55 protein-coding genes and 1 tRNA gene (2 of these 56 only partly in view) are annotated in these 55690 nt (G+C 57.5%); 28 read left to right on the top strand and 28 right to left on the bottom strand.

Annotated elements, in window-relative coordinates; genetic code table 11:
• Positions 1-281 carry the 3' portion of a MarR family winged helix-turn-helix transcriptional regulator gene (locus tag ACFQDM_RS02950; RefSeq protein WP_377375220.1) on the top strand. It extends 214 nt beyond the left edge of the window, so 281 of the gene's 495 nt are visible here — the last part of the coding sequence; the start codon falls outside the window, past its left edge; the stop codon is at positions 279-281.
• A gap of 39 nt (positions 282-320) precedes the next feature.
• Here the strand turns inward: ACFQDM_RS02950 and proB are convergent, their stop codons facing one another.
• Complete coding sequence (gene proB / locus ACFQDM_RS02945) at positions 321-1484, bottom strand: glutamate 5-kinase (protein ID WP_377375217.1); 1164 nt, start codon at positions 1482-1484, stop codon at positions 321-323.
• Between the two features lie 202 nt (positions 1485-1686).
• On the opposite strand from proB, the gene proC reads away from it, so the two are divergent.
• The 3 genes from proC (at position 1687) to putP (ending at position 5485) form a co-directional block, all read left to right on the top strand.
• Positions 1687-2502 (top strand): pyrroline-5-carboxylate reductase, encoded by an 816-nt coding sequence (gene proC / locus ACFQDM_RS02940; protein WP_377375215.1) that lies wholly within the window; start codon positions 1687-1689, stop codon positions 2500-2502.
• Between the two features lie 63 nt (positions 2503-2565).
• Positions 2566-3831: a glutamate-5-semialdehyde dehydrogenase gene (locus ACFQDM_RS02935; protein ID WP_377375213.1), complete on the top strand. Its 1266-nt coding sequence runs from the start codon at positions 2566-2568 to the stop codon at positions 3829-3831.
• Positions 3832-3913: 82 nt separating this feature from the next.
• Positions 3914-5485 carry a sodium/proline symporter PutP gene (gene putP / locus ACFQDM_RS02930; RefSeq protein ID WP_377375211.1) on the top strand — a complete coding sequence of 524 codons (1572 nt, stop codon included), beginning with the start codon at positions 3914-3916 and terminating at the stop codon, positions 5483-5485.
• Between the two features lie 85 nt (positions 5486-5570).
• Here putP and ACFQDM_RS02925 read toward each other — a convergent pair whose 3' ends face one another.
• Together ACFQDM_RS02925 and ACFQDM_RS02920 are read right to left on the bottom strand one after the other, a co-directional pair.
• The gene (locus ACFQDM_RS02925) at positions 5571-7877 is read right to left on the bottom strand and encodes a TonB-dependent receptor (protein WP_377375208.1); all 2307 of its coding nucleotides are present in this window, start codon (positions 7875-7877) and stop codon (positions 5571-5573) included.
• Between the two features lie 326 nt (positions 7878-8203).
• Complete coding sequence (locus tag ACFQDM_RS02920) at positions 8204-9478, bottom strand: cytochrome P450 (RefSeq protein WP_377375206.1); 1275 nt, start codon at positions 9476-9478, stop codon at positions 8204-8206.
• Between the two features lie 159 nt (positions 9479-9637).
• Between ACFQDM_RS02920 and ACFQDM_RS02915 the strand changes: the two genes are divergently transcribed.
• Both ACFQDM_RS02915 and ACFQDM_RS02910 read left to right on the top strand, forming a co-directional pair.
• Positions 9638-9814: a rubredoxin gene (locus tag ACFQDM_RS02915; RefSeq protein ID WP_377375203.1), complete on the top strand. Its 177-nt coding sequence runs from the start codon at positions 9638-9640 to the stop codon at positions 9812-9814.
• A gap of 133 nt (positions 9815-9947) precedes the next feature.
• Complete coding sequence (locus ACFQDM_RS02910; protein ID WP_377375201.1) at positions 9948-10565, top strand: TetR/AcrR family transcriptional regulator; 618 nt, start codon at positions 9948-9950, stop codon at positions 10563-10565.
• A 6-nt stretch (positions 10566-10571) separates the two neighbouring features.
• Here ACFQDM_RS02910 and ACFQDM_RS02905 read toward each other — a convergent pair whose 3' ends face one another.
• A complete protein-coding gene (locus ACFQDM_RS02905; protein WP_377375198.1) occupies positions 10572-11621 on the bottom strand; it encodes a phosphotransferase in 1050 nt (349 codons plus the stop codon).
• 95 nt (positions 11622-11716) lie between these two features.
• Here ACFQDM_RS02905 and ACFQDM_RS02900 point away from each other — a divergent pair, with 95 nt between their 5' ends.
• Positions 11717-12406, top strand: a complete 690-nt coding sequence (locus ACFQDM_RS02900) for a cytochrome b/b6 domain-containing protein (protein WP_377375196.1) — start codon at positions 11717-11719, stop codon at positions 12404-12406.
• Here the strand turns inward: ACFQDM_RS02900 and ACFQDM_RS02895 are convergent.
• The 3 genes from ACFQDM_RS02895 to ACFQDM_RS02885 form a co-directional block, all read right to left on the bottom strand.
• On the bottom strand, positions 12403-12912 hold the full coding sequence (locus ACFQDM_RS02895) for a c-type cytochrome (RefSeq protein WP_377375193.1): 510 nt from the start codon (positions 12910-12912) through the stop codon (positions 12403-12405). The genes ACFQDM_RS02900 and ACFQDM_RS02895 overlap by 4 nt on opposite strands.
• A gap of 112 nt (positions 12913-13024) precedes the next feature.
• On the bottom strand, positions 13025-13480 hold the full coding sequence (locus ACFQDM_RS02890) for a zinc-binding dehydrogenase (RefSeq protein ID WP_377375191.1): 456 nt from the start codon (positions 13478-13480) through the stop codon (positions 13025-13027).
• On the bottom strand, positions 13365-13718 hold the full coding sequence (locus ACFQDM_RS02885) for an alcohol dehydrogenase catalytic domain-containing protein (RefSeq protein WP_377375396.1): 354 nt from the start codon (positions 13716-13718) through the stop codon (positions 13365-13367). Before ACFQDM_RS02885 ends, ACFQDM_RS02890 begins: the two co-directional genes overlap by 116 nt.
• On the opposite strand from ACFQDM_RS02885, the gene ACFQDM_RS02880 reads away from it, so the two are divergent.
• Positions 13626-13856 (top strand): hypothetical protein, encoded by a 231-nt coding sequence (locus ACFQDM_RS02880; protein ID WP_377375402.1) that lies wholly within the window; start codon positions 13626-13628, stop codon positions 13854-13856. The genes ACFQDM_RS02885 and ACFQDM_RS02880 overlap by 93 nt on opposite strands.
• A 73-nt stretch (positions 13857-13929) precedes the next feature.
• Here ACFQDM_RS02880 and ACFQDM_RS02875 read toward each other — a convergent pair whose 3' ends face one another.
• Complete coding sequence (locus tag ACFQDM_RS02875) at positions 13930-14967, bottom strand: hypothetical protein (RefSeq protein ID WP_377375188.1); 1038 nt, start codon at positions 14965-14967, stop codon at positions 13930-13932.
• A gap of 164 nt (positions 14968-15131) precedes the next feature.
• On the opposite strand from ACFQDM_RS02875, the gene ACFQDM_RS02870 reads away from it, so the two are divergent.
• On the top strand, positions 15132-16313 hold the full coding sequence (locus ACFQDM_RS02870; RefSeq protein WP_377375186.1) for a M20 aminoacylase family protein: 1182 nt from the start codon (positions 15132-15134) through the stop codon (positions 16311-16313).
• 3 nt (positions 16314-16316) lie between these two features.
• Here the strand turns inward: ACFQDM_RS02870 and ACFQDM_RS02865 are convergent, their stop codons facing one another.
• The 4 genes from ACFQDM_RS02865 to ACFQDM_RS02850 all read right to left on the bottom strand — a co-directional run bounded on the left by ACFQDM_RS02865 (position 16317) and on the right by ACFQDM_RS02850 (position 18614).
• Positions 16317-17036: a hypothetical protein gene (locus ACFQDM_RS02865; RefSeq protein ID WP_377375183.1), complete on the bottom strand. Its 720-nt coding sequence runs from the start codon at positions 17034-17036 to the stop codon at positions 16317-16319.
• Positions 17037-17242: 206 nt separating this feature from the next.
• Positions 17243-17327 (bottom strand) — tRNA-Leu (locus tag ACFQDM_RS02860).
• Between the two features lie 212 nt (positions 17328-17539).
• A complete protein-coding gene (locus ACFQDM_RS02855; protein WP_377375180.1) occupies positions 17540-17860 on the bottom strand; it encodes a hypothetical protein in 321 nt (106 codons plus the stop codon).
• Between the two features lie 43 nt (positions 17861-17903).
• Positions 17904-18614, bottom strand: coding sequence for a TerB family tellurite resistance protein (locus ACFQDM_RS02850; protein ID WP_377375178.1), 711 nt, complete (start codon positions 18612-18614; stop codon positions 17904-17906).
• A 293-nt stretch (positions 18615-18907) separates the two neighbouring features.
• Between ACFQDM_RS02850 and ACFQDM_RS02845 the strand changes: the two genes are divergently transcribed.
• Positions 18908-19366 carry a fasciclin domain-containing protein gene (locus ACFQDM_RS02845; RefSeq protein WP_377375393.1) on the top strand — a complete coding sequence of 153 codons (459 nt, stop codon included), beginning with the start codon at positions 18908-18910 and terminating at the stop codon, positions 19364-19366.
• A gap of 68 nt (positions 19367-19434) precedes the next feature.
• Here ACFQDM_RS02845 and ACFQDM_RS02840 read toward each other — a convergent pair whose 3' ends face one another.
• Positions 19435-20985: a class I adenylate-forming enzyme family protein gene (locus ACFQDM_RS02840; RefSeq protein WP_377375176.1), complete on the bottom strand. Its 1551-nt coding sequence runs from the start codon at positions 20983-20985 to the stop codon at positions 19435-19437.
• Positions 20986-21006: 21 nt separating this feature from the next.
• Positions 21007-21798, bottom strand: coding sequence for a crotonase/enoyl-CoA hydratase family protein (locus tag ACFQDM_RS02835; RefSeq protein WP_377375173.1), 792 nt, complete (start codon positions 21796-21798; stop codon positions 21007-21009).
• A gap of 112 nt (positions 21799-21910) precedes the next feature.
• Between ACFQDM_RS02835 and ACFQDM_RS02830 the strand changes: the two genes are divergently transcribed.
• A complete protein-coding gene (locus ACFQDM_RS02830) occupies positions 21911-22702 on the top strand; it encodes a PaaX family transcriptional regulator (protein ID WP_377375170.1) in 792 nt (263 codons plus the stop codon).
• A gap of 77 nt (positions 22703-22779) precedes the next feature.
• Entirely contained in the window at positions 22780-23976 is a 1197-nt protein-coding gene (locus ACFQDM_RS02825; protein WP_377375168.1) for a hypothetical protein, read from the top strand.
• A 6-nt stretch (positions 23977-23982) separates the two neighbouring features.
• Here ACFQDM_RS02825 and ACFQDM_RS02820 read toward each other — a convergent pair whose 3' ends face one another.
• Entirely contained in the window at positions 23983-24843 is an 861-nt protein-coding gene (locus tag ACFQDM_RS02820) for an ion transporter (protein ID WP_377375165.1), read from the bottom strand.
• A gap of 146 nt (positions 24844-24989) precedes the next feature.
• On the opposite strand from ACFQDM_RS02820, the gene ACFQDM_RS02815 reads away from it, so the two are divergent.
• The gene (locus tag ACFQDM_RS02815) at positions 24990-26714 is read left to right on the top strand and encodes a DUF262 domain-containing protein (RefSeq protein ID WP_377375163.1); all 1725 of its coding nucleotides are present in this window, start codon (positions 24990-24992) and stop codon (positions 26712-26714) included.
• Here the strand turns inward: ACFQDM_RS02815 and ACFQDM_RS02810 are convergent, their stop codons facing one another.
• Complete coding sequence (locus tag ACFQDM_RS02810; protein ID WP_377375160.1) at positions 26715-27170, bottom strand: GNAT family N-acetyltransferase; 456 nt, start codon at positions 27168-27170, stop codon at positions 26715-26717.
• 138 nt (positions 27171-27308) lie between these two features.
• Here ACFQDM_RS02810 and ACFQDM_RS02805 point away from each other — a divergent pair, with 138 nt between their 5' ends.
• Positions 27309-29456, top strand: coding sequence for an alpha/beta hydrolase family protein (locus ACFQDM_RS02805; protein WP_377375158.1), 2148 nt, complete (start codon positions 27309-27311; stop codon positions 29454-29456).
• Here the strand turns inward: ACFQDM_RS02805 and ACFQDM_RS02800 are convergent.
• The 3 genes from ACFQDM_RS02800 to ACFQDM_RS02790 all read right to left on the bottom strand — a co-directional run bounded on the left by ACFQDM_RS02800 (position 29408) and on the right by ACFQDM_RS02790 (position 32802).
• Positions 29408-29968 (bottom strand): arsinothricin resistance N-acetyltransferase ArsN1 family B, encoded by a 561-nt coding sequence (locus tag ACFQDM_RS02800; RefSeq protein ID WP_377375156.1) that lies wholly within the window; start codon positions 29966-29968, stop codon positions 29408-29410. The genes ACFQDM_RS02805 and ACFQDM_RS02800 overlap by 49 nt on opposite strands.
• A gap of 57 nt (positions 29969-30025) precedes the next feature.
• Entirely contained in the window at positions 30026-30913 is an 888-nt protein-coding gene (locus ACFQDM_RS02795) for an OmpA family protein (RefSeq protein WP_377375154.1), read from the bottom strand.
• 65 nt (positions 30914-30978) lie between these two features.
• Positions 30979-32802: a hypothetical protein gene (locus tag ACFQDM_RS02790; RefSeq protein WP_377375151.1), complete on the bottom strand. Its 1824-nt coding sequence runs from the start codon at positions 32800-32802 to the stop codon at positions 30979-30981.
• A 231-nt stretch (positions 32803-33033) separates the two neighbouring features.
• On the opposite strand from ACFQDM_RS02790, the gene ACFQDM_RS02785 reads away from it, so the two are divergent.
• Positions 33034-33849, top strand: a complete 816-nt coding sequence (locus ACFQDM_RS02785) for a tetratricopeptide repeat protein (RefSeq protein WP_377375148.1) — start codon at positions 33034-33036, stop codon at positions 33847-33849.
• Positions 33850-33871: 22 nt separating this feature from the next.
• Here the strand turns inward: ACFQDM_RS02785 and ACFQDM_RS02780 are convergent, their stop codons facing one another.
• Positions 33872-34240: a putative quinol monooxygenase gene (locus tag ACFQDM_RS02780; protein WP_377375145.1), complete on the bottom strand. Its 369-nt coding sequence runs from the start codon at positions 34238-34240 to the stop codon at positions 33872-33874.
• Between the two features lie 123 nt (positions 34241-34363).
• On the opposite strand from ACFQDM_RS02780, the gene ACFQDM_RS02775 reads away from it, so the two are divergent.
• Positions 34364-35224, top strand: a complete 861-nt coding sequence (locus ACFQDM_RS02775) for a hypothetical protein (protein ID WP_377375143.1) — start codon at positions 34364-34366, stop codon at positions 35222-35224.
• A gap of 11 nt (positions 35225-35235) precedes the next feature.
• Here ACFQDM_RS02775 and ACFQDM_RS02770 read toward each other — a convergent pair whose 3' ends face one another.
• Positions 35236-35847, bottom strand: a complete 612-nt coding sequence (locus ACFQDM_RS02770) for a Tll0287-like domain-containing protein (protein WP_377375140.1) — start codon at positions 35845-35847, stop codon at positions 35236-35238.
• 93 nt (positions 35848-35940) lie between these two features.
• Complete coding sequence (locus ACFQDM_RS02765; protein WP_377375137.1) at positions 35941-37860, bottom strand: propionyl-CoA synthetase; 1920 nt, start codon at positions 37858-37860, stop codon at positions 35941-35943.
• Positions 37861-38127: 267 nt separating this feature from the next.
• Here ACFQDM_RS02765 and ACFQDM_RS02760 point away from each other — a divergent pair, with 267 nt between their 5' ends.
• Positions 38128-39246, top strand: a complete 1119-nt coding sequence (locus ACFQDM_RS02760; protein ID WP_377375135.1) for a serine hydrolase domain-containing protein — start codon at positions 38128-38130, stop codon at positions 39244-39246.
• A 30-nt stretch (positions 39247-39276) separates the two neighbouring features.
• Here the strand turns inward: ACFQDM_RS02760 and ACFQDM_RS02755 are convergent, their stop codons facing one another.
• Both ACFQDM_RS02755 and ACFQDM_RS02750 read right to left on the bottom strand, forming a co-directional pair.
• The gene (locus ACFQDM_RS02755) at positions 39277-39723 is read right to left on the bottom strand and encodes an ArsI/CadI family heavy metal resistance metalloenzyme (RefSeq protein ID WP_377375132.1); all 447 of its coding nucleotides are present in this window, start codon (positions 39721-39723) and stop codon (positions 39277-39279) included.
• A 73-nt stretch (positions 39724-39796) separates the two neighbouring features.
• Complete coding sequence (locus tag ACFQDM_RS02750; RefSeq protein WP_377375129.1) at positions 39797-40105, bottom strand: ArsR/SmtB family transcription factor; 309 nt, start codon at positions 40103-40105, stop codon at positions 39797-39799.
• Between the two features lie 156 nt (positions 40106-40261).
• On the opposite strand from ACFQDM_RS02750, the gene mnmA reads away from it, so the two are divergent.
• The 3 genes from mnmA to ACFQDM_RS02735 all read left to right on the top strand — a co-directional run bounded on the left by mnmA (position 40262) and on the right by ACFQDM_RS02735 (position 43276).
• Positions 40262-41422 carry a tRNA 2-thiouridine(34) synthase MnmA gene (gene mnmA / locus ACFQDM_RS02745; RefSeq protein WP_377375390.1) on the top strand — a complete coding sequence of 387 codons (1161 nt, stop codon included), beginning with the start codon at positions 40262-40264 and terminating at the stop codon, positions 41420-41422.
• Positions 41423-41721: 299 nt separating this feature from the next.
• Positions 41722-42027, top strand: a complete 306-nt coding sequence (locus tag ACFQDM_RS02740; protein ID WP_377375126.1) for a GIY-YIG nuclease family protein — start codon at positions 41722-41724, stop codon at positions 42025-42027.
• 256 nt (positions 42028-42283) lie between these two features.
• Complete coding sequence (locus ACFQDM_RS02735; protein ID WP_377375123.1) at positions 42284-43276, top strand: hypothetical protein; 993 nt, start codon at positions 42284-42286, stop codon at positions 43274-43276.
• A gap of 464 nt (positions 43277-43740) precedes the next feature.
• Here ACFQDM_RS02735 and ACFQDM_RS02730 read toward each other — a convergent pair whose 3' ends face one another.
• Positions 43741-44628, bottom strand: coding sequence for an HpcH/HpaI aldolase/citrate lyase family protein (locus ACFQDM_RS02730; protein ID WP_377375120.1), 888 nt, complete (start codon positions 44626-44628; stop codon positions 43741-43743).
• A gap of 131 nt (positions 44629-44759) precedes the next feature.
• On the opposite strand from ACFQDM_RS02730, the gene ACFQDM_RS02725 reads away from it, so the two are divergent.
• The 4 genes from ACFQDM_RS02725 (at position 44760) to ACFQDM_RS02710 (ending at position 47327) form a co-directional block, all read left to right on the top strand.
• Positions 44760-45560: a bifunctional hydroxymethylpyrimidine kinase/phosphomethylpyrimidine kinase gene (locus ACFQDM_RS02725; protein WP_377375117.1), complete on the top strand. Its 801-nt coding sequence runs from the start codon at positions 44760-44762 to the stop codon at positions 45558-45560.
• A 100-nt stretch (positions 45561-45660) separates the two neighbouring features.
• On the top strand, positions 45661-46356 hold the full coding sequence (locus ACFQDM_RS02720; protein WP_377375115.1) for a pirin family protein: 696 nt from the start codon (positions 45661-45663) through the stop codon (positions 46354-46356).
• A gap of 93 nt (positions 46357-46449) precedes the next feature.
• The gene (locus tag ACFQDM_RS02715) at positions 46450-46650 is read left to right on the top strand and encodes a hypothetical protein (protein WP_377375112.1); all 201 of its coding nucleotides are present in this window, start codon (positions 46450-46452) and stop codon (positions 46648-46650) included.
• Positions 46651-46823: 173 nt separating this feature from the next.
• Positions 46824-47327, top strand: coding sequence for a hypothetical protein (locus tag ACFQDM_RS02710; protein ID WP_377375111.1), 504 nt, complete (start codon positions 46824-46826; stop codon positions 47325-47327).
• A gap of 52 nt (positions 47328-47379) precedes the next feature.
• On the opposite strand, the gene ACFQDM_RS02705 is transcribed toward ACFQDM_RS02710, so the two are convergent.
• Both ACFQDM_RS02705 and queC read right to left on the bottom strand, forming a co-directional pair.
• A complete protein-coding gene (locus ACFQDM_RS02705) occupies positions 47380-47811 on the bottom strand; it encodes a 6-pyruvoyl trahydropterin synthase family protein (protein ID WP_377375109.1) in 432 nt (143 codons plus the stop codon).
• 35 nt (positions 47812-47846) lie between these two features.
• Positions 47847-48575 carry a 7-cyano-7-deazaguanine synthase QueC gene (queC, locus tag ACFQDM_RS02700; RefSeq protein ID WP_377375107.1) on the bottom strand — a complete coding sequence of 243 codons (729 nt, stop codon included), beginning with the start codon at positions 48573-48575 and terminating at the stop codon, positions 47847-47849.
• Between the two features lie 226 nt (positions 48576-48801).
• Here queC and ACFQDM_RS02695 point away from each other — a divergent pair, with 226 nt between their 5' ends.
• The 4 genes from ACFQDM_RS02695 (at position 48802) to ACFQDM_RS02680 (ending at position 55278) form a co-directional block, all read left to right on the top strand.
• Positions 48802-51675: a TonB-dependent receptor gene (locus tag ACFQDM_RS02695; protein ID WP_377375104.1), complete on the top strand. Its 2874-nt coding sequence runs from the start codon at positions 48802-48804 to the stop codon at positions 51673-51675.
• Between the two features lie 148 nt (positions 51676-51823).
• On the top strand, positions 51824-53008 hold the full coding sequence (locus ACFQDM_RS02690) for a PQQ-dependent sugar dehydrogenase (RefSeq protein ID WP_377375102.1): 1185 nt from the start codon (positions 51824-51826) through the stop codon (positions 53006-53008).
• Positions 53009-53139: 131 nt separating this feature from the next.
• On the top strand, positions 53140-53880 hold the full coding sequence (locus ACFQDM_RS02685) for a carbonic anhydrase (RefSeq protein ID WP_377375100.1): 741 nt from the start codon (positions 53140-53142) through the stop codon (positions 53878-53880).
• A gap of 129 nt (positions 53881-54009) precedes the next feature.
• A complete protein-coding gene (locus ACFQDM_RS02680) occupies positions 54010-55278 on the top strand; it encodes a M20 metallopeptidase family protein (RefSeq protein WP_377375098.1) in 1269 nt (422 codons plus the stop codon).
• Here ACFQDM_RS02680 and recR read toward each other — a convergent pair whose 3' ends face one another.
• A protein-coding gene (recR, locus tag ACFQDM_RS02675; RefSeq protein WP_377375095.1) for a recombination mediator RecR crosses the window boundary here: on the bottom strand, positions 55279-55690 show its 3' portion. Its footprint extends 197 nt past the window's final position; the window shows 412 of its 609 coding nt (coding positions 198-609); its start codon lies beyond the right edge, outside the window; the stop codon is at positions 55279-55281. It abuts the gene before it with no gap.

Raw genomic sequence — 55690 nt, 5'->3', positions numbered from 1 at the left:
AGCGTGCAGGCCTGATCCGCCGCGAACGCAGCCAGAAGGACCGCCGCGCCGTCGACCTCACCCTCACCGAGGAAGGCGAACGCAAACTGAAGGACGCGCCAGACCTCTTGCAGGCCGACTTCATCAAACGGTTTGAAAAGCTGGAGGACTGGGAACGCTCTCTCCTGCTGTCATCCATTCAGCGGGTCGCAGGCATGATGGACGCAGGCGATCTCGACGTTGCCCCTATTCTGGAGATCGGGGATCTGAAGCCCGAAGAAGAACAGCACGACTTTCATTAGCCGTGCTGTCCTCGAAATTTGCAATGTCAGAGCACCCGATTAGTGGTGCTGTGTGACGTCCATTTTATCATCCAATGGCTGATCCCACGGCAGGTGGTGCTCTTCCAGAATGATCAGATTCTTCTGGTTGATGATGACCTCACTGGCCTGATAACCGAGTGTCTCTGACACTGGAATATCCGGATAGCTCGCCATCAGCAGCGCTTCTTTCGAACCATAGTTCGTCAGGCCGCGCGCAATCTCATGACCTTCTTCGTCATAGATGTGCAGCACGTCACCTTTGTTGAAGTCACCTTGCAATGTCAGAATGTCGGAAGAGCGTACACCGATATCCTTGCGCAGGATGGCGCGAGCGGCCGCTTCCTTCACCGTGACACTGCCTGCCATTTGCAGACGGTCGGTGAGCCAGACTTTCCAGGACGAATCCGGGTTCGGCTGAGCGACACATTCCGTGCTGCGACGATCGCCTGTCAGAATGGCTGTGATCGGGCTCTCGATCTCGCCCTTGCCGATCAGCGTCGTACAACCGGAGTTCTGCGCCATATTGGCCGCCTGCATCTTGGTCAGCATACCGCCCGACCCGAGCGAACTCGTGGATTTTGTCACGTCGAGATAAGCGCCGACATCGTCGACTTTCTCAACGAATTGCGCGCCCTCTTCTTCCGGGTTGCGGTCATACAAGCCATCGATACTGGTCAGGATCAGCAGCTGGCTTGCTTCCAGCATCTGAGCCACTTTCGCAGCAAGACGGTCATTGTCACCCACGCGAATTTCTTCGGTGGTGACAGTGTCATTCTCGTTCACGATCGGCAGGATACCGCGCTCAAGCAGGCGCATGATCGTGTTACGGGTGTTGAGGAAGCGACGACGGTTCTCGAGATCGTCCAGCGTCACCAGGACCTGGGCAATATCGAAACCATACTCATTCGCGACCTGTTTATAGACGTTGAGCAACAGAGGTTGACCGCAAGCAGCTGCAGCCTGCTTCTCCTGAACGCCGGCCGTCGCGGGGTCGCTACCCAGCGCACCAAGTCCGAGCGCTACAGAGCCAGACGACGTCAAAACCACTTCCTTGCCTTCTTTACGCAAGGCGGCAATGTCGCCCAACAGTCCGTGGATGAATGCATAAGCAGGGGTGAGATGCTCTTCATTGACGAGCAAGCTAGAGCCTACTTTTACAACGAGGCGATTATCTGAGACCAAATCAAGCTCCTCTTTTGGTTCGAGGACGAAGTAATGAAACCGAATACACTTCTCAAGGGTTAAAACAGTAACAAGTTCCATTTCTGGCGCGTTTTTCACGTTATTTTGCGAAAAACCCAAGGAATCCGGCGCGGGAAATGGAAAGCCCTTGAATATTTTGACCACTAACTATATCAGCCGCATGTTAGCAAAGGAAACACATATGACTGACTCCCAAACCACTGAAGCCATCGGCATTCAGCGCGCCGTCATGTTCGGCTGCGGAAACATGGGCCAGGCCCTGATTTCCGGTTGGGTTGAGTCCCCGCTTGTCAGCTTTTCGATTGTCGACCCAATGGAACCATCGCTTGATATTGAAGCGCGTGTTGTCGGCAGTACGGACGATCTGTCCGATACGGAATTCAATCTCGTTATCATTGCTGTCAAACCACAACTCATTCCAACCGTGATGGAAGAGTCCGGCGACATGATCCGCAAGGCGGACCTCGTTCTGTCCATCGCGGCAGGCGTTTCCCTGGAAACGCTGGAAAAGCACATCGGCGACCTGCCGATTGTCCGCATGATGCCAAACCTGCCGGCTGCCGTCGGTAAAGGCATGAGCGGCCTCTATGCCAATGACAAATGTTCGGACAAGGACAAGTCCCTGATCACCGACATGGCAAGCCGTAATGGCGAGCTCGTCTGGCTTCAGGAAGAAGACCAGATTGACCGCTTCACCGCGATTGCAGGCAGTGGCCCAGGCTATATTTTCGAATTCCTGCGTCTCTACACCATGGCAGCGATGGAACAGGGCTTTTCGGAAGAAGATGCCCGCAAACTGGCCATCGCAACGGTTGCCGGGACAACGGAAATGGCCGCTCAGAGCGATAAATCACTCGATGATCTGCGCTCGTCCGTGACCAGCAAGAACGGCACGACGCAGGCAGGTCTCGAACAATTCATGCGGAATGACGAGCTGAAAACGCTGCTCTCAGACACGGTCGCAGCCGCCTATAAGCGCGCTGTCGAACTGCGCTGAGGTGACACGCGCCCGAACAGCCGTCATCATCCCAACAGAACACAGACGATAAGGCAGACCCAGATGAGTACGCCCGAACAAAAAATTCAAAGCTATGTCGAGGATCTCGGACGCAAGGCGAAAGCCGCAGCCGCCTCACTCGCCATTGCATCGACCGATCAGAAGAACAAAGCGCTTGTGAAAGCGGCAGCTGCCCTGCGCGCCGCAACAGACGAGCTGGTGGCCGCGAACGAAAAAGACGTCGCTGCCGCAAAGGAAGCTGGCAAGCCCGACTCCTTCATTGACCGCCTCATGCTGAACGCGGACCGCGTCGAAGGCATGGCATCCGCGCTTGAAGAAATTGCCGAACTGCCAGACCCGGTTGGTCGCAAGCTTGCCGAGTTCAACCGTCCGAACGGTCTGAAAATCGAACGCGTTGCCGTGCCAATTGGCGTGATCGGCATGATTTATGAATCCCGCCCGAATGTGGGTTCGGACGCCAGCGCGCTTTGCCTGAAATCCGGCAATGCCGTCATTCTGCGCGGCGGTTCTGACAGCAAGCTGTCTTCTGAAGTGATCGTCCGCTGCCTTGGTGAAGCTCTGGAGGCCGCAGGTCTGCCAGCCAATGCCGTGCAAACCGTCGGCATTTCCGACCGCCAGGCGGTTGCTGCTCTGCTTCAGTGTGATGAGTATGTCGATCTGGTCATTCCACGCGGTGGTCGCGGCCTTGTCGAACTCGTCCGTGATCAGGCGAAGGTGCCGACCCTTCTTCACCTTGATGGCAACTGCCACATCTACATTCACGAGTCCGCGAAGCTGGAACAGTCCGTCGACATCATCCGCAACGCAAAACTGCGCCGGACCGGCGTATGCGGCGCGACAGAGAGCCTGGTCATTGACCGCGCCGTCGCCAAGGAAGTCATTCCGATGATCGCTGATAAAATGCCGGATTGCGAAATCCGCGGCGACAAGGAAGCCTGCGAAATTGATCCACGTCTGAAACCGGCGAGCGAAGAAGACTTCGGCACCGAGTATCTGGACGCCATCATGTCGATCAAGATTGTCGATGGTGTGGATGAAGCGATTGCCCATGTGCAAAAGCATTCCTCACACCACACAGACTCCATCATGACCGAAGATCAGGCGGTCGCCGATCGTTTCCAGAAGGAAATCGACTCCGCCATTGTCATGCATAACGCCTCCACCCAGTTTGCCGACGGCGGCGAGTTTGGTATGGGCGCCGAGATCGGCATTGCGACCGGCAAGATGCATGCACGTGGTCCTGTGGGGCTCGAGCAGCTGACCACCTTCAAGTATCTGGTCCATGGTAACGGCCAGACGCGACCATAAAAATACGACGCCGCGCCGGTTTACTGGCGCGGCCTTACTTTGAACCCGAAAGTCGAAACAGAAAGAGGCATAATAGAGCTATATGACGATCAATGTATTCGAAATGATATCTCTCGGTGCGTATTTCGTACTGATGATGGCGATCGGGCTATACGCCTATAAGGAATCCACCAGCGACGTTTCGGAATACATGCTCGGCGGCCGCAAGCTTCACCCAGCGGTCGGCGCTCTTTCTGCCGGTGCATCAGACATGTCCGGCTGGATGCTGATGGGTCTGCCTGGCGCTGTCTATCTCAGCGGCCTCGGATCGGCCTGGATCGCGGTCGGCCTGACCATTGGCGCCTATCTCAACTATCGCTTCGTCGCTCCGCGCCTGCGTATCTACACAGAGATTGCCAGCGACTCGATCACCATTCCCGACTTTTTCGAAAACCGTTTCCACGACAAATCACACATTCTGCGCGCCATTTCGGCCATTGTGATCATCGTCTTTTTCACCGTCTACACCTCTGCCGGCATTGTTTCCGGCGGCAAGCTGTTCGCCGAGAGCTTCGGCATGAACTATCAGATCGGCCTCTTCGTAACGGCCGGCGTTGTGCTTGCCTATACCGTGGTTGGCGGCTTTCTGGCGGTATCCCTGACAGACTTCGTCCAGGGCTGCATCATGTTCCTGGCGCTGATCCTCGTACCGATTGTCTGCTATTTCCACTTCAATGGCAGCATTGATGCGATCACCGACACGGTCGCCACGGCGCCGCCATTTGTTGACATTGACGACACGACGGGTCCGAGCCGCGAAGGCTTCTTCAACTGGTTCGACGATATGACGACCATTGGCTTCCTGTCGCTCATGGCCTGGGGCCTTGGCTATTTCGGACAGCCACACATCATCGTTCGTTTCATGGCGATCCGCACGCTGAAAGACGTCGCCACAGCACGCTATATCGGTATGAGCTGGATGCTCTTCACCGTTATTGGCGCGGTTCTGGTCGGTATTGTTGGCGTCGCTTACGTCAATGAAAATGGTCTTCAGGAAAGCCTGCGCGACAATGAGACAATCTTCATTCTCCTGTCGCAGACGCTGTTCCACCCGCTGATCTCCGGCTTCCTGCTGGCAGCCATTCTGGCAGCGATCATGTCGACGATTTCGTCCCAGCTTCTGGTCTCGTCCAGCTCGCTGACGGAAGACATCTACAAGACCTTCTTCAACAAGGATGCACCACAGGCCCTGCTCGTGACGATTGGCCGTCTGGCCACGGTGGGTGTGTCCGTCGTTGCCATCGCTCTCGCATGGAACCCGGACAGCTCCATTCTGGGCCTCGTCTCGAACGCCTGGGCTGGCTTCGGCTCTGCCTTTGGTCCGCTCGTCGTACTGGCGCTCTTCTGGAAGGGCTACACACGCGATGGCGCCCTGGCATCCATGATCGTCGGCGCCGTCACCGTGCTTGTCTGGCTCTATGTACCACTGCTTGATGGCGAGCCGCTGGAATCGCTGATTTACGCGATGATCCCAGGCTTCATCTTCTCCACGATTGCTGGCGTGGTTGTCAGCCTCGTGACCAAGAAACCATCCGAGCTCACCATGTCAGAGTTCGACACGATGGAAGCCAAGATGAACGAAGTTCACGGCAAGGGAATTGGCTCGATCATCTGATCCGGCCAGCACCGCAGACAAAAAGAAGGGGCGTGAGAAACTCACACCCCTTTTTCAACGCGTCCACGTTCGTGGCGGCGTGCGCCTAGAACATCTTCCGCAGCATCAGGCCATAAGTCCGCGGCGCACCCATATAGGCGTTGCGGTCTGTGCCCTGCAGCGGCGTGTTGAAATGCTGGCTGACATAGGTCTCATCCGTAGCATTGCGGACAAAGGCTGAGATCGACATATCCATATCCTCGAAATTGAGGCCCAGATTGGCGTTGACGAGCGTCACGGCCTCCTGGGTCAGATTGCTCGCCGTGTTGGTGAAGACATCGTCTGTGTATTGCACCTGTGCGAGGCCGGTCAGCGCCAGACCCGGCTTGATCGGATAATCGAGGTTCAGCGAGATGTTTGCCGCCAGCTCTGGCGCAACGGCAAAGCGTCGTCCGGAAATGCCGCCAAGCTCTGGCTGGTTCGGATCACCTTCTCCAAGGATCGGGTCATCGCCATACTCAGCTGTCTCCAGCCAGGTGGCCGATGCATTGAGGATCAGGAAATCATTCAGCGCAAAAGTCTGCTCGATTTCAGCACCCGACACCGTGCCTTCCGGTGAGTTCACGATGGAGAACAACAGGCCGAGGAACTGAGCAATCTGCAGGTCCTGAACATCATTGTAGAAGAAGGCGACATTGGTCCGCGCTGCGCCGTCCATCCAGTCGATCTTTGCACCGATCTCATAAGCGTCGATGGTTTCTGCCTTGAAGGAAGGATCTGCCGCCTGCGCCAGCGTGCCCGCCGCGTTCTGGTCCAGATTAATGCCGCCAGCCTTATAACCGCGGTTATAGCTCGCATAGAACATCATGTCGGTGTTCGGGCGATACTGAACGCTCACCGTGCCGGTGAAGGCGTCATCAGAGAAGGACTGGTCATAGCTCGGTCCCGGCGAAATACCGAGCAGAGCCAGCGGGTCCATCAGGCTGTGATAATAGTCATTGTAGAAGAAGCCTGTCTTCTCATCATCGGAATACCGCGCACCAAGGATCAGATTCCACTGATCGTTCAGAGCAAAATCCCAGTGTGTGAACAGAGCGATGGATTCAGACGTTCCACCCATGATCTCAGCTGCAACGAGGCCTTCTGAGGCATCCGAGAAGCCTGCCGGAATGCCTTCAGCGCCCAGCACCACATCCCAGAAGGTCTGCCCCTGCGCACCCCAGAAGATGTCGCGCGTCATGTTGAGATCTTCATCGGAATAATATGCGCCCAGCACATAGTTCGCATTGACCGAGCCTGTGAGCTCACCGGAAAAGGTCAGTTCCTGAGAGAAGAATTCGGAATTGAACGTCTCATCCAGAATCAGAACATCTGCGCCCGAGAAGTCGCCATCCTGCGTCTGGAACACATCATACTCGCGAACAGCCGTCACCGATTTCAGCGTGCCGCCCCAGACATCCCAGTCCACCTGAAGCGTCAGGCCTTCATCGTCGACCTTGTTCGGTGTTGCGGTGCTGACCACGGCTTCGAAATCGCCCGGATCATCTGAAGGCGGGATCAGGCCATTCTGAACGGTCAGCAGATCCACAAACCCCTGAAGCGGGCCGTCAAAGCTATCGGTTGTGCCATAACAGCAATTGTCATCCTGGCTGGCGACATCTGCAATCAGGCGAACGGACAGGTCCGTTGTCGGCTCCCATAGCAGCTGCGCCTTGATGCCATCGCGCTGGCTGTCATTCAGCGTGCCGCCATTGGGATTGTCGAAAAAGCCATCGGCTTCGTCATAAATGCCCGCCACACGCAGAGCGAGATTATCCGCCAGCGGCATGTTCACGCCAGCCTTCAACGTATGCGCCGCATAATTGCCAAAGCTCGCTTCGAAGAAACCGTTATACTCGCCAATCGTCGGCTTGGTCGACGACAGCAGCAAGGCACCTGCCGACGTGTTCTTGCCGAAGAGCGTGCCTTGCGGGCCACGCAGAACCTGCAGGTTTTCAATGTCGAGGAAGTTGGAAAGCGCCTGACCGGACCGCGTGCGATAGACGCCGTCAATAAAGACCCCAACCGCGCCTTCAAAGGTCCGGGCATTACCCGTCGTACCGATACCGCGGATCTGGATGTTACTGGATGAGGCCGAGAAGTTCGTCTTGCGGAACGAGATGCTCGGCGTCAGCAGAGAGATGTTCTCGACGTTAGAGATGCGCAGTTCTGCAATCGTTTCGGAATCCGCCGCCGTTACGGCCAATGGCACATCCTGAATGCTTTCATCACGGCGCTGCGCGGTGACGGTCACAGTGTTGAGCTTGCGTGCGCTCTCTTCTGGCTGAGCCTCCTGCGCGCCCGCTGGCAGACCAGAAAGCACAGCAAGACTTGCCGCTCCCGCCAGCAGGCGGAGCGTGTTCGTTACACTCATATTTTCCTCCCAATTATATCTTTTGCCGATCCGTGTGGGGACAGATCAGGACGCTAATTGGGCAACCAACAAACAGAGGGTCAAGCTTGGAGTTGGATAGAATTCGATGTTTTCATCGATGTGTTGCAAGTAAGTCGCACGGCTTAAATTCAGTTAAACGTGTATATCGACCGCAACGGCAGCATGCCTCTGGTTGAAAATCATGAAATTGTATTCTGAATACTGTTTTTACTGCGTATATGGCGGTGTTTTCACCGATACGAGCCCCAGACGTGCAGCAACGCGAAAGTCCCCCCCGGAACCTTCGCGTTGCCTCCCCTCCCCGATCAGTTGACGGAAAAGCGCACAGGAACGGACTTTGGTCCGCAGACAAAACTGGCAGCCATTCGCGTCGGCGCGCCATTAAGTTCAAGGGTTTTCAGCTTTGGCAAGAGCTCCTCCCAAAGAACCCGCATTTCCATGCGCGCAAGATGCTGACCGAGACAAATATGGGCACCATAGCCAAATGCGACGTGCCGGTTTGGCGACCGCTCCGGGCGGAATTCAAATGGATCGTCAAACACCGCTTCATCACGATTGCCCGATGGATAGGCCAGATAGAGATAATCATCCTTGGCAATTTTCTGTCCGGCAATCTCGGTGTCGGCGGTTGCCGTCCGAAGGAAGTGCTTCACCGGCGTTTCCCAGCGAATAGACTCTTCGACAAAGCCAGGGATCAGGCTCGGGTCATCCTGCAGGCGCTTCAGCATGTCCGGAGATTTCGCCAGCTCGATCATGGCGCTCGCAGTGGTCGCCGATGTCGTGTCATGGCCCGCCGTTGCGGCGATGATGTAATAGCCCATGGCCTCCTGAAACCCGATCGGCAATCCGTCAATCTCGGCATTGGCGATGATGGTCGCCAGATCATTCTGCGGGTCCTTGCGGCGCTCTTCGGAAATGGTCGAGAAATAATTGTGGAAGTCAGCCACCACAGCGCCGGTGATCGCTGCCGATTCCTCTGCCGTCATGTCTGCGCTGCCTTCCCGGTTCAGATCGGGGTCCGCGGCGCCAAACAATTCCTGGGTCAGTTTCAGCATGCGCGGCTCATCAGCCTCCGGCACACCGATCACTTCCATGACCACATGCAGCGGATAGTAGAAGGCAATGTCGCGCGCGAAATCACATTCGCCTTCGGTTGCCAGCATCTTGTCGACAAAGGAGCGTGCAATCTCGCGAATACGGTCTTCCAGTTTTTTCAGGCTTTGCGGCATGAACCAGGACTGGGTCAGCATGCGGTGCTTGAAGTGATCCGGATTGTCCATCTGAACCAGAGAGCGAACGATGTGCGGTGAACCGCCCGTCATCTGCTTGATGAATTCCTCTGTCGCCAAAGGCATAAGCGTTGGCGTGCGATCGCCCGCATGAAACAGCTCATTCTGCTTTTCGATCGCCTGAATGTCCGCAAAGCGCGTGACAACCCAGAACTCGCCATAGCCTTCGGGGCTGGCTTTTGCGAGCGGTGCATCACGGCGCAGGTCGCGATACAGCTCATGAATGGGGTCCCAGGCGGCAAAAGCCCGTGGGTCGGCGATCAGGTTCGCTTGTTCCTGTGAAATCTTCATGTTTTCCTCCCGTCCAGTCCCTGCTGCCTGCCCGCCTTACCCGGACCAGCTTGTCGCATGGACACCAGAACAACTTACTTGTTATGCATTCAACCAATATAATCAATAGAGATTGATTGGCCCAAAATGTCGCGGGCCCGAACAATTGGGAGGCTGAAAATGGCGATGGATTTCAAAACCTGGCAGTGCCGCACATGCGGTTATGTCTATAACGAAGCCGAAGGCGAACCACTGGAAGGTCTGGAGCCTGGCACACGCTGGGTCGACATTCCGGATGACTGGGTCTGCCCGCTCTGTGGCACGCCGAAAAGCGACTTTGACATGGTCGAAGTTTAGGAAAACCGGCTGAATCCCCGGCAGTCCGGGGGCCGGGCTGGTCATAGAACCGGTTTGAAGCTAGAGCCGTTTTCAAAATATCCTGAACTGGTCTAGGCTTGCTCCGCACCAGAATCGCAAAAATGAGAAAACGTTGACGACGAAAACCGCCACACGTATGCGCCAGGAAGAGCGCCGCAAGCTATCAACGAAAAAGCTGATCAAAGCTTGTCTGGAACTCGCCGACGAGTTTGGCATGTCCGCCGTCACCTTCGAAGCCATTGGCCAGAAGGCGGGCTATAGCCGAGGGCTGGCCTCTCAGAAATTCGGCTCCAAAGCTGGCCTGATGCGCGCGGTGATCAACCAGCTGCATGAGGAAGTCGCCCGCGCCCGCGCGGATGCCCACCATGAGGGCATGACGGGCCTCGAAGCGCTGGAAGTCTTCGTCCATGTGCACCTGAACTCGCTTCTGAAATCCAGCGCCAACCGCGCCTATTTCGTTCTGTTCTGCTCCGCCATCGCAGAGAAATCAGAAATGCGCGAGCTGTTCGCCGAATCCCATGACCGGTCCAAAGCCGAGCTCATGGAGCTGTTCAGCCGGGGCGTCGAAGACGGTTCGGTGCGCAAGGATATCGATGTCGAACAGGCTGCGCTTCTGACGGGCAGCCAGCTGATCGGGATTTCCACCCAGTCGCTGGCTGATCCGAATTTTGATCTGGAACGGATCGAGACCGCTTTTGTCAGCCTGATCCGAACCAGCTACGCCGCCTGAGCGCGCTCAGATACAGGCAACGCTGTCGAGCTCAAGTGCCTGATAGCCCGGGCGTTCAGCCATCACCGCGAACATCTCATCGCCGCGCTCGGTGCGCTGGACAAGCATGCTCGACATGACCGCCATCACCCAGCCGGACAAGGCCTGACGGCGATAATCCTGCCAGAGCGTTTCTTCGTCAGGTGACAGACCATAGTCGCGCAATCCTGCGAAATAACCATCGACCAGACCGCGCTCTGCCTCTGATCGTTCTTTCCGGTCCACCAGGCTGGTGCCGATCAGATACGCAATGTCCGTCATCGGATTGCCAGCCGCGAGCGTTTGCCAGTCCAGCAGAATGGGACGCCCGTCCGCACCGCCAAACAGCACATTGTCGATGCGCATATCGCCATGGACCAGCGTGTAGTGAGATGGCTCGCGGCGCGCATAGGCTTCAAACCGTTTGGCGAAATCATCACCCATCTCCAGAAGCACCGGATCAAGGCGTCCTTCATAGCGTTTGCGAAACTCCGGCCAGAACATCGCATAGAGCTGGATGCGCTGTTCAATCACCTCTTCTGACGTGCCGGTCAGCGGGTTCTCCAGAATGAGCGGCTTGTCGAAAAAAGGCGCATGCAGATGCACGGCCTCCCTGATCGTTGCCCGCACATCCGAAACACTCGCCCCGGCCAGCTGGTCTCCCTGCTCGGCAGGGGCGCAGTCTTCCAGCAGCAAGGCGAAATCACCGGTCTCTTCATCATATCGACCGCCAAAGCATTGCGGACATCTGACCTGCGTCTCCTCGCGCAGTTGCAGATACCAGGCAATTTCCTTGGCATAGAGACCGTGATCCTTGCCTGTCTGGCGACTGGTCGGATCGGTGCTTGGACATTTGACGACAATGCTCTTCGGTCCGTCTCCGTCGCGCCAGCTGAGCAGGCCGCGATAGCTCGCCGCCACCTGTCCTGTCCCGACCGGTTTCCACGACATGGCCTCCAGCGATTCTTCCGACTTTCCGAGCGCACGCGCGACCCATCCAGCAGAGACGCCGGGGCCGTCTTCTGTGACAATTTGCATTATATTTCCTCCCTTTGGCGAAGTTTACGAAATGCGCGGCTGATGACAATCTATCTTTGAAGTGACAGGGGATCGGACGAAGGAGGTCATTTGACATGACAGAAGAAAGCGGCCTTGCGGCCCCGAAGGAAAAAGTCTCGGTCTGGGACGGCGTCACACGTATCTGGCACTGGCTGACAGCCATTCTCATCGTCGCCATGTGGTTCACAGCCGACGGCCCGACCATGAACATTCACATCACGCTCGGCATCGTGCTCGTCGGCCTGCTTGTCTTCCGCATCAGCTGGGGAATCTGGGGCAGCTCGACGGCACGCTTTTCAAATTTCGTGAAGGGTCCCGGCGCGATCATCTCCTATCTGAAGAAGCTGAAAGACCCGAACTACAAAGCCAGCATCGGGCACAACCCGCTGGGCGCGCTCTCCGTTCTGGCACTCATGGCGCTGATCGCCGCCCAGCTCGGCACAGGTCTGTTCGCAACCGACACGGATGGCATGAATTCCGGCCCGCTCGCACGCTTCATCGACTATGACACCAGCCGCGCTCTGATTGATGTGCATGAGCTCATCTTCCGCGGCATTCAGGCAATGGTCGTCCTGCACCTTGTGGCGATCGCATTTTATCTGGTCGTGAAGAAGACCAACCTGGCCCGCGCCATGGTCACAGGCAAGCTGCCTGCGGAACAGACAGATGCAACAAAGGCCGAACTCAAAAAGCCCGGCCCCGTCGCACTGGTGATCAGTCTGGTGATTGGAGCAGGCGTCTCCGCTCTGCTCTTCAATCTTTAATCGTCTTCACGGAAATCATCATGGCAAGACCCACAGGTCTTGCCAACATTTCCAAAGGCCGCGGAAATCGCTGCCGCGTCACCGGATTCACCGGCAGCGCCAAGCTCTGTCACAGCGGCCTGGAAGTCAGAAATCTTGCCTTGAAACGCTTCAGGCTCTTCCCAGATCGCCGGCAGCGCTTCGGTGTCTGTGCCTGTTTCCGGGCCGGAGCCTTCCGGGAACCAGTTTGGCAGATCGTCCGCCAGCACTTCGACTTCATCAATCGCAGCCAGAGCCGCATCAGATGCAGCATTGCCCGCATCCATATTGTCCTTGATGGTCTTGAAGTTGCGGCCGAGCGACTTGAAGCCCTCTTCACGCGCTTCAGCGGCTTCCACCATTGCCGGATCGGCATCAACCGCCGCTGTTTCAGCGCCGTCACCTGACCCGCCACAGGCAGCCAGAATCATCATGCTCGTTGGGAGTACCAGACCGGCAAAAACACCGGCTTTCCACGAAGCTTTCATATCAGTTTAGTCCCTCTCCTAGCGTCACGTGCTGAATTAAGTCTAAGCCTAATTTGAAGTTCCATGCCAGACGGGAAATTTCACGAAAGAGTGTAGGAAAGCCGACAAAAGTCTAGTTTTTGTCCGGTATCAGCACAACTTTCACACATGTCCCAGCGTGCTGGTCATGTATGGCCTGATTGATCTGACTGAGCGGATACGTCTTGACCAGTTTATCAAATGGCAGCTTGCCCGCTTTGTAATAGCCAATCAGTTCCGGCAGGAATTCGTCCGGATCGCTATCGCCTTCAATGATGCCGCGGATCGACTGACCAAAAGTCATCACATTGTTCACCTCACCCGGCAAAGGCGTGCCTGGCGGGCTGATCCCCACCAGTCCGAGCGTGGCTTTGGACCCCAGTGACGCCAGAGCCGACGCCTGCACCGCTGGAACGCCAGAAGTATCAAACGCATTATCGACCCCGAGCGGAACGATCTCGCGCACGGCTTCGGAGAAGCACTTGCCCTCTTCCGGTGCGATGGTGTGCGTCGCGCCAAAGTCTTCTGCCAGCTTGCGGCGCTCTGCCATTGGCTCGACCAGAATGATCTGAGCACACTCGCGGATTTTCGCAGCCATCACAGGCCCCGCAGGAGCGGAAGGTGATCAGAACCTTGTCACCCGGCGCGACCTTTGAAACCTTCGCGCCGACAGAGACAACCTCTCCAGATCCCTCATGGCCGAGCACCGCTGGGAACGGATAATCCTCCATTGCGCCCGATGCGAAAACGAGATCCGTGTGACACAGGCCAACGCCTTCAATCCGCACAAGGATTTCTTCCTCGCGCGGACCATCAACTTCTATCTCTTCAAAACGGAATCCCGCTTCGCCTTTATAGGCAATTGCCGCCTGAGCTTTCATGGCGCGCCTCCCTCTCCTATCGAACCTTCACTTGCTGCCAGCTGACATGCAGTGAATTTATTTGTTGTTCGTATAGTTTTTGAGGCAGACCTTGCGCGCCGTCAACTGACTTTCGTCGCTAAGCCGTTACACGCGTCAATCTGCGCAGGTCGCCGACCGGACAAACCGCCAGACCAATGCCCCGCGCGGTCGTCGGATCGGTCAGCGACTGGAAGCCATAATAATAGAAATACAGCTGATCTCCCGCCACCACGAGGCGGTTGGCCGCCACGCCATAGCTGTCCCATGCGCCTTCCGGGCCAGTTTCGAAAATCGGCTCCTCATAGAGGTGATACCAGTCGAGTGCATTGTCGGAGTCTGCAGCCGCCACGGCGCGCTTATGATCCTTGTCCGTGGCCGTATAGATCATCAGGAAGCGACGCCCACCAAGAAGCGGGTTCGGCAGAATCTGGCGCGTTACCAGCCCGCCCTCATCGAAACCGCGTACGCCATCTGCCCAGTTCAGCTCACCTGCGCCGTCCCATGTCCGGCCATCTGTCGAGACTGCGACGCGCGTATGGAAATAGCCAAGATCAAGCGTGGGTGCCGTGTACTGCATGACATAGCGCTGCCCGTCATGAATGACATTCGGCCAGGAGGCATACATGTCGTCTGCCGGGAAATCGATCAGCGCGCCATTGGCGAGCGCACCGGACACACGCTCCCAGTGGACACCGTCCTGACTGCGCGCAAGTCCCGGCCGCATGCCAAGCCCGGCGACCGGACCACCCAGAAATGCCGCCTTGTTTTCACGCGGCGTGGCATCACCGCCGAAATACCACATCAGCCACTCACCGGCCCCGCGCGTCACATCGGTCAGACCGACATGCACACTGTCAAAGGCAGCCGGGTCCGTGCTTGGCGCAAACACAGCGCCTTTCTCACAATCGCCATCCACGCGGGTCCAATGGATCCCATCCTCAGACCTCGCATGCGCGATATAACCGGTGCCCAGCGTTGCCGGGCCGCCAAAGGCGCGATCACGGCAATAATACCACATCCGCCACAGACCACTGATCACATCATGATCGACAATCGCGCCGCCAACCCGATAGGAATCACAGCGCGCTTCATCCGTGCTCGCTTTCAGGATCAGTCCCTGTTCTGACATGCTCATCTTATTGCATTCCCGGTTTGTTGGCGTCTCACCGGCAGCAGATACCAAGCGTCTCTATCGGGCGAGCGCGAGCGGGAAGGAACTTCGCCTGTCGAACAGACATTGCCTTTGCAGACGCAACAGCCGACAACAGAGACAGCCTCGCAGCAGACCGGAACGCCATCATGAAACTTCTCGACGACGCTCAGACGCTTTCCCCCTGGATGCAGGATATTCGCCGCGACATCCACAAACACCCCGAGCTTGGTTTTGAAGAACACCGCACGGCGGCCCTCGTGGAAAAAGAGCTCCGCGCGCTGGGGCTTGATGTCGAAACCGGGATTGGCGGAACGGGCATTGTCGCAACGCTGAAGCACGGCACGTCCAACCACGCGATTGGTCTGCGCGCTGATCTTGATGCTCTGCCGATGGATGAAAAATCCGGCAAGGATTACGCCTCCATCCATGAGGGCGTGTTTCATGGCTGCGGGCATGATGGCCACACCGCCATGTTGCTCGGCGCTGCGCGGGCTTTGGCGGCAAAACCTGAGTTTGACGGCATAGTGCATTTCATTTTTCAGCCTGCCGAAGAAAATCTCGGCGGCGCAAAAGCCATGATCGAGGATGGCCTGTTCAAGCGTTTCCCATGTGAGAACATTTTCGGCCTGCACAACTGGCCAGACCATGCGCTTGGCGAGTTTGGCGTGCGCCCCGGTCCGCAAATGGCGGCCTTTGCCACATTCGATATCGAGATCACAGGCAAGGGGGGTCACGCTGCTCTGCCCCACACCACCATCGACCCGGTCGTCATTGCCTCAGAGCTTGTTCAATCGCTTCAGACTATTGTCTCACGCGTGATTGACCCGGTCAGTCCGGCTGTTGTCTCGGTGACGCAGATCCATGGTGGCTCTGCCTATAATGTCATCCCGGATACGGTAAAGCTCGCCGGATGCTGCCGCTATTTCTCGGAAGCCGACGGCCAGACAATCGAAACCGAGATCCGTCGCCGCGCCGAAACGATCGCTGCCGCTGCGGGTGCCCGCGCGGACATTCGAATGAATGAGGTTTACACTGTGCTGGTAAATGACGCCGAACAGACCGACATCTGCGCATCTGTGGCGTCGGCACTGGTCGGCGCCGACAAGGTCGACGCGAACCGTCCGCCGATTATGGCGTCAGAGGACTTTGCCTTCATGCTGAAGGAGGTTCCGGGCTGTTATATTCTGATGGGAACCGGCGGTCCGGGACATGGCTGCATGGTCCACAATCCCGCCTATGATTTCAATGATGATGCGCTCGCCATCGGGGCCAGCTACTGGATCGAGCTCGTTCGCACCATCCTGCCTGCACAGCATAGCGCGCGCTGAGATCTAGTCCTTCATCTGGACATTTGCGAACGGATCGACCGGATCAGATGAAGATGAACTGTCGTCATCACCATCATCATCGTCGTCGCTGTCATCCCCGTCATTGTCTTCGTAATCATCGTCATACGTGTCATCAGCATCGTCGTCTGAGCGGTGTTTCGATGAGGCCTGAGATGACAGGGCAGCCGCTGCACCGCTGACCATGGCCTCGCTCAGCGCCTGTGAGCTGACCGTGTCACCGATTGCGACTTTAGTATTCCTGGATTCATTGGTCGCGATCTTCTCAATGATCTGCAGATTGCGCTCATAGAGCTGCAAGGCCACATCCGTCGACAGATCGTGATTGCGCGAAAACTCGCAGAGGCGATAGAGCAGCTCGCGCGTTTGCAGAACGCCCGGTGTCCGGCCTGATAGCTCCTGTTCCTGGCTTTCCTCGCCTTCACTGCCCGCTTCAGCGCCGCTCCCGATATTCACCAGATTGAGGGCGAAGCCACCATTCTCACCAAAATCAAAAGCGGCATCCGGCATGGGTTGTGCGCAGATATACACCTGCTGTCCCGGCGTGGTAACAATGGTTTCCCGCATGGAAGACGTGCCGGAATAAACCGTGGATGTCGTCAGCGGGGCCGACTTCAGTTCCGGCTCACGAACGCTTGCACATGCGCCCACCAGAAGCGGCGCGGCAAGCACACTCAGAAAAAGACCACGAAACCCTGACCGCATATGCGCCAACCCCATCCAAAGACTGGGACCAGTGAAGCAGCTCTCTTTTGAGATATGATTAAAAACGCTTGAGATTTCAGCGCTAATTTCAAGCAGCCGAGATGGATGTGAAATGGTGCGGCACGAGTTACCGAACTCGAACGCACCAACAGCCATGAGCGCGACCCATCGCGAAAACGAAGTTGGAGCGGGTGGTCAGAAGAAAATGGTGCCCCTGGCCCGACTCGAACGGGCACTTCCGAAGAAAACGGATTTTGAATCCGTCGCGTCTACCAATTCCGCCACAGGGGCACGGAAAGAGCCTTGCTAAATGGCAAAGTCCGCCGCGTCGGTCAATGCAAATTGCGATGCATTCCGTTCAGACAGGACATTCAAACGGTACCGAGACCGCGAAAGACACAGACAGGCATCTGATATTGTCAGAAACAGGGGAAAGCGCCCAATCGATCAGAGCGCAGATATGCGGCAGGGCGCAGCATCTGCGCCCTCACCTGTCGCGAAGTCTAGCCGTCGACCGTCCAGCCACGTGCTGTGCGGCGTGCTTCCAGAACCGGCTCGCTCTGAGCAGCCTGGCGTTCAGCCGCTTTCTTTGCTTTCGACATGCGCCCGCGTACACCGCGATACGCGCCAAAGCGCAGCAGCATGGCAACAAAGGCAATCAGCAGGCCAACAATCGCCGTCGCAACGGCAACCACACCTGCCGCCATCAGCACCAGGGCGCCGACCGCGAAAGCTGCCATCAGCGCGAAGACGCGCTTGATCGAACCGAGTAGACCTTGACCTTGGCCAGTACCGAACTGACCGGAAAGTTGTGCATGTACCATTCGTTTCTCCTGATACGGAGTGTGGGGGCTGTAACCCCGTTCGTCAATCTGCCCGCATCAACATGCCGCGCTCTGCGCGGATTTTTGCATAAGCGCCCGTTATGGCCGCTGCTTTTTCATGTGCGCGGTGTTCAAACTCTCGCGGTGCGCCATTTGTCACGACGCGGTCGGGGTGATTGTCCGCCATCAGCTTGCGATAGGCGACGCGGATCGTGTTGAAATCTGCCGTGTGCGCGACCCCCAGAATTTCATAGGGATCATCCGGCTGCGCGCCCAGATGGCTGGCCTTGATGCGACGAAAGTCTGCATCGGAAAATCCGAAGATGGACGAGACCCGTTGCAGATAGAGCATCTCATCCAGCGTCACGACACCATCCGCGCCAGCGATATAGAACAATCCGTCCAGCACGCCTTCAAGCAGGCAGGGCCGATCCCCATAGCGCCGCGCAATCCGTGAGGCATAGCCTTCATAGCCGCGCACCGTCTGGCGTGCGATGTTGAAGACTCGGCGGACAGATGCAGCATCCTCAGGCGCAGCGCGAAAAACCTGTGAGAAAACAGCGACCTCACTGTCCGTGACTTCGCCATCGGCTTTCGCAAGCTTGGCACCCAGTCCGACAACAGCCGCCGTAAAGCCGACATCATGAGGCGCTGGCGCACACATTTCGCCGCCTTCCCGCTCCGGCAGATCATCATCTGAGTGCGGATCAAAGACGCGCTGAGCGCTGTCCAGAAGGCGTTTCCATATCGACATTTGTTCTATTTATACGGCCAATTGTGTCTTTTGTCAGAACAAGCTCTTGTGAGTTTTTCTTAAACGTTTGTAATCTGGGCATCTGGTCGCAGGCCTGTCTCGTAAGACCTCATAACCACAGCAAAAACGGCTGTGGCCGCGTTACCGGATCGATCCTCCTCGCTCGCCTAACATACCAGACGACCCCAGGAGAAAGACACATGAAAATCCTCTTACCAGCCATCGCCGCGCTGAGCCTGACCGCGATTCCTGCCTATGCCTGTTCCGGCAAGGACAAGGCCACCACAACGGCCATGACGAATGCGGGTGTGACGGAAGTCTTCGCCAATCACCACACGGAAGAAAAGAAAGACATTGTCGGCGTCGCCGAAGCCGCTGGCTTCACCACGCTTCTGGCAGCCGCTGAAGCGGCAGGTCTTGCAGACACCCTGAAGTCTGACGGTCCGTTCACGGTCCTTGCACCGACAGACGACGCATTTGCCGCGCTTGGCGAAGAAAAGATCGCCATGCTGCTGGAGCCGGAAAACAAGGACAAGCTGGCTGGCATTCTGAAATATCACGTCATTTCCGGCAAAGTCATGTCGGCTGACCTCGCTGGCAAGGAACTCACCACAGACACGCTGAATGGCGAGATCGACATCGACGCCACAAGCGGCGTGATGGTGAACGATGCCACGGTCATCAAGGCCGATGTGAAAGCCTCAAACGGCGTGATCCACGTGATCGACAAAGTCCTGATCCCGGAGATGTAAACCTCCGCCCGACATCGCCCGAAGGGCATCAGCGACAGGAAGCAGGACGCAGATTGCGTCCTGTTTTCTTATGACGGCTCGCCCGCTTCAGATGCCAGCTGCGCGCGCAGTGATTTGCGGTCCAGCTTCCCCACAGCGGTTTTCGGGATGGTATTGGTAAAGATGATCCGGTGCGGCTTTTTATAAGATGCGAGCGGACCTGAAACGAAAGCGATCAGGGCCTCAGCTGTCACCTCAGCGCCGTCACGCAGGACAATAAAGGCCGTCACCGCCTCAACCCATTTCGGGTCTGGCGCGCCAACCACAGCGCATTCCAGAACATCACCATGACTGAGCAGGGCATCCTCGACTTCACGCGGATAGACGTTATAGCCGCCGGAAATGATCATGTCCGACGTCCGGTCGCGCAGATGCAGAAAGCCGCGCGCATCGAAAACGCCGACATCGCGCGTGTGCACCCAGCCATCGGCGTCGAAGGTTTCGCCGGTCAGCTCCGGCGCATTGAAATAGCCCGCAACCGTCATCGGCCCTCGCACGAGGATTTCACCGGGCTCGCCTTCGGGCACATCCTTCCCCTGCTCATCGATCAGTCGGATTTCAGCATCGAGCGATGGCCGCCCGCAGGCGCCAAGCAGCTCGTCGACATGGTCTTCCGGACGCAGAACCGCCAGACAAAGCGGCGCTTCGGTCTGGCCGTAATATTGCCAGAAGCGCTCGCGGCCAAACACCTCCATCGCCCGTGTGATGACCGCACGCGGCATGGGCGAGGCACCATAGATGATCCGCTTCAGCGCGGAAAAATCCCGCTGCTCCAGCCCGGGCTGTTCGAGCAGCATTTGCAGCATGGTCGGCACCAGATTGATCGCGCTGACACGATAGCGTTCGATCGCATCCAGAAAGGCCGTCGGCACAAACCCCGGCAGAATGACGGTTCGTCCTCCGCGTAGCCAAAATGGCAGCACAAAAGTGCCACTGGCATGGATCAGCGAGGCGGCATGCAGCATCGCATCGTCCGGCCCGACGGAAAACAGATTGAGCAGAATGTTCCGGCAAATGGCCGCGTAGGAGCTTTGGGTATGTTGCGCCGCCTTCAGAACGCCGGTCGTGCCGGACGTGTAGAGCGTCAGCACGATATCATCGGCCTCGACCTTCACATCAGGACGCGTTTCCGGCTGCGCCTGAGCGAGCGCCAGAAAATCCTCGCCGCCTTCCGGCGTTACGCCCAGTCCAAAACAGCGCAGCTCCGGCATGATCGTCTTCAGCTCATCGGCGCGCTCTGCCAGATCCGGCCCAAAGATCAGCGCAGAACACTGCGCTTCCGCCAGCATGCGTGCATGCTCGCTCACAGACAGACGCGCATTCAGCGGCACGCGATTGATGCCAGCCTTGGCGCAGGCAAAGTCCAGCGGCACGCTGAGCAGACCATTATTGACGAGCAGGCCGACCCGATGGCCACGCCCGCAACCGGCCGTGCCAAAGGCATGGGCAAGCTGATTGGCCAGCGCATTCACCTCGGCAAAGGTCTGGCGTTCCTCACCAAACTCGACAGCAATCCGGTCCGCATTCTGCGCAGCACCGCGCTCGATCAGCTCTGAATAGAGCCCGCCATGATGGGTCATGAGATCACTCCGAAAGGATTGCTAGTCTTCAAACTTGCCATGGCGCCCGGCGCCATCTTCAAAGCGTTTTGCGCCCGCACGCCCTTCGGCAGCGACCATGGGCGCGCTCCATCGCCCCTCCTGACGCAGCGCCTCATCCAGTGGCAAATCCCATTGCGCATAGGCAGAGCGCCGATCCGCCTGCATACAGCCTTGCGGGAAACCTGCGATTTCATGGGCGAGCTTTTCAGCAGCATCACGCGACTGGCCATCCGGTACGACCCGGTTTGCCAGCCCCATATCCAGCGCCTCACGCGCACCGACAGGACGACCTGTCAGGATCATGTCCATGGCACGCCCCTGCCCGACAATGCGCGGCAGACGCACTGTCCCGCCATCAATCAGCGGAACGCCCCAACGCCGGCAGAACACGCCGAATGTCGCGCTGTCTTCTGCAACACGCAGATCAGCCATCAGCGAAAGTTCCAGACCACCAGCCACAGCATAACCGGCAATTGCCGCAATTACCGGCTTTGAAAACGCAATGCGCGAAGGCCCCATCGGACCATCGCCGCCGCCTTCCATATCCAGATCATGCGCACGCGTCCGATCATTCACGGCAGTCAGGTCTGCACCCGCACAGAAAACGCCATGCTCACCCCAGAGCACGGCGACTTTCTGCGTCTCGTCTGCCTCGAAGTCACGAAAGGCCTGCCGCAGCAGGCGCGCCATTGGGCCATCTACGGCGTTTCGCCGGTCTGGCCTCGACATGATGATGGTCGTGACAGGTCCGTCGCGCTCCACGCGGACGGTGGATGCGTTGTCGCCGCTCATCGTTTTCTCCCTGTGACCCTGTCGACTTTGCCCGAGTCTTACATTTTTTGATTTTGTGATTCTTTTTATGCAATATTGCATATTGCGTGTCAATCACACCATCTTCTGAAATATGATCGAATCATCTCTCAGCGCGTCGACTCTCATCCTCGACATTCTGGCTGGCGCAAGCGAACGACGCCTGCCCGCCCAGCACATCATCCGTGCCGGCGAGATTATGGGCCTGAGCGAGTCCACCTTGCGCGTTGCGCTCACGCGGCTTGTCAAATCCGGCAAGCTGGAAAAGCAGGACCGCGCCATTTACGCGCTCGATACCACCCGAAACCGGCTCCAGCTGGATGTCGGAGACTGGCGGGCGCGCATGGGATGGATGATCGACTGGCATGGCGACTGGGTGCTCATCGCAGAATCCAGCCAGGGTCAGGCGAATGCGACCGAGCGCCGACGCCATCAGCGTGCACTCAGCCTGCGTGGCTTTCGCCAATGGAAGCCACATGTGCAGATCCGGCCAAACAATCTCGCAGGCGGTCTGGACGGGTTGCGCCAGGACCTCTCTGCGCTCGGCCTGTCTCCGGATGCAGACCTTTGCCTGGCCAGCGGGCTCACACCGGCTCAATCGGACCGCGTTCTGGCACTCTGGGATATTCCCGCGCTCGAACAGACCTATCAGAACCTCACAGAGACCGTCGAAACCAGCCTTGCGCGCCTTGATACGCTGGAACCAGACGCTGCGGCTCGCGAGTCCCTGCTGACGGGGCGTGATCTCATCCGCAACATGTTGCAGGACCCGCTCCTCCCGCAGGAGGTTCTGCACGATGCCAGCCTCAGAGAGACAGCCGACGCAATTGCCCGCTATCAGGACCATAGCCGCGCCATCTGGGAGACGGTCTTCGAAAGCGCCTGATTGCCAGCCAGACGCTTGACCCCTCAGACCTTTCGGTAAAGGAACAGTCAGAGCATCTCGCTGCGGAATGCAAACCTATGACAGCCAATGTCCTCACTCTGCTGGTCACGGCCAGCCTGATCCTGCTGCTCGGCGTTCCGGCGATTGCCAATGCGCGCAGCTGGCGCGCAACCATCACCCCGCTGGCCTCCATCATCGGCAGCGGTTTTCTGATCATCGGGCCTGTTCTGGACCACGCCTTCGGCGCACACGCGCCCTTTGCCATGGCAGGCCTCTGCCTCATCGCCTATCTCTTTGGCGCCGCCATCCGTCAGAACATTCTCGACCGGGAAGACGGCCCCAGTGATGTGCCCGCCATCAAGGGCGTCGAAACCGCAGCCTCATGGGCGCTCTCTTTCGCCTATATCATCTCGGTCTGCTATTATCTGAACCTCTTCGGAGCCTTCGCTGTGCGCCTCACCCCGGCTGGCGGCGAAGACAATGCACGGCTCGTCACAACCGTTCTGTTCCTGCTCATTCTGGCCGTTGGCTGGACACGCGGCTTTGGCGCGCTGGAACGGCTCGAGCAGGTCTCGGTGACGCTGAAGCTCGCCATTATTGGCGGGCTTCTGATGGGGATGTCGCTTCATTTTGCAGATGTCGCGACGGGTGACGGCCTGATGTATCATTCGCCCAATCTGGGCGGCTGGCAGGCCATAACCCTGCTGTTTGGTCTGATCGTCACCGTTCAGGGCTTCGAAACCTCACGCTATCTCGGCGATGAGTATGACAGCCGCATGCGCATCCGTTCCATGCGATATGCGCAATGGCTCTCCTCGGCCATCTACATGGCCTACATTCTGCTGATGAGTTACACCTTCCGTCCGGAAGACATCAAACTCGAAGAAACCGCCATTATCGACATGATGGCGCAGGTCGCGCCCATCCTGCCGGTGCTTCTGATCGCAGCCGCGCTGAGCGCCCAGTTCAGCGCCGCCATTGCAGACACAGGCGGTTGCGGCGGTCTGGTGAATGAGCTGACCCGAAAGCGTGTCTCACCTCGCCTCAGCTATGCACTCATCGCAGGTCTTGGCATTGCGCTCACATGGACGGCAGACATTTTCGCCATCATCAGCTTCGCCTCGCGCGCCTTTGCCTTTTACTATGCCCTGCAGGCCCTCGGCGCTGCCGTCCGCGCCTGGACGTTCCGAAAATCGGTTCTGTTTACAGGCTTTTACGGCGCGCTTGCGCTGCTCGGCTTTGCGATCACCCTGTTTGGCCAGGCCATTGAGTGATCGCCCTCAGGATTTGTTCAGCTGAGCTTTCAGATCCGCGATATCGTCTTTTAAATCCTTCACCAGCGCCATCAATTGCTGGCTCTCGCGGCGCGCTTCTTCCTGCGCATCCTCGATATGCTCAATCGCCTCTTCCTGCTGGGCTTCCTGTTCCGCCTGCAGCGCATCCACGATCAGCGCGATGAAGAGGTTCAGCACCGCAAAGCTCGCCAGAAAGATGAAGATCAGGAAGAAAATCCACGCATAAGGGTGGCCGTCATCCATGACCTTCTGGACGACTTCATTGCGCCAGCCATCCATGGTCATGACCTGAAACAGGGTAAAGGCAGACGCCGGCAGATCATGGAACAGCGCATGCACATCGGGATCGTCGGTGCGCCCATAAAGCGTCGTCGCCATCACCGACCCGGCATAGACCAGCACGCCCAGAACCGCGAGAATCGCGCCCATGCCCGGCAAGGCCTTGAACAGCGCTTCGACGATCCGTTTCATCATCGGCACGACATGCAGCAGCCGCAAAATCCGCAGAACCCGCAGGGATCGCAGCACCTGGAAGGCATGCGCCCCCGGCAGAATCGACAGGCTGACAATCACGAAGTCGAAAATATTCCAGCCCGAGCGAAAGAAGTTCAGCCCCCAGGCATAGATTTTCAGCGCCAGCTCGATTGCGAAAATCACAATCACGGCAAAGTCAAAGATTCGCAGCCCATAGCGCACTTCCGGCGGCACGGCTTCAAACGTGTCGAGCCCCAGCGTGACCGCATTCACAACGATCAGAATGGTGATCGTGTTGCGGAAGAGCGCACTCTCCACAAGCTTTTGCACCTGTCCGCGCAGCCCGGAGGCTTTTTCCATTGTCGGCGTCATTCCCCACCCTCAGAAACACATATTGCGTCGACTGGCATTCAGCGTCACCATAGTTGCAACGCGCCATTTCAGAAACACGCAAACCCACTCCAATTCCGCGCTGTCAAACCCGCGTCTGAGAACACCGCATCGAGAGTCTGTACCGTATGCCATCGCCATTCCAGACAGAACAAGTCACACTTGCACAACTGTTTTCAGGTGCACGCGTTTTTGCCTTCCCGACCTATCAACGGCCCTATCGCTGGACGATTGAGGAAGCGATGACCTTGCTGGATGACATCTCCTCAGCCTGTCAGCGCAAGGACCCGGGCTATTTTCTCGGAAATGTCGTGCTCACGCGCGAATCCGATCGCAGCTTTCTGGTCATTGATGGGCGCCAGCGCCTCACCACGCTTTTCATCCTCATCTGCATGCTGCGCGATCTGGAAGAGGATAAAGGGCGCAAACGCGGCCTGCATCGCCTGGTCTATGACGAAACCAATGTGATCGCGCGCGCAGACGCAGGCTGGCGGCTGCAATTCTCGCCCGGTGAAATCCCGCTGATCGAAAGCTTCATTGCAAAGCCCGGCGCACTTGAAAAACAGCTCGCAAGCAAGGCAGAGCGTCCGGAACGCCTGCAGGCCATGCTCGATGTGGCTGAAGAGTATCGAAACCTGCTCTCTCAACCGCCATCCGTTTCGGGCCTGCCGCGGCGCGAAGACCTGACCGATTACCTGCTGCATCAGTGCGAAGTGATCGTGCTGACAGCCTCCAGCACAACCTCGGGGCTGCGTCTGTTTCAGGTGCTGAACAATCGCGGCCTGCAGCTCTCCGAAGGTGATCTCGTCAAACCGGACCTGCTTCAGGCGCTGGAGGCAGAACGCCGGGATGATGCCGCGCAGATCTGGGATGAGGTCGAGTCCAAGCTCGGCACGGAAAATCTCGATATCCTGCTCCGCAGCTATATCTTCATTCAGAGCGGCGACTGGATACCGCCCGGGCGCAGCTTCACCGAGCCGCTGAAAGCCGTGATGATGTCGCGCGGCGCTGACACATTCCACTTTCAGGATCTGCCGAAATATGGTGAGGCACTCGCCCGCATTCACTGGCTGGACATTCCGCGCCTGGATGCAAAGCGCAATCCGAACACGCTGATTGCCGGGCTGAAATTCCTTGGCCGCGGCGCCAATGAATGGAAGGAATTCCTGCCGGTTTCGCTGGAAATCCTGATCCGCTTTGCCGCCGACCCGGAAGAGATGTACCGCCATTTCGAGGCGCTGGACCGCATTTTCTATGTCTGGTTCATCAATGAGGTTTCCGAAGGTCCCCGCCGCCGCATGGCCTGGAAAATGATTGAAGCGATCCGGGCAGGCACGGCGCTCAGCGATCCGGATTCACCGTTCAACGTGCCGGATATCGAGCTGAAAAAGGCGCTTGCCCGCCTGCAGCGGCCTTTCCCGAAACTCTTCCAGCGCGGCGCGCTCATCCGGCGTGTCGAACTTGCCATGTGTCAGGCGACCGGCAAGCCAATGCCGCAATATCTCGACTACACCACCGCTGAGCATATCCTGCCGAAAAACCCGCCACAGAAAAGCCGGTGGACGAAGTCGTTCAGCTCCGGTGAACAGCGCGAATGTCTCGATCTGCTTGGCAATATCATTCCACTCTCGCGTGAGCTTTACCGGCGCGTCTCGAACAAGGAATTCGACCAGAAGAAAGCCGCTTACAAAAAGGCAGGCGCAGACCGCTATTTCCTCAGCGTCGGAGATGCCTGCACCTATCTGGACTGGACCCCGGAAACCATTCGCACCCGTACGCGCGATATTGCAGAGCTCATGACCCTCCACTGGGCCAGGAAGCGTGAAAAGGCGCCAACGAAACCCGCCGAATGATCAGACGCGCAAATCCAGCGTCAGGCGAGGCAGGCTACGTCCGGCAATCGAACCGGATGGCGCCTCAACCTCGCGCACCGCGCCCAGATTGAGGTAGAAATCCTCAGCGCCCGGATCGGCATGAATGATCAGCGTCTCGACGCCGGAAAGCCGGCTGCGCGCCACCACCCAATCCATCAACGCCCGGCCAATCCCGCGCCGCATATGGTCAGGATCGACGAACATCCAGGCAAGCTCCAGCGTCTCGCCTGCGACCGCCATCCCCGCCATGCCGACCGGCGTCTCGCCATCAAATGCCGCCAGACAGGCATGCGCCGCCAGATGGGCTGGCGTCACCCGCAACTCATCCTCGCAAGCTTTCATGAAGTCGGCATCATAACCCCAGATCGCCTTGGATCTCAGGATCATCTCATTCAGTGCAGGTAAATCTGCCGGAACAGGCGGTCGATATAGCATGGCACCTCTGTAGCATGGTGTTTTTGACCGGTCAGCCAGTCCCTCATGATCCAATTTGAATTGCGGCTAAGCAATTCTCTTACGCATTCACTTCCACGAAATTTACGATAATCTGCGTTGTATATTTGAAAGAACACCATGTTTAAGTTATTTTTTCTCATCCTGACCAGTCTGGTCAGCTGCGCTCTTTCCCCTGCTCTGGCGGACGCTGACACCAAACCTCCTTTTCCGGTGATCGCAGATTTCGTCACTTTTCCCGACTTTCTGAACCCGGCACTCTCGCCGTCCGGACGTTATTTGTCCGGCATCGCCGTCAGCGAAGACAAGATATCATTCTCCGTCATCGACCTGACAACTGAAGACCGTACCCCCGAAATCGTCGAACTCGACACCTTTGTCCCATTGGCCAGCAATTGGATCACGGATGACCGGCTCATCATGACTGTGCAGGGCTATGTCGATTTGAATGCGAGCGAAGTTGGCTTTATTCCCATCGCTGACTTGCAGAGCGGGAATTTTCAGGGACATCCGCTTGCCGTGACGCGCATGATTGCGCTCGACCGAGACGGATCAAATCGTCTCATGCTCCTGTCTGACAAGCGCGACTTCAAGCACAGCATTCACAATGCCAATCTCATCAGTCTGATCCATGACGACAAAGACCACATTCTGATGGTCGCCCGCTTTCAGCGAGATCTGGATCTGTTCAAAGTCAATGTGATGACCGGCGCATATGAGCGCACCGGGCTTGGGACGCATCGCACCATTGCCTGGATGGTCGACCGGGCCGGTGAGCCCGCTTTTCGCCTGAACATGAACCGGCGTGGCACGAAGGTTTATATCTATGCGCGCCATGACCGCGACAATGGCAAGATCAACTGGAAGAAGATCAAAACGATCGAACTGAATGAAATGGATGAGATGATCGATGCGGCCCCGCAGTTCAATCTGCTCGGACCGGGACCGACCCCATCCACCTACTACGTCGCAGCGCGGCTGGATGGAACGGAGACCGCCGGCATTTATCTCTACGACTTAGAAAAAGATGCGTATGTCGAGACCATCAGCATCCACCCGGACTTCGATATTGAAAACGTGCTTTTCACTCAGAGCACCAACGCGTTCATGGGTGCCTACTATTTTGAAGATCACCTGACGTTCGACATGGTCGATCCAGACCTTCAGGCGCATATTGATGACCTGCAAGCATCATTTGGCGAAACAACAAACCTGTTTCCACTTCAGACGTCTGAAGACGGGAAAATCTGGCTCCTCGACACCACGGGTCCAACAGATCCGGGCACGTTTCGAATTTATGACGCAGAAACAGGTTCTGTTTATCCGATTGCCTCTCAATACGAAGCACTGTCACGCAAGCAGCTCGCAGACACCCGTGTGATCAGATATCAGGCACGCGACGGGCTTGCATTGACGGGATATCTGACCCGTCCTGCCGGACTTACCGAAGGTGAGATTCCACCGCTTATAGTGATGCCACATGGCGGCCCCGAACAGCGCGATTCCATATCATTTGATTTTGAAGTCCAGCTGCTTGCCGCCTATGGTTATCAGGTCTTTCAGCCGAACTTCAGAGGGTCCTCGGGGTATGGTCAGACGTTTGCAGATCGGGGGCGCCGTCAATGGGGGCTTGGCATGCAGACCGACACAGAGGACGGATTTCTCCATCTTGTTGAGCTTGGTCTGGCAGCGCCGGATCAGGCGTGTATCGTGGGCTCTTCATATGGCGGTTATGCCGCCCTTGCCGCCATCACACTGACACCGGATTTGTATCAGTGCGGTGTTTCATTTGCCGGCATTTCTGACCTGAGCCTTTTCATCGAAACCGTCGGGAGCGCCTATGGAACGGACTCCGATGTCTATGAATACTGGGTCCGACATATTGGTCACCCGAAAAACGACGCAGACCAGTTGCGCGCCATGTCTCCCGTCAATCTGGTTGAACAAATCAGGGTGCCCGTGCTGCTGGTGCATGGCGAGGATGACAAAATTGTCTCCATCGAACAGTCACGCAGCATGAAGCGCGCCATGGATGCATCCGGGAAAACCGCGAAATTCATAACCCTGAAGAACTCCGGTCACGCGCACTACGGCGAGGGACAGGAAACACGCTACTATCTGACATTGATCACTTTTCTGCAGCAACATTTGCCATCAGCGCGTTACTCGCTACCGGCCGGTTACCGGATCGACGACCCGACAAGACCCAGGCCGTCCGATCACTCCAACACAGACTCGCGCGCAAACCCCAGTCGTTCCAGCGATTGAGGCTCGGGCTGCTGATCCTGCTTGGCGGCCAGGTCGCGTTCCCACCAGCCGACATCATGCCATTGGCCATTCTTGAAGCCGATATCGCGATAGACAGCGAAGGGCGCAAACCCGACCGCCTCATGCAGCGCGGCACTCGCCGGATTGGGCAGCGTCACCACACCATAGGCCTTGGTGAAGCCCTGCCGCGTGAGCAGCTCCATCAACATCTCATAGAGTTTGCGTCCAAGCCCTTTGCCACGCGCAGCCTCGGCCAGATAGACCGTCACTTCGACCGCCCATTGATAGGCTTTGCGTTCGCGATAGGGCGAGCCATAGGCATAGCCAATCACCACGCCATCCTCTTCAGCGACAATCCAGGGATGGGTCGGCCACAGCTTGTCGATACGCCGGGCCATTTCCGTTGCATCAGGCGCAGCGAGTTCAAAGGACACCGCACTCCCTTCAATGAAGGGGCGGTAAATCTCGGCAATGCTTGCCGCATCGCCCGCATTGGCAAACCGGATGATCATAGCGGACTTGTAAGTCAGCTTGCCCGCGCTGACCATCCGGTTTTTCAGGCCTGTGATCTAGCGCTGAACCAGCTCGACGCGGCGGTTCTTTGCCTGTCCGGCTTCTGTCGCATTGGACGCAATCGGCGCCAGCGGGCCCACGCCTGCCGGCACGATACGATCCCGGCTCACGCCATAATCGCTGACCAGTGCTTCGACCACGGCTTCCGCACGGCGACGCGACAAATCAAGGTTCGCCTCCATACTGCCGACATTATCAGTATGGCCGACCAGATAGACTTTCACGTCCGACACCTCTTTCAGCAATTTCGCCATCTCTGCCAGCGCATCGTCAGAATCCGGTAACAAGGTCGCTTTGTTGAAATCGAAATAGATGTTCTCAATTGCCACGCGGCCGGTTTCAGAAATGCTGCTCGCCATGTCCTCGGCATCCAGCATCTTGTTCTCAAAGGCAGCGTTCTCGACAATGTTCACATTGGTCAGGCGCTTATCGACAACGATCTGCGCCCGGATGACGCCCGTCTCATCACGTTTCTCAGCCGTCACAAACCCGGCGCCCACACCCATGATAATGCCCCAGGTCGCAGAGCGCAGACGCCCAATGCTTCCCTTGTCGCATTCCATGTCATGACAGCTGACGAGAATATCAAAGCCATCGCTTTCCAGCGTTTCTTCATAACTGCGCATCACCTGCAGGACGGACGCACCATCCGGCATAGAATAGACAATGCGCGTGACCTCACCTTCAAAGCTTTCATATTCGCCGGGATCAGCGGACACGAGCATGCGCTGGGCATCATATTCCAGCGTTTCAAAGCGGGTGATCTCCATCCCGTCATAGCGGCCAATCGCCGGATGATCTGCCGCCCCTTCAACGTCATCGGCCTGCGCCGGACTGATCAGGAGCGCTGCGCACCCAAACGCAGCGAGCAATATTCTGAACATGAGGTCTTCCTCCAACTCCTCGAATCCCAGCAAATCTCTGTGCTGACCCGGTCGCCCAAACCGGTTCAGTTGCGCACAAGCACGGCGTTCTTTTCAGGTCCGCGACTGCGCTCATCCTTTGGCAGTAAGGTCATCTGACCGGCACTGCATTGCGTCACCCATTGCCCGCCACCCCCGATATAGGACGCTGCGGTGAAGGAGCTGCCCTCCCCTTCAATCGGTTGCGGACCATCTGAATTCGGCCCCTCCACCACGCCGCGATAGCGCACACTTTCCAGGTCGAGCTCCAGAATACCGTCTCTCACCTGCCATGTGCCGTAATGGAGATAGTCGAAATACTCGATGCGCTCGCCGTCACCGCTCGTGATGACATGCGGGTCCTCAATCGAGAAACCACCGCCGGGGCGAATATTGATGATGGGGCCACGCGTCCGGAAACTCACATCCCCGCCGGCATCTCCGGCGATCAGCTCAACCGTCTCATCGCGGAAGTGATATTTGTCTTCCAGATTCATCCCTGAGATTTTGGCCTGCGCCTCTCTCAGTTCGGCCAGTTTGTCCGGCGGCAGGAATTGCGCCGCAGCCGCCAGCGCATCACGGGCACCGTCCATCCTGTCTTCTGCAACAGCTCTCGGTGCCTCCATCCAGCGCCCGATATGACAGGCACAGCTACCACCATCGGTATTGTCCATGGACAGACGGACATTCATATCGCGCCCTGAAGGCATGATGGCGACCAGCTCCAGCGTCTCGAACGGTGGGTCTAAAAAGGTCGTGCCGGGGTCGAGCCTCTGCCAGTCTGTTTCCCCCGATTTGCGAATGGCGACGCGTGCATCATTGGCTTCAATCCGCAGACGTGAAGCCGCGCCTTCCGGCAGGCTGACCTCACGCAGCTGAACCGAAAGCGGCGCCGCTTCCAGCCGGGCTTCACATGAATCCGAAATCTCAAGCGGCTCAGCTTCGAGCTGAGCTGGCAAAGGACGACCATCAGGCATGGTCACTGTGCGATCGGCCTGCGCAATCGCCCAATCCATCCAGCGGTCCGGCGGCAGGGTCTGCGCGACACCGGCCGGGTCAGAGGTGAAACGACGTCCACCCATGGCCATCGCCACCACCCAGTCGGCACTGAAGGCCTGCTCGCTCCAGAAGAAGAAAGGCTGAGCGTCATAGCTGTGTTGCGTCAGGTCGCAGCGTCGCTGTTTGGCGTAAAATTCCGTGATCTTGTGATCACGAAACGCCGTGCCGGGATTCATCACCTGCGCCGCCCATTCAGCGCTGCCTTCTGCCCACCAGAGCTGCGCCATGGTTTCCGGCGTATAGGCGTCATTCTGCAAAGTGTGCATCCATTCATGCGAGAGCGCATACCGGAGTTTCGCAGAACCGGAGATGGTATGGGTCCGGACCACCATGATGCAAAGTCCGGTCGGAAAGGCTTCGACACCCGGCCGGTCGAGCCAGTTCACATCATGCTCTTCCCCGCGCCTCGCGCAATGCACAAAGGCCGGCGGCAGATTGTAATCCTCAAGCTGGCTCTCAACCACCAGAACCGGACGTGTCGGCGGGCGGTCGAAATATCCCTGGATCATCTCGATCTCAGGCTTCAGATCCCGCAGGTGCTCCACAATCGGGTCCATCATGTCGGTCTGCGAACGATCCCGCATCCGATAGATCACCTGTTCTCCCATCTGGAAATCGACGATGTCCGGAGAGGTCATCACCTCAATCTCGGCCATCAGAGCGTCCCAGGCACCTTCCGCCGGACGCACACCGGGCGGTCCGACGCATTCTTCTGCCATCACGGGCCATGCCAGCGCCGCCGTCAGCACCGTTGCGCCGACCAGACGCCGCACACGCGCTGACATGCCTGAAAAGCTGCTCACCTGCTCCATATCACCCACCCTAGCCTTGCTGCCTGCAACACAGACCCTCAACCACGAGCAATGATACGCTCATTTTTTCGAGTCTTTGTAGCGCTTCACTGCAAAAAGTCTGCGCACCAAAGGTCTGAAGTCTGCCGTTTTGCCGTCGATTGCCGACGATCCGCCTCTGCAATTGCGCCGCCCGACAATTCGGGTCATTCTGCCAGACGCCTGATTGGAAACGAGAAACCGGAACACCTCATGCTGAAATTCGCGCTCCCACTGATCGCCCTCGCACAGCTCTCGCTTGGCGGTCTGAGCGCGCTGGCACAACAGGCAGAACGCAGCATGGAAGAGCTCGAGCAGGACTGCATGGAGGGCGACGCCGAAGCCTGTGGCTTTGTCGGCTATTATTATGCGCGCGAGGTCACTCCATCGACCGACGAAACCGATGAATTAAGCACGGCCTATTATTTCGCTGGCTGTACCACAGGAGACTTTTACAGCTGCGCCGGACTGGGCGAAGCCTATCTGGAAGGACGCGGCATTGATCAGGACCGCATCCAGGCGCTCGACCTTCTGGATGTGGCCTGTGATGAAGGCATTCTCGGCGCCTGTGAGATTTCCGGCTATGAATACGCCAATGGCGACCCGGACAATCCGGATTTCCGGCTCGCCTATGAGCGCATGAGCATGGCCTGCAGTGACACACGTCCGCGCGCCTGCGGAGAGCTTGGCCGCTTCATGTTCAACGGTCAGGGCACATCGCGCGATCTGGAAGGCGGCATGGATCTGCTCGAACAGGCCTGCGATGGCGGCTATGGTGAAAGCTGCAAAAACCTCTCACTGATTTATGGCGGTGACTATAACAAGCCGGAAGACATGCGCACCGCCTTCACCTACGCGCAAATGGGTTGCGAGGTCGGCCATGCCGATTCCTGCGAACGCGCCGGGGATATCGCCAGACATGGCAATCTCATTCTGGATGAGAACAGCACGGCTGTGATGGCCCGCTATTACGATATGGCCTGCGAAGGCGGCCTCTGGACAGCTTGTGCGAAACTCGAAAGCGAGTAACGCCGGCGCTTAGCCGCCGCGCCTAAACCATGCCCGCAACAGCCGTTTCCGCGACCCGTTCCATGCCTGCGATCAGCGGACGTGCCTTCGCGATCGCGGCCTGAACCGTTTCCAGTTTCAGGCTCGCCATATGACTTTCCGGCGAGTCCCAGACCTCGGTCACCCAGATCGTCACTTCATCGCCCGCGTCAGCCGCCACGACATAGCTCTGATTGCCCGGCATATTCTGTGAGCCTTCCACCAGATAGCCCATCAGCGCGTCGCGTTGTCCCTCAGCGGCGGTGAACTTTCCGATCAATCCATACATGGCGTGCTCCTTCGTGCCTGCGCGCGCTGCGCTTACCCATGGCAAAACGGCCAGAGCCGACAACAAAAATCGTCTTGAAAACATGGCCCCGCCCCTCGCTTTTCCATGAGCAACAAAGACACAGCCCCTGCCCGTTGGGAAGCCGCAATTGCGTGCTCCGCAAGTCCCCTCTAACCTCCACACCAAAGCGGGTTGGAGGTGTGGTTCATGAGATACTTTGTTCTGGTGTTTGCCCTGGCACTGTGCGCCTGTGCCGCCTCTGACGATCAAAGGCCCCGCGCCACAAATACGATCACCGTCTCCCAGCCCTCCCTTGGCGGCGGCATGCCGGGGCGCGTTGTGCGCATCAAGCAGAAAACGGACGCGAGTTTCTGCGGTCCGATTTCACCCAGCTATCAGTATATATATGGAATTGATCATCACTTTGATCTATCCAAGCTTCCGGGGCTTGATTCAGCTGACGATGTTAAGTTCGACTTCAGCGTGTGGGACGTGCCGCCACCAGATTCACTCTCCCATGATGAAAAGATGAGGCGTCGTCCATCAGGGCCGGGATGGAACGATATTGCGGCCAAAAAGCTGGTCGATCCGTCCTGGATGCTCTGGGAAAACTATTATTCCCGAGACGCAGGCAATCGGGATTTCAGCTATAAACACTTTTCAGTGGATGAGGCCGAATGCTGGGCAAAAAAAGGCGACCAAATCGCCCAGTATATGATGCGCCTCGAGTATTTGCCGCGCGGGCGCGAGGCGGTCGGGCAAGAACAGGAATTCTATACAAAACGCGCTGTTCAGTTCCTGCAAATGGCGGCCACGCCGCCTGAAACAGTCGATTCCTGCGAAACCGTCCCGGCGCCCTGTTCTGCAAACCTTTTGAAGCCGTTTCCTGCCGGGCTTGGTGCGGCAAACTATTATCTGCATCGCAATGTGCGATATTATACCGAATTTACGGAATCCTTGGGCCTGAAGGACGCGGAGTTTTATTTGAAACAAGCCGTTCGTGGCGCCCACGGCAGAGCATACTCAGAATATTACGAGGTTCCCGTCAGAGGGCGTCGACCATATTAATACCCCGCCGGTCAATTCGAGGCGGACATCACCTTGCTGACGGTAAAGGCACCGCGCATCTCTCCCGGCTGAAACCCGGTCGCCTGATCACCTGGATACTGCGCCGCAATTTCGGCCAGCACCGCATCATCGACATGCTCGCCATGACAGGCCAGACAAAGCTGCCCGGTTGGGATCGGCTTCATCCAGCGCAGCGTCTGCACGCCGTCCTCTGAGACGATTTCGGCCCGCTCCAGACTATCAGCTGTTTTCCCGTGTCGCATGGCCTCATCAAACGCGAGCAGGGTTTCGCGCTCCCAGCCATCCGGCATGTTGGACGCATTGCGTGTACGCAGCGAAGTCCGCCCGACCTCGAAGCCCGTATCTTCGGAAACCATTTTCGCAATATCCGGCGCGATCTGCGCGCAGACTTGGACGCCGCCAACGGGCCCCTCTGCCTCTATCGCGGCGATCAGCTGGGCTTTCAGCTCACGGCCGAGTTTCGCCGCCGCATCGCGCGCGCCCTGAAGGTCGCTTTCCTCGATCGCTGGCACCGTGTCTTCCGGGCTATCCACCGCCGGGCCGCCACATGCGGCAAGTCCAGACCCGCCCGCCAGCATCACAGACATTATCAGCACACGCATGTCAGCCCTCCTCAGCTGAGGTTATTTTAGCAAACACGCAGGCACGGAAAAGCGGTCACAGCGTCGCGCCAGACCGCATCCCGACCAGAGCCGCTAGGCTGCCTGATCCGTCAGCAGGCCGTGCGAGCGCAGCGCTTCGGTGATCTCATCCAGAATGGCCGGATCATCGATGGTTGCTGGCATTTTCCACTCTTCACCATCGGCAATCTTGCGAATGGTCGCCCGCAGGATCTTGCCCGAACGCGTTTTCGGCAGACGATCCACCACCATGATATGGCGCAGCGCCGCCACCGCGCCGATCTCTTCGCGGACCAGCTGGATGCACTCTTTCTCGATCTCGTCGAGCGGCTTGGTATTGCCTGATTTCAGCACGACAAAACCGATGGGCTTCTGGCCTTTCAGCGCGTCTGCGATGCCAAGCACAGCGCACTCTGCCACCGACTGGTGAGACGAGAGCACTTCCTCCATGCCGCCGGTCGATAGTCTGTGGCCCGCCACATTGATGATGTCATCGGTGCGCGCCATGATGTGGAGATAGCCATCCTCATCGATAAAGCCTGCATCGGCCGTTTCATAATAGCCGGGGAAATGGTTCAGATACGCATTCCGGAAGCGCTCATCATTGTTCCAGAGCGTCGGCAGATTGCCCGGCGGAAGTGGCAGTTTGATCGCCACAGCGCCCAGCGTGTTCGGGCCTTCTACCTCATGACCGCCTTCATCCAGAATATGGATCTCATAGCCTGGCATTGGCACGCTCGCCGAGCCGTATTTCACCGGCAAGAGTTCCAGCCCGACCGGATTGCCGGTAATCGCCCAGCCCGTCTCGGTCTGCCACCAATGGTCCAGCACCGGCACATCGAGGATCTGCTCAGCCCATTTGATCGTGTCGGGATCGGCCCGCTCACCGGCAAGGAACAGCGTCCGCAGAGAAGACGTGTCATATTTTGCGAGGAATTCCGCCTTCGGGTCTTCTTTCTTGATGGCACGAAATGCGGTTGGCGCGGTGAACAGCGCAGCCACTTTATGCTCTTCGATGACCCGCCAGAATGTGCCGGCATCGGGCGTACCGACCGGCTTGCCTTCAAACAGAATGGTCGTGCAGCCCTGCAGCAGCGGCGCATAGACGATGTAGGAGTGGCCGACCACCCAGCCGACATCAGATGCCGCCCAATAGGTCTCACCGGTCTTCACATCATAGATGTTATCCATCGACCATTTCAGCGCCACCATATGGCCGCCTGTATCGCGCACCACGCCCTTGGGCTGCCCCGTCGTACCGGAGGTGTAGAGAATATAGAGCGGATCGGTCGCGTTCATCGGTTCCGGGTCCGCCTTGCGCCCTGCGGCGCGTGCCTCATCCATCAGCGCCGTCCAGTCATGGTCGCGCGTGCTCATGCTCTCAATGGCATGCTCTTCGCGCTCCAGAATGATGCAATGATCCGGTTTGTGCTTTGAATCGGCGACCGCCTTGTCCAGCAGAGGCTTATAGGCAATCACCCGGTTCGGCTCGATCCCGCAGGAGGCCGAGACAATGACTTTCGGCTTGGCGTCATCAATCCGCGTCACCAGCTCGTGCGGGGCAAATCCACCAAACACGACCGAGTGGATCGCGCCAATCCGCGCGCAGGCGAGCATCGCGATCGCCGCTTCCGGCACCATCGGCATATAGATGATCACGCGGTCACCCTTGCCCACACCCTTATCCTGCAGGACCGCAGCAAAGGTCGCGACCTCTTCTGTCAGCTCGGCATAGGTATAGACGCGCTTTGAGCCGGTGATCGGGCTGTCATAGATCAGCGCCGCCACATCGCCCATGCCCGCTTCCACATGGCGGTCGAGACAGTTGTAGGACGTGTTGCAGAGCCCGCCATCGAACCAGCGGCCATAGACGCCATCATCCGGGTTGAACGCCTTCTCCGGTGCGCGCACCCAGTCAATGCCCTGTGCGGCTTCCATCCAGAAGTCTTCCGGGTTGTCCATCCAGGCTTTGTAGACGTCTGCGTAACGGCTCATGCGTCCAATCTCCCTATTTCTATCGCCGCGCTAGGCTAGCAGAAAAAGAAGCCGCAATACGAGTAAGGCTTATGTCGAATTTTTGCGAACAAAAGGGCAAATTCACCCGAACAAACGGTGATTTTTTATCGCAGCCCGGCAGATAAAGAGCGTTTTGTCGCCCACGATGCCTTTCCAGTCACACGACGGGTGTGTACACAATCGGGCAAGGGCGCGCTCACAAGTCCAGACGTCCCTTACCAATTCAGGGACCACGGAGTGATGATGATGAGCCTGTCCGATCGCGTCATGCAGCTTCTGGCGACCAGTCTCACCACAGTCCTTATTTCCGCCTGTGCCACAGCCCAGACCGCAGAACCCGCTCACCTACAGGGTCCCGGTTACGTCATCGGGCTCATTCGCAGCGGTGAGCCCCCGGAGTTCGACATGCACGGCGCGGCCGATATGGAAAACGACCGGCCAATCAGCGAGGCGACGGTGTTTCACATCGCGTCGCTCTCCAAGCAGATCACGGCTGCCGCGCTCGCCATGGCGATTCTGGAAGATCGCGTTTCGCTGGACGACCCGGTCTCGGCCTATATCCCTGAAGCGGAAAAATACGGCGCGGAGCTGAAGATTGCTCACCTCCTCTACATGACCAGCGGTCTGACAGAATACACCAGCGTGCCGCGAGAGGCGGGCACGCCCTGGACAACCTTTCACTATTTCACGGTGGACGAGGCTATCACGGCATGTCTCGGCGTTGAGGCCCTGCAGTTCGAGCCCGGGACGCAATGGTCCTATTCGAACGTGAATTACATGCTGATCACCCGCATCCTTGCCGGAATCTATGAACAGCCCTTCGCCGAACTCGTTCAGGAGAAGATCTTCATGCCGCTCGGCATGAACGCATCCCTGATCAACGACGATGTCACCACCGTCATCCCCAACCGCGCCAATGCCTATACGACGCGCTCGCCAGAGACCGTCGCCGAGCTGCGCGGCGCTGGCCTCACCATCCACCACGGGGATGGCCTGATCCAGATCCGTCGCAACGCCCCTCATTATGGCGGCTCCGGCGTGATGACCTCCATGGAAGACTGGCTGAAATGGCAGTCCGACATGCTGACACATGAGATTCTCGGCGAGGCGTTCTGGGATCTGATGGTACAGACCCGCACGTTCGGACATGACAAGACCAATGATGCCTTCGGGCTGGTGCATGGCGAATGGCGGGGCCACGACATGCTCTGGTATGAAGGCGGCGATATCGACGCCTCATCGTTCATGATGACGTTTCCGGATGACGGCTTCGCCGCTGCCTGCTTCTCCAACGATCCGTTCGGTGGCTGCGCGGACCGTCTACGGGCGTATTTGGATACCAACCCCATTTCAGTCGCTGATTAGACGCATTGTCCGCCTCCCCGTCTGTTCGGATCAACTGGACGCACAACAGCTGCTGTGCGCGCGTGTCATGCCCTGCTCTTTTGAAACCGGACCGTGATCAGCGTGGTAGACATCCGATTCTGACACCGTATGGAAAAATTCCCAGCTTATGCCCTGAGGGTCTGACGCCCAGTGCTTGTCTGAATTGGCGTAACAGCAGGTCGCGCCGCGTTCCTCGACCGTCTGCTGTTGCGCGGCGAGGAGCGATTGATTCAGCTGATCCAGCTCTTCCCCATCGCTCACCTCAACACCCAGATGGTCAATCCCCACGACTTGTCCCTCATGCTGGGCAATCGCAAAATTTACCAGCGGATCGTCCATCTGCCATTTCATATAGTCTGGTTTTTCGACCGTCGGCGGCGCGCCAAACAAGGCCGTATAGAAGGCCTTGCTAGCGTGAAGATCCTCGACAGCGAGGTGAACATGCAAGCGTTTCATTTTTATCTCCACATTACTAGTTTTATGGTTTCTTTAAACAAACGAAAGTGCGTCCGTGCGCTCTGTTCGCAGCTTATGCCTCTTCAGATTCCTTGAAGGCCCCCCGACAGCAGTCTTCCATCAGAAACGCATTCAATTGCCTGATCTTCTCATAACAGGCACATGACATGATCTCCCGGCCATCCTTCTCCTGAACAACAAGCCCCGTATCCGTCAGGGTTTTCAGGTGATGCGCCAGCGTCGACGCCGGTATATCCAGCGCTTCTCGCAGTTGAGAGACATTGAGGCCATTGCACCCGGCCTGAACCAGCATGCGCAATACCGCCACGCGACTGGCGTGCCCCAACGCATCAAAAGCTTTCGCTGCCATCAGATCATTCATTATTTCTATATAACCAGTTTTCTAGTTTCTTCAATGCCGGAATCGCATTTCCGATGAATTTCGACTATATCCCCCTCCAACACGAACTTTGCACGGGCCCTTGAACCCGCTGGAGAGAGAGACATGGATATCAAAACACTCACCGCCCCGGCCCCGATGGTCGATGGGCTGAACTCCCTTGGGATTCCCAAACCACCTGAAGAAACACGGGTCGTCGCGGCGATGTCCGGCGGCGTGGACAGCTCCGTTGTGGCTGCCCTTCTGAAAGCCCAGGGCTATGATGTCGTTGGCATCACCCTGCAGCTTTATGATCACGGCGCCGCCATTCAGAAGAAAGGCGCCTGCTGCGCAGGCCAGGACATTCACGACGCGCGCAATGTCGCCGACGAGATCGGCATTCCGCATTATGTGCTCGACTATGAAAGCCGGTTCAAGGAACAGGTGATGGAAGACTTCGCCGACACGTATCTGTCAGGCTCCACCCCCATTCCGTGCATTCGCTGCAATCAGACGGTCAAATTCCAGGACCTTCTGGCAACCGCGCACGACCTTGGCGCAGACGCCATGGCGACCGGCCATTACATCCGCCGCGAAACCGGCGCCGATGGCCGGGGCGAATTACACCGCGCCGCCGATGCCAGCCGTGACCAGTCTTACTTCCTCTTTGCGACCACGCAGGACCAGCTGGACTTTCTGCGCTTCCCGCTCGGCAATCTGCCAAAGACAGAGGTGCGTGCGCTGGCGGAACATTTCGGGCTTCTGGTGGCCGACAAGCCAGACAGTCAGGACATCTGCTTCGTGCCGGACGGGTCTTACGCCAATGTCGTTGAAAAGCTGCGTCCCGGCTCCGGACGCGGCGGCGAGATCGTACATCTGGATGGCCGCGTGCTCGGCGAACATAACGGCGTCATTCACTACACGATCGGCCAGCGCCGCGGTCTTGGCGTCGCCACCGGCGAGCCGCTTTTCGTGGTGAAGATTGATGCGCCCAATCGTAAGGTCATTGTCGGCCCGCGCGAAGCCCTGCTGACAGCGGGTCTCTGGATGGAAGAGCCGAACTGGATTGGTCCGGGTAGTCTGCACGAGGCCTGCGAAGCTGGCGCGCGCGTTCTGGTGCGTGTGCGTTCCACCCGCGAGCCGAAGCCGTCACGTCTTGGCTTTCATGATGGACGCCCGGCCGTGTTCTTCGATGCGCCGGAAGAAGGCGTCGCCCGCGGTCAGGCGAGCGTGCTCTATGATGCAGAGGGCTCAACCCGCGTGCTGGGCGGCGGCTTTATCGCCGGCACCATCCCGGCCGATGAGCGGGTGGCGGCCTGAGGTTTCTCACGCACGATTGTCATCCCGGAAAGTGCGCAGCGCTTATCCGGGACCCAGCCCTCTCTCACCGAAAACCCTCACAACACCGCAGGTTCCAGCGCAGGCTGGAACCCATGCCTGAGCGTTTGAACCGGGCGCGTGTCCACCGTTCTGGCATGGATACCAGATCAAGTCTGGTATCCCCGGATTAAGAGGGAAAATCCCTACGGAAAACCCACCCCTGTCATCCCGGCCGAAGTGAAACGGAGAGCCGGGACCCAGAAAAAAAATCAAATTTGAAACCACAAATTGTTCATGATATGTTCTTTTTCATGAACGCCTACTTCGTCTACATCCTCGCATCTCAACGAAATGGCACGCTTTATACGGGTGTGACGAAAGATCTCTTTCTGCGCGTCTGGCAGCACCGCAATGGAAACGGCGCTGCATTCACTGGCAGATACAAGGTTCAGCGCCTCGTCTGGTTCGAAGAACATGGCGATATCAATGAAGCAATCCTGCGGGAAAAGCGCATCAAACGATGGAAACGTGCCTGGAAACTCGCGCTGATCGAACAGGAAAATCCCGAGTGGGAAGACCTGTATGATGAGCGTTTTGTTGTCTGAAGTCTGGATCCCGGATCGCTATCGCGTCCGGGATGACAAGTCTCCAAACGCAAAAGATTGTCATCCGAAAACTCTCACCACACCGCAGGTTCCAGCGCAGGCTGGAACCCAAGCCTGAGCGTTTGAACCAAGCACTTGTCTCACGCTCTGGCAGAGAGCGAAAACCCACCGCTGTCATCCCGGACCTGATCCGGGATCCAGCGTAAAAACCAAAAACTAATCCCACCCAGGCGCAGCACCCCGCATACTGGCGCACATGTCAGAGCCCGCATCCAAATCTGTTGATCTGCGCCCCATTTTCACGGAAATCGCCGCGCGCCTGGCGGGTTTCATGGCCCGAGTTGCGGGCTATGCAGAAGATGCTCTGGAGCCGGAAGACGACCCGACAAGACGCCCCTCGCACATGATGCTCGGCGCGAAAAATACCCTGATCCTGCAGGTCCGGCGCATGGAATACACGCTGCGCTGCTTCATCCTGTGGCTTGCCGCAGAGCTGTTACAGCGCGCACAAGACGAGCCCGGATTTGCAGACGGCCTCACCCTCACGCCGCGCGTTTCGCGGCCGGCGCACCCCGATGATCCACCGCCCAACACCTGGATGATCGAACAGGATCAGGCGCTGCGTGATGCCCTGTCAGACCGCGTGCGCCTCAATAGTTTTTCCATCGCTACGCCGTGTCCGAATGGGACGGCGGGAAAGTCTCGCCGCTGGCGGGCGCGATACAAATATCTGCCAGATGCGCGCGAGATTGTGGATGCGAGCGCCGTGCTTGCCCGGCTGGCCCGCCTGCCAAAACTGCTTCAGCGCGCCGACAAAATGGCCGAACGCCTCGCCGCCCGTGTGCTTCATATGGATGGTTCTGGATCCCGGGTCTTCGCCCGGGATGACAATTTCTCTTCGACGCTTTCTTGTCATCCCGGAAGCCCGGGCAGCCTTGAGCCCGCTCTATGTGAGCCGTCAGGCTCACGAGAGCAAAGCAAAAAACTCCTTGAGCGCGCCTCATCGCCAGCGCAAAAAACTCCCCTTCCGCAGCTCTATTTCGAGCCGCTGATTCACTGGCTGCCGCCCGATGAGCTCTGGCGAAACTGCGCCGATGAAGCCGAACGAGACGACCTGAATACGCTGCATTATCGGGCAAGGTCTGCGCTCGTCGCGCTGGGTGTTTTCCCGGAAGCCGAGCCGCCGGACTTGCCAGAGTTCGAGCGCTTCAAACCACCCGATCCCCCTCAGATCCGATCCTTTGCCTGACACCGCTCCCGCAAAACCGCGTGGGGCGATGAAGGTGTTTGTTTTGGGTGCCCCCAACAGCCCGACCGGGCTGAGCGCAGAGCGACCGAGCCGCAGGTGAGGAACAAGCTCGAGCAAGACAATACACTCAACTATTTTGTTTTTTGTGTTTGCTCGCACCTGCGCCGCGTCTTCGACTTGGCGGTGCTGCGCCTTCGCCTTGCTCGTGAGGCTGTGTTCCCCAACAGCCCGACCGGGCTGGGCGCAGAGTGACCGAGCCACAGGCGAGGAACAAGCTCGAGCAAGACAATACACTCAATTGTTTTGGTTTTGTGTTTGCTCGCACCTGCGCCGCGTCTTCGACTTGGCGGCGCTGCGCCTTCGCCTTGCTCGTAAGGCTGTTTCCCCAACAGCCCGACCGGGCTGGGCGCAGAGTGACCGAGCCACAGGCGAGGAACAAGCTCGAGCAACCCAACAGAAAGGACTTAACCCTGCATTGCCTCAATGGCTTCAGACACAGCAACCAGACGCTTTGCTTCGGCAAGGTGCAGAAGTTCGGTCATTTTGCCATTCACCTTCAGAACGCCTTTGCCGGCATTTTCCGGATCTGCAAACGCCTCGATCACGGCCTGCGCCTGTTCGACATCGGCTGGCGATGGCGCGAAAACCTCGTTGCAGATGCCAACCTGAGACGGGTGGATCAGTGTCTTGCCATCAAAGCCCATGGCTGCGCCTTCTTCGCATTCTGCGCGCAGACCATCTTCATTCTTGATGTCGTTATAGACGCCATCAATCGCGACAATGTCATAAGCCCGGGCTGCCAGCATCGCCATGGAGAGCGACGCGCCGAAAGCGATCTGGCGGTTCGGTTTGGCCTGTGCGCGGAGTTCCTTGGCGAGGTCGTTCGTGCCCATGACAAAAGTCGTCAGGCGCGTGCGGCCAACGGCTTCGGCAATGTCCTGAATGTTCAGAATGGCCTTTGGCATCTCGATCATGACCCAGAGCGCCATGTCATCAGGCGCACCAGCGCGCGACATGGCATCGTTCAGCCGGTCGATATCGCCACCATCAATGATCTTTGGCGCGAGAATGGCATCCGGGCCAGCTGCGACCGCTGCTTTCAGATCGTCTGCGCCCCAGTCTGTGTCGAGGCCGTTAATGCGTACGCAGACCTCGCGCGGGCCATATCCGCCGCCTTTGACCGCATTGCAGACATTCTCGCGGGCTTCGATCTTGGCGTCCGGCGCGACCGCATCCTCAAGGTCGAAAATCAGGGAGTCAGCCGGAAGCGTTTTGGCTTTTTCAAGAGCGCGCGTATTGGCGCCGGGCATGTAAAGAACGGAACGGCGTGGACGGTGTGTGGTCGCGGTCATGTATAGGCTTCCCCGAGTTTATCTGACTTCCCTCACGTCATTGCGCATTGCGGAAAGGATTTCAACGCCATTTGAAGACGGGACATGACCGGGGAGGCGACAAAACCCCGAAACAGGCTTATGGCTTTGCCATGAAAAGCGTTCTGGTCATTTCGTCTTTTGTTGGCGGCTCCAATGTCGGGGGCAGCCTCGCCATGAAAGTGCTGCCGCAGCTTGGTTTGCGGGTGTCACTCCTGCCGACAACGCTGCTCGGGCGCCATCCCGGCTGGGGCGCACCGGGCGGTGGGCCCGTGCCGCAGAACCTCTTTGAAGGCATGGCCGAGGGTCTGATCGCCAATCATGTGCCAGGGCAGGTTGATTGCATTCTGACGGGATATTTCGCGACCGCCGAGCAGGTCGCTCTGGCAGCGCGGATGATTTCTGATCATGCGGTCGGGCGCGTGCCGGTGATCGTTGATCCCATTATGGGGGATGTCGGCAAAGGGCTTTATGTCGATGAGACGGTGGCAGATGCGATTGTTTCCGAACTTTTGCCGCTCGCCAGCGTCATCACGCCGAACAGTTTTGAGTTCTGGGAGATTGAGCGCCGGCTGCGTCATGATGTGAAGCATTCCGATGTGCTGCCCGAGCGCAGTGAAATCCGGGCGCAGCTCGCACGCTACCGCGAACCGTTCGCGCGCTATGTGACCTCGGTTCATGACAGCGGTCATGTCGGGATTATGGGAGATCGCGGGCAGGGCGATGTGATGTTCGCGGCGCGTCCTTTCATCAAGGACAAAGTGCCGAACGGGACGGGTGATCTGGCGGCGCTTTTGCTGCTGCAGGCAGAGCTGAACGGTCAGACCAGCGCGGATGATCTTGATGGTCTGGTCCATGTGCTGCACCAGCGCATTCGCATGAATGAAGTCGGCGAGCTCAACGCGGTGTTCTGACTTTCTTTCCGGATCGGAAAGATTGAACTTCGTGTTCTGTGACTACTGCGAAAAACTGGTTTGCCTATTTTGGTCTCAAGACTGAAATCAGGAGGATCACATGTTTGATATCCGACGTTTTGAAAACCTTGGCCGCTTTGAGAATGACTGGCTGAATGCGCACTATCATTTCTCTTTCTCCGGCTATTACGATCCGGAGCGTATGGGGCATGGCGCGTTGCGCGTCTGGAATGATGATACCATTCGCGCCGGGACCGGCTTTCCGCCCCATGGCCACGAGAATATGGAAATCATCACTTATGTGCGCAAAGGGGCGATCAGCCACAAGGACAGCCTCGGCAATCAGGGGCGCACCGAAGCCGGTGATGTTCAGGTGATGAGTGCAGGCACAGGCATTCGCCATGCCGAGTTCAATCTGGAATCGGAAGACACGACGATTTTCCAGATCTGGATCATGCCGGCAGAGCGCGGCGGTGCGCCAAGCTGGGGCGCGAAAGCCTTTCCGAAGCTGGATCGAGCCAATAGCTGGTCTGTGCTGGCATCCGGTGGCGGTGAGGCTGATGCGCTGCCGATCCGTCAGGACGCACAGGTGCTCGGCACGACGCTGACAAAAGGCAATGTGCTGGATGTCGAAACTAGGGCGGGCCGCTATGGGTATCTGGTTCTGGCAACCGGATCGGTTCAGATCGGCGAGGAAGTCCTGAATGCGCGCGACGGGGTTGCGGTCACCGGGCCTGAGACGCTGAAGGTTAAAGCGCTCGAGGATGCAGAACTGGTGCTCGTCGATACGATCTAAGGTCGCCGGGCTGAAAACACAGCGTGATTACTGTCCTGTTCACCATTCGATGTTAAGGCTGGCCCCATATCGAACGGGAACAGGACGCAACTCATGTTGAAATCACGCAAACTCGCTGTGGCGGGACTTTTCTCTGTCATGCTGGTCCTGCCGGGCTGCATCGCGGCGACGGCCATCAGTGTCGCTTCGGAAACCGTGCAGGCTGGCGTTGGTGTCACCGGCGCTGTCGTTGGAACGGCGGTCGACAAGGTCACGACCAGCAAGGAAGAGCGCAAGCGCGACCGTGAAGGCTAGTCTGACAGGCGCCAAGTAACATGAAAAAGGGAGCGGCGGGCGCTCCCTCTTTCTTTTCAACTTTTCTTGAAGTGAAGCTTTGAAATCTTACAAATATTGCTGCGACATCTGTTTCACTCGCAATCTGCTTTGAAATGCCCTATATAGAGTGTGGGCGGAGAAGGAGATAAGTTATGAAAACAGCATTTATTGGCCTGGTATCTCTCGCGCTTATGCCAGCGGCCTATGCAGGCGATATCCATATCACCTTTTCGGACGAGATGGTTGAAGATCTGCAAGATGATTATGGCATGCGCGAAGCCGATTACCTGACAGAACAATTGCGTGAAGACATCATGCAGGAGTTCGACGGAAAGCTCGACATGTATGGCGACATCACGGTCGAGATCGTTGATGCAAAGCCGAACCGGCCGACGTTCCAGCAAATGGGCGATACGCCGGGCCTCAGCATGCGCAGCGTCTCACTTGGCGGCGCCAAGCTGACAGGCAGCATTGAAGATCTCGATGGCAATGTGATCTCGGTCACGGACTATCGCTATTATGAGAACGACATTCGCGCCGTTGTTGGCCGTGCAACCTGGTCTGATGCCAACCGGGCGTTTGACCGTTTTGCCCGCAAGCTGGCAAAAGACGTTGAAGCGGCTGCGCCTCAGGCTGCAGGCGATGACGTCAGCTAAGGTCTGAGCGTCACATTCTAAAAAGAAAACCGGCCTGTTGAGGCCGGTTTTTTCATTGTGCGTCGAGGCGCAGCGTGCAGCCTTCTTTCAGGCTGGGTCTCGAAACCGTGACGCGCGAGAGTTTCGGCAGGCTGGGTTGGAGGCGGTCTGCAATCCAGACACAGATGCGCTCCAGAGTTGGTAGCTCCAGACCTTTGATATCATTCAGATAAGAGTGATCGAGTTGTGCAGTTACTTTGGCGAGTTCGTCGCCAATGCGTGCAAAATCATCGACCCAGTCTTCTCCTTCCCGGACGACGCCGGACACGCCGATTTCGACATGGAAGGAGTGCCCATGGAGCTGGCCATAAGGGTGGTTCGGGTCTTTCGGGCGCAGATGGTGCGCAGCCTCGAAGCCGGAGGTCCGGGTGATTTCAAACGTCCGCCCGACGAGATTGGGCGCAGCCGAAACGGCCTGAATATCTGTTTGCGATTTCACAGTCACGTGTGTGTTCCGTTGATCCATAAAGGGAGCAAGCCCTAGTCGAGAGCGGTCTCATCCACTGGACGGCCAGCCTCGGTCCATTCCTTCCAGCCCTTTTCGCGCAGTTCGCAAGCCGGACAGGTGCCGCATCCATACCCCCAGTCATGGCGGTGTGAGCGGTCGCCGAGATAACAGGTATGTGTCTCTTCGACAATCACTTCTACGAGTTCTTCGCCGCCAAGCGCTTTGGCCATGGCAAAGGTATCGGCTTTCGATTTGTGCATGAGCGGTGTTTCGATCGCCATTTCACGGTCGAGACCCAGCGAAAGTGCCTGTTCCTGGGCGTCCAGCGTGGTGCGGCGACAATCAGGATAGCCGGAATAATCGGTCTCGCACATGCCGCCAACAAGCGTGTTAGCGCCGCGCCGCCAGGCGACAGCGCTCGCGAGGGTGAGGAAGATCAGATTGCGTCCCGGTACGAAAGTGGAAGGTAATCCAGTATTCGCAACAGATATCTCGACGTCACGTGTCAAAGACGTCTCGCTAACCTGTCCAAGGACTGACAAATCAAGAACGATATCTTCGCCAAGAGAGGTTTCAGAGAAAGTATTTAAAGATTTGAATTGGGATAAAACAGACTGTCTGCAGATCAATTCAATCTTATGACGCTGTCCATAGTCAAACCCGACAGTAGAGACGTTTTTATATCGTCGCAAAGCCCATGCAAGACAAACTGTGGAGTCTTGTCCGCCCGAGAAAAGAACGAGTGCATTTGACTTAAACACCTTGAAGTGAACTCCCTATACCTGCCGTAAGGTTAACTAATCTGCACTGTGTCAGTAGGGACACACAATTTACCTATCATTTTTACGAGCTTGCACTTTGGACATTGACAAATGGTCACAACCAATAGTCTCCTTCGTGCACTCGATGTCGCATAACGCGATAAATCCGAAACGTAGGCCCGCCGAAATACAATGAGGCTTACACGGTGTCGAGGGGAGGAGAAAAATGATGAACTTTTCAAAACAGGTGAAGTGCGCCTTGTCTCTGGGCGTGTCTGCGATTGCATTGGCGGCATTCATGCCATCAGCAGTCGCGCAGGAAGGTGAGCGTAAGTTCGACACGATTGTCGTTACGACTCAGAAGCAGTCTGAATCCATTCAGGACGTTCCGATTGCGGTTTCCGCTTTTGACGAAGATGCACTTGAAAAAATGCAGCTGGCCGGTGGTCCGGACCTCGTTAAGTCCATTCCGAACGTGTCGTTCGCGAAAGGCAATTTCTCGGGCTATAACTTCAAGATCCGCGGCATCGGTGCCGACCTTGTCGCGACATCGGGTGATGCCGGTGTGGGTGTGCACCAGAATGACGTGCCACTCGGTTTCAACGCGCTCTTCGAAGCAGAGTTCTTCGATGTGGAACGCGTTGAGACGCTACGCGGCCCGCAGGGTACGCTCTATGGTCGTAACGCGACCGGCGGTGTGGTGAACATCATCACGGCGAAACCTGTGTTTGAAGAGTTCCAGGCGAACGTCAAAGGCACCGTGGGGTCGGACAATACTTTCAAGGCGAAGGGCATGGTCAACGTGCCGATCGGTGAGAAGCTGGCGCTGCGTCTGGCAGGTTCAAAGCTGACGCGTGACGGTTTCGCGCAGAATACGATCACTGGTCAGGACATTGATGGACGCGATCTTTACAGCGTTCGTGCCACGCTCGCTTTCGAGCCAACCGATCGGTTCCGTGGCTTCGTCATGTATGAGCATTTTGAAGAAGACGATAACCGTCTGCGCTCGGGCAAGCAGCTCTGTAAGAAAGATCCGTTCGACACCTCTTTTGCGGGCATTCCAATTTCTGGCGCCGATCAGATTTATACCTCGCAAGGCTGTCAGGCCGCGCCGCTTAGCGAATCCTATGAGCGTCTGAACTCGGCTGCGACGCTGGGTGGTGGTCTGGGTATCACAGCCGGTCTGATGAACGGCGATGTTTACACAAGTGCACTCAATCCGGATCTGCGCGCCATCGAATCTGCTTTCGACCCGCGCTATCAGGCAGAGCAGGACCTGTTCATCTGGCAGGGCCAGTATGATCTGACTGATTCCCTGACCCTGACCTATCTGGGTGCCTCGAACGAAGGCCGCACGCTTTCCGAGGAAGACTATAACAAAGCGACGCCAGACTCACCGTTTAACGTGGTCGGCAATCCGCTTGGCAACCCGGCTCTGGCACCGGTTTATCAGGCGCTCTTCCCGGGCGGCATGGTTTCAGACCCGCAGGTTGGTACGTCTAACTTCTTCCGGACCTTCGACCTCTCGGCTGTTGTCTCGGAAGCAAGTTCGCACGAGCTGCGACTGCAGTCGGATTTTGACGGTCGCTTCAACTTCAACCTCGGTGCGATCTGGTACAATGGCAAAGCCAACCAGCTCGAGAATAACGAAGAAAGCTATTACGTTTTCTCGAACTCTCTGACGGCTCTGACGCAAATCAACAACGCCCTCGGCGGCGCCATTTTTGGTGGCATTACCAGCGTTGATGACTCTGGCAATGGCGAGCCGCCAATTCTGTCCAATCTGGATGCGACAGGTCGGAACTATTTCCGTTCGATCTCTCCTTATGAGCTCGAATCCTTCGCGATGTTTGGCGAAACCTACCTCGATATTACGGATGACCTGCAGCTGACCGTTGGTCTTCGCTACACCAAGGACGAAAAAGAACAGAAGAATATTCCAACCTATCTGTTCGTTCCGGATGCAGCACGTCCAGATCCATTCCAGCCAGCGCCAGCACCTGGCGCGCCGGATGGTATTTTCCGGGCTGAGTTTGAAGAGGTAACGGGCCGTATCGGTTTCGACTGGTCACCTGACTTCAGCTTCTCTGAAGACACGCTGATTTATGGCTTCTATTCACGCGGCTATAAGGGCGGCGGCATCAACCCGCCACAGCCAGCTGGAAACCCGGATGCCTTTCCGCAGTTCTTTGATCCGGAGTTCATCAACTCTTATGAGCTCGGTACGAAGAATACACTGGCAGGCGGCGCGCTTCAGTTGAACGCAACCGGCTTCTATTATGATTATGAGGGATATCAGATCACTCAGATCATCAACCGGTCCTCTGCGAACTTCAACATTGATGCGAAGATCAAAGGCTTTGAGCTGGAAACAGTCTGGAGCCCGGTTGATGGGCTGGTCTTCAACGCAAACCTCGGTCTGCTGGATACAGAAATCCAGGACACCTACGCGTTGGACGTGCTGGATCGTACCAGTGGTCGTTCAGACATTGTGGTCCTGAAAAACTCAGGTGACTTCTCTAACTGTGCGGTCTCTGCTGAGGGCTATGCAACGGTGCTTGGCGCCATTGCCGCTGGTGCGCTCGCACCGGGATCGACGGCAGGTATTTGCTCTGGCGCCTTTGCTGGCCAGGAAGCGGCCTTCGGTGTTGGCACCATCTCTTACACAGACTCAGATGGTAACACGCAGACAGTTGGTGGCCTGACGCCATTCGACGGGGAGTCCAAAGATCTGTCCGGTAACTCCATTCCGGGTACGCCAGACACGACGTTCTCTCTCGGTGCGGAATACACCTGGTATGAGCTGCCATTTGATGGTTGGAGCGCCACACTGCGCGGTGACTACTATTATCAGTCAGACAGCTTCTCGCGCGTCTGGAACACACCGCACGACAAGCTCGACAGCTGGGACAATATCAACCTGTCTGTCCGCTTCGATAATGAGGCACAGGGGCTGTACCTCGAGTTCTTCGGTAAGAACATCGCTGATGAAGACGTCATCACCGGTGCGTATCTGACCGATGACTCATCAGGTCTGTTCACCAACCTGTTCCTTAACGAGCCAGCCACCTATGGCGTGACGCTGGGCAAATCCTGGTAATCTTCTCACTCCGGATTTGAAAGGTAACTGGCGGGGAGCTGAAAAGTCTCCCCGCTTTTTTCATTTTGAGTGAGGGCGTTGGCTTTCGCAGGGCTGACTTTCCGTAGAGGCCCCCTAAATTTAACGTCAGTTGAATAGAGGAAACGAGATGAAGCACGCAGCTCTGGCAATGACTCTTCTTGGCAGCACCATGCTGGCCGCATGCGGTTCGGGCGAAACGGGCGGTGCTCCGGCTCAGTCTGATGAGACGGCCTCGGTCATCACCCCATCGGCTGGCGAGGCAAAGGCCGGTTATCAGCTGGTTGAAGCTGCATCTGGTTTTGATTTCGCCTGGGGCCTCGCCTTCCTGCCGGATGGCGGCATGCTGGTTTCAGAGCGTGAAGGTCAGGTGCGTTATGTGGCGCCGGGCGCGACGAGTGGCGCAGACGTATCTGGTGGACCGGAAACACTGGTCGCCGGGCAGGGTGGTTATCTCGACATTGCCATTGACCCGGAGTTCGAAAGCAATCGCTTTGTCTATCTGTCCTATTCGAAAGGCACCAAGTCCGAGAATGCGACGGCTTTGATGAAAGCGCGGCTTTCCGAAGACAATCTCACATTCGAGAACCCGGTCGATATTTATGTTGCTCCGACCAAGCGAGCGACCTCTGCCCATTATGGCGGACGGCTCCTCTTTCTGCCAGACAACACGCTGCTGCTCGGACTGGGCGATGGCTTCCGCTATATGGATGAAGCGCAAAACCCGCAGAACAGTCATGGGACGGTGATGCGCCTGAACCGCGATGGCAGCGCGCCGGATGACAACCCATTTGTCGGCAGTGACGAGGCGCTCGATACTGTTTATTCCTTTGGACACCGTAATGTTCAGGGGCTCGCTTATGATGCCGCGACCGACACAATTTATGAGTCCGAACATGGTCCCAAAGGTGGAGACGAGATCAATATTCTCGAGCCATCCCTGAACTATGGCTGGCCGACCATTACCTATGGCGTCAATTACGATGGCAGCATCATCACGACGCAAACCGAAGCGCCGGGGATGGAGCAACCCATTGTAAAATGGGTGCCAAGCATTGCGCCCTCCAGCATCGCGTTCGTGACCAGCGATCGCTATCCGGACTGGCAGGGGGATATTCTGACAAGCGCGCTTGCCGGGTCGAAAATCCAGCGCGTCGATCTCGATAAGGGACGCGTTCGTGGCGAAGAGGCGTTGTTCACCGATGAAGGCGTTCGCTTCCGGTTGGTGAAAGAAGCGCCGGACGGCTTTCTCTATGTCACCATTGATGACTTTGACGCGCCGATCTACCGGATCGAACCTGTGCCAGCATCCTGACTGCGACATAGTGTTCCAATAGTCGGGATTTCGATGAATTGTACGAGCCGTTTTGAACATTCTTAACCAGCCCGCGGCAGATTTCTCGCCGTCCTACGGGACGGGGAGAGGACTCGCTCAAGAGGTTCGAGATGAGAAAATGGCTCGCTGCGACAACGCTCGCACTCATGACACCACTGGCTCAGGCTGGGTCAACGTCTACGCACTGGACATATGAAGGTGTGGAAGGCCCAACGCATTGGGCCGATCTTGATCCGCAATTTGCGGCGTGCAAGGGCGCAGAACAGTCGCCGATCGATCTGAATAGTGGTGCGATTGCCGCTGATATTCATCCTCCGGCCATTTACTGGCATCCGGCAGACGTCACGAGCACCACCAATAATGGTCACACATTTCAGGTTGGTCTCGATGCGCCCGGCAAGATTGTTGTCGATGGCGTGACCTATAAATTCCTTCAGTTCCACTTTCATGCGGGATCTGAACACACTATGCATGGCACGCGCTATCCGCTGGAAGTGCATCTCGTGCACGCCTCGGATGATGGTCGTCTCGCTGTGATCGGCATCCTGTTTCAGCAGGGCCGTGAGAACCAGGCGCTGGCAGATCTGATCTCAGCCCTTCCGGGCACAGTAGGCGGTTATGATCCGGACATGACGTTCGATCTGAATGATCTCCTGCCAGGCGGTTGGGATGTCTATCGCTATGAAGGTTCGCTCACGACGCCGCCATGTTCGGAAATTGTCGACTGGACGGTCTTCGAAAAGCCTCTGACCGCTTCGGCTGATCAGATTGCGGTGTTTGAAACACTGTTTCCGCACTCCTACCGCCCGGTGCAGGATCGGGGCCGACGCTTCGTGCTCAAATCGAACTAGGTTTTCGGCAAAAAAGGCGGACGTGATGTTCGCCTTTTTTATGGCGATAGGGCGGCTCTGCGGAAGGCAGGCGGTGGTCATGGCGGCGCGTCGTGATATGCCAGACGCGCTGTAGAGGAGTTGCCTGCCATGAAACCTTTCGCCATTCTGTCGGTCACATTGTTGATGTCCTGCGCAGCGGTTCCGACGGGCTATTCGGCAGAGCAGACGATTTCGCCAGCGCAAACGTCGCAAGCTGCCTACACATATCTGCATGAAAATCCGGAACTCGGCGGCAAGGAAGTGCTGGCGCAAGCCTATCTGACAGACGCGCTGGAACGTTTTGGCGGGATCGAGATCGTCACATCAGATCTTGCGCCCACGGCAGTAATTGGCGTGTTTGATACAGGGCGGCCAGGGCCTGTGATTGCGCTGCGCTCAGAGATGGATGCGCGGCCTTTGACCATCGGCACGGTTGAGCCGGAAGATCATAGCCCGCGCTCAACCATTCCCGGTATCATGCACAATTGCGGTCACGACGCCCATGCTGCCATGCTGCTCGGCGCGGCGGCAGACATCACCGCGGACCCGGCGCGTTTCAACGGCAAGATCATCTTTCTCTTTCAGCCAGCCGAAGAGGTCAGTGGGGGCGCTGATGACATTGTCGAAGAAGGCCTTTTGAAAGCGCTTGGCGTTGAGGCCATTTTCGCGCTGCATTCTGCGCCCGGCATGGAAGTCGGTGAGGCGACCATTTCATCCGGCGCGACGCTCGCAGGCAGCAATTATTTCGATCTCACCCTGACGGGCAAGGGGTCACACGCTGCCGCTCCGTATGAGGGCAATGATCTGCCGCTGGTGGCGGCGCGATTTGCTGACGAGCTGGCTCGTCTTCCAGCGCGCAATATCGATATTGCAAATCGTCCCTTCATTCTCAGCGTTGCGCGGCTTGTCGCGGACTCGGGTTCGAAGAACGTCCTGCCAACCGAGGCGACGCTCGGCGGCACGCTGCGGGCTTTCGAGGATATTGATGTTGGTCCGGACGGGCAGCCAAGCATTCGCACGCTGGTGACGTCTCGCGTGGAAAAACTGGCGGAGGCTTATGGCGTCGTCGCTGACTTCAACCTTCGAAAGGGATCGCCGCCAACGATCAATGCAACGGAGCTGCTGGATGAGATGATGCCGGTCCTGCGGGAGAGTTGGGGCGGTGAGCTGCGCGTGACCGACAGACAGGGCATGTTCTCTGAGGATTTTGCCTATTACACGGCGGAGCTGCCAGCGCTTTATTTTGGATTGGGCGTGGCAAAAGACGGGCTCGGTGTCGGCGGCGTACATACGCCGGACTTTACCATTCATCCCGATGCGCTGGATGCAGGACGCGGGCTCTATGTCGCGATGGCGAAAAGCGCGACAGCGCGCTGATCAGTCCAGTCCGCGGCGGCTCATCATGGCGGCTGTCAGCGTGCCGTCGTCCAGATGATCGAGTTCGCCGCCAACCGGCAGCCCCTGAGCCAGGCGAGAAATGCGCACATCCAGATGCTCAAGCCGGTCCGAGATATAGTGCGCGGTTGTCTGGCCATCGACGGTGGCTGACAGCGCCAGAATGATCTCTTTCACCTCGGGCTGCGCTGAGCGCTGAACGAGGCTGTCCAGATTGAGCTTTTCAGGCCCCACGCCATCCAGGGCAGAGAGCACGCCGCCCAGAATATGGTACTGGCCGCGATAGGAGCCCGCACGTTCCAGCGCCCAGAGGTCTGGAACGTCCTGCACAACGCAGATCACGGACTGGTCACGGCCCGGCGTTGAGCAGACTGTGCAGGGATCGACGGTGTCA

The sequence above is a fragment of the Ponticaulis profundi genome (assembly GCF_042659465.1).
Taxonomy (GTDB): Bacteria; Pseudomonadota; Alphaproteobacteria; order Caulobacterales; family Hyphomonadaceae; genus Ponticaulis; species Ponticaulis profundi.
The sequence above is the reverse complement of the archived record's forward strand: the minus strand, read 5'-3'. Positions and strand labels throughout refer to the sequence as shown.

What these genes read in the sequence shown, in the direction of transcription:
- proC (WP_377375215.1), top strand. Translation starts at nt 1,687, where the DNA reads ATGACTGACTCCCAAACCACTGAAGCCATCGGCATTCAGCGCGCCGTC.
- ACFQDM_RS02935 (WP_377375213.1), top strand. Translation starts at nt 2,566, where the DNA reads ATGAGTACGCCCGAACAAAAAATTCAAAGCTATGTCGAGGATCTCGGA.
- putP (WP_377375211.1), top strand. Translation starts at nt 3,914, where the DNA reads ATGACGATCAATGTATTCGAAATGATATCTCTCGGTGCGTATTTCGTA.
- ACFQDM_RS02925 (WP_377375208.1), bottom strand. Translation starts at nt 7,877, where the DNA reads ATGAGTGTAACGAACACGCTCCGCCTGCTGGCGGGAGCGGCAAGTCTT.
- ACFQDM_RS02920 (WP_377375206.1), bottom strand. Translation starts at nt 9,478, where the DNA reads ATGAAGATTTCACAGGAACAAGCGAACCTGATCGCCGACCCACGGGCT.
- ACFQDM_RS02915 (WP_377375203.1), top strand. Translation starts at nt 9,638, where the DNA reads ATGGCGATGGATTTCAAAACCTGGCAGTGCCGCACATGCGGTTATGTC.
- ACFQDM_RS02905 (WP_377375198.1), bottom strand. Translation starts at nt 11,621, where the DNA reads ATGCAAATTGTCACAGAAGACGGCCCCGGCGTCTCTGCTGGATGGGTC.
- ACFQDM_RS02900 (WP_377375196.1), top strand. Translation starts at nt 11,717, where the DNA reads ATGACAGAAGAAAGCGGCCTTGCGGCCCCGAAGGAAAAAGTCTCGGTC.
- ACFQDM_RS02895 (WP_377375193.1), bottom strand. Translation starts at nt 12,912, where the DNA reads ATGAAAGCTTCGTGGAAAGCCGGTGTTTTTGCCGGTCTGGTACTCCCA.
- ACFQDM_RS02890 (WP_377375191.1), bottom strand. Translation starts at nt 13,480, where the DNA reads ATGGCAGAGCGCCGCAAGCTGGCAGAAGACTTTGGCGCGACGCACACC.
- ACFQDM_RS02880 (WP_377375402.1), top strand. Translation starts at nt 13,626, where the DNA reads ATGGCCGAGCACCGCTGGGAACGGATAATCCTCCATTGCGCCCGATGC.
- ACFQDM_RS02875 (WP_377375188.1), bottom strand. Translation starts at nt 14,967, where the DNA reads ATGAGCATGTCAGAACAGGGACTGATCCTGAAAGCGAGCACGGATGAA.
- ACFQDM_RS02870 (WP_377375186.1), top strand. Translation starts at nt 15,132, where the DNA reads ATGAAACTTCTCGACGACGCTCAGACGCTTTCCCCCTGGATGCAGGAT.
- ACFQDM_RS02865 (WP_377375183.1), bottom strand. Translation starts at nt 17,036, where the DNA reads ATGCGGTCAGGGTTTCGTGGTCTTTTTCTGAGTGTGCTTGCCGCGCCG.
- ACFQDM_RS02855 (WP_377375180.1), bottom strand. Translation starts at nt 17,860, where the DNA reads ATGGTACATGCACAACTTTCCGGTCAGTTCGGTACTGGCCAAGGTCAA.
- ACFQDM_RS02850 (WP_377375178.1), bottom strand. Translation starts at nt 18,614, where the DNA reads ATGTCGATATGGAAACGCCTTCTGGACAGCGCTCAGCGCGTCTTTGAT.
- ACFQDM_RS02845 (WP_377375393.1), top strand. Translation starts at nt 18,908, where the DNA reads ATGACGAATGCGGGTGTGACGGAAGTCTTCGCCAATCACCACACGGAA.
- ACFQDM_RS02840 (WP_377375176.1), bottom strand. Translation starts at nt 20,985, where the DNA reads ATGACCCATCATGGCGGGCTCTATTCAGAGCTGATCGAGCGCGGTGCT.
- ACFQDM_RS02835 (WP_377375173.1), bottom strand. Translation starts at nt 21,798, where the DNA reads ATGAGCGGCGACAACGCATCCACCGTCCGCGTGGAGCGCGACGGACCT.
- ACFQDM_RS02830 (WP_377375170.1), top strand. Translation starts at nt 21,911, where the DNA reads ATGATCGAATCATCTCTCAGCGCGTCGACTCTCATCCTCGACATTCTG.
- ACFQDM_RS02825 (WP_377375168.1), top strand. Translation starts at nt 22,780, where the DNA reads ATGACAGCCAATGTCCTCACTCTGCTGGTCACGGCCAGCCTGATCCTG.
- ACFQDM_RS02820 (WP_377375165.1), bottom strand. Translation starts at nt 24,843, where the DNA reads ATGACGCCGACAATGGAAAAAGCCTCCGGGCTGCGCGGACAGGTGCAA.
- ACFQDM_RS02815 (WP_377375163.1), top strand. Translation starts at nt 24,990, where the DNA reads ATGCCATCGCCATTCCAGACAGAACAAGTCACACTTGCACAACTGTTT.
- ACFQDM_RS02810 (WP_377375160.1), bottom strand. Translation starts at nt 27,170, where the DNA reads ATGCTATATCGACCGCCTGTTCCGGCAGATTTACCTGCACTGAATGAG.
- ACFQDM_RS02805 (WP_377375158.1), top strand. Translation starts at nt 27,309, where the DNA reads ATGTTTAAGTTATTTTTTCTCATCCTGACCAGTCTGGTCAGCTGCGCT.
- ACFQDM_RS02800 (WP_377375156.1), bottom strand. Translation starts at nt 29,968, where the DNA reads ATGATCATCCGGTTTGCCAATGCGGGCGATGCGGCAAGCATTGCCGAG.
- ACFQDM_RS02795 (WP_377375154.1), bottom strand. Translation starts at nt 30,913, where the DNA reads ATGTTCAGAATATTGCTCGCTGCGTTTGGGTGCGCAGCGCTCCTGATC.
- ACFQDM_RS02790 (WP_377375151.1), bottom strand. Translation starts at nt 32,802, where the DNA reads ATGGAGCAGGTGAGCAGCTTTTCAGGCATGTCAGCGCGTGTGCGGCGT.
- ACFQDM_RS02785 (WP_377375148.1), top strand. Translation starts at nt 33,034, where the DNA reads ATGCTGAAATTCGCGCTCCCACTGATCGCCCTCGCACAGCTCTCGCTT.
- ACFQDM_RS02780 (WP_377375145.1), bottom strand. Translation starts at nt 34,240, where the DNA reads ATGTTTTCAAGACGATTTTTGTTGTCGGCTCTGGCCGTTTTGCCATGG.
- ACFQDM_RS02775 (WP_377375143.1), top strand. Translation starts at nt 34,364, where the DNA reads ATGAGATACTTTGTTCTGGTGTTTGCCCTGGCACTGTGCGCCTGTGCC.
- ACFQDM_RS02770 (WP_377375140.1), bottom strand. Translation starts at nt 35,847, where the DNA reads ATGCGTGTGCTGATAATGTCTGTGATGCTGGCGGGCGGGTCTGGACTT.
- ACFQDM_RS02765 (WP_377375137.1), bottom strand. Translation starts at nt 37,860, where the DNA reads ATGAGCCGTTACGCAGACGTCTACAAAGCCTGGATGGACAACCCGGAA.
- ACFQDM_RS02760 (WP_377375135.1), top strand. Translation starts at nt 38,128, where the DNA reads ATGAGCCTGTCCGATCGCGTCATGCAGCTTCTGGCGACCAGTCTCACC.
- ACFQDM_RS02755 (WP_377375132.1), bottom strand. Translation starts at nt 39,723, where the DNA reads ATGAAACGCTTGCATGTTCACCTCGCTGTCGAGGATCTTCACGCTAGC.
- ACFQDM_RS02750 (WP_377375129.1), bottom strand. Translation starts at nt 40,105, where the DNA reads ATGAATGATCTGATGGCAGCGAAAGCTTTTGATGCGTTGGGGCACGCC.
- mnmA (WP_377375390.1), top strand. Translation starts at nt 40,262, where the DNA reads ATGGTCGATGGGCTGAACTCCCTTGGGATTCCCAAACCACCTGAAGAA.
- ACFQDM_RS02740 (WP_377375126.1), top strand. Translation starts at nt 41,722, where the DNA reads ATGTTCTTTTTCATGAACGCCTACTTCGTCTACATCCTCGCATCTCAA.
- ACFQDM_RS02735 (WP_377375123.1), top strand. Translation starts at nt 42,284, where the DNA reads ATGTCAGAGCCCGCATCCAAATCTGTTGATCTGCGCCCCATTTTCACG.
- ACFQDM_RS02730 (WP_377375120.1), bottom strand. Translation starts at nt 44,628, where the DNA reads ATGACCGCGACCACACACCGTCCACGCCGTTCCGTTCTTTACATGCCC.
- ACFQDM_RS02725 (WP_377375117.1), top strand. Translation starts at nt 44,760, where the DNA reads ATGAAAAGCGTTCTGGTCATTTCGTCTTTTGTTGGCGGCTCCAATGTC.
- ACFQDM_RS02720 (WP_377375115.1), top strand. Translation starts at nt 45,661, where the DNA reads ATGTTTGATATCCGACGTTTTGAAAACCTTGGCCGCTTTGAGAATGAC.
- ACFQDM_RS02715 (WP_377375112.1), top strand. Translation starts at nt 46,450, where the DNA reads ATGTTGAAATCACGCAAACTCGCTGTGGCGGGACTTTTCTCTGTCATG.
- ACFQDM_RS02710 (WP_377375111.1), top strand. Translation starts at nt 46,824, where the DNA reads ATGAAAACAGCATTTATTGGCCTGGTATCTCTCGCGCTTATGCCAGCG.
- ACFQDM_RS02695 (WP_377375104.1), top strand. Translation starts at nt 48,802, where the DNA reads ATGATGAACTTTTCAAAACAGGTGAAGTGCGCCTTGTCTCTGGGCGTG.
- ACFQDM_RS02690 (WP_377375102.1), top strand. Translation starts at nt 51,824, where the DNA reads ATGAAGCACGCAGCTCTGGCAATGACTCTTCTTGGCAGCACCATGCTG.
- ACFQDM_RS02685 (WP_377375100.1), top strand. Translation starts at nt 53,140, where the DNA reads ATGAGAAAATGGCTCGCTGCGACAACGCTCGCACTCATGACACCACTG.
- ACFQDM_RS02680 (WP_377375098.1), top strand. Translation starts at nt 54,010, where the DNA reads ATGAAACCTTTCGCCATTCTGTCGGTCACATTGTTGATGTCCTGCGCA.